The sequence below is a fragment of the Streptomyces sp. NPDC086023 genome (assembly GCF_044540325.1).
GTDB lineage: Bacteria > Actinomycetota > Actinomycetes > Streptomycetales > Streptomycetaceae > Streptomyces.
The window spans coordinates 69,205-126,875 of record NZ_JBITRX010000018.1; the positions used below are offsets into that span (position 1 = coordinate 69,205).

41 protein-coding genes and 1 riboswitch (1 of these 42 running past the window's edge) are annotated in these 57,671 nt (G+C 73.4%); of the genes, 10 read left to right on the forward strand and 31 right to left on the reverse strand.

What is annotated here, in order from left to right; all coding sequences use genetic code 11:
• Positions 1 to 204: 204 nt before the first annotated feature.
• The gene (locus tag ACIF6F_RS29410; RefSeq protein ID WP_399953315.1) at positions 205 to 690 is read right to left on the reverse strand and encodes a cupin domain-containing protein; all 486 of its coding nucleotides are present in this window, start codon (positions 688 to 690) and stop codon (positions 205 to 207) included.
• A gap of 139 nt (positions 691 to 829) precedes the next feature.
• Positions 830 to 2,101: an MFS transporter gene (locus ACIF6F_RS29415; protein WP_399953318.1), complete on the reverse strand. Its 1,272-nt coding sequence runs from the start codon at positions 2,099 to 2,101 to the stop codon at positions 830 to 832.
• 391 nt (positions 2,102 to 2,492) lie between these two features.
• On the opposite strand from ACIF6F_RS29415, the gene ACIF6F_RS29420 reads away from it, so the two are divergent.
• Positions 2,493 to 3,350, forward strand: coding sequence for an arylamine N-acetyltransferase (locus tag ACIF6F_RS29420; RefSeq protein WP_399953321.1), 858 nt, complete (start codon positions 2,493 to 2,495; stop codon positions 3,348 to 3,350).
• A 121-nt stretch (positions 3,351 to 3,471) separates the two neighbouring features.
• Here the strand turns inward: ACIF6F_RS29420 and ACIF6F_RS29425 are convergent, their stop codons facing one another.
• The 4 genes from ACIF6F_RS29425 to ACIF6F_RS29440 all read right to left on the reverse strand — a co-directional run bounded on the left by ACIF6F_RS29425 (position 3,472) and on the right by ACIF6F_RS29440 (position 9,087).
• Positions 3,472 to 4,122 (reverse strand): thymidine kinase, encoded by a 651-nt coding sequence (locus ACIF6F_RS29425; protein WP_399953324.1) that lies wholly within the window; start codon positions 4,120 to 4,122, stop codon positions 3,472 to 3,474.
• Positions 4,123 to 4,188: 66 nt separating this feature from the next.
• Positions 4,189 to 5,388, reverse strand: a complete 1,200-nt coding sequence (locus tag ACIF6F_RS29430; protein WP_399953327.1) for an alkaline phosphatase family protein — start codon at positions 5,386 to 5,388, stop codon at positions 4,189 to 4,191.
• On the reverse strand, positions 5,388 to 5,978 hold the full coding sequence (locus tag ACIF6F_RS29435) for a DUF5998 family protein (protein WP_399953330.1): 591 nt from the start codon (positions 5,976 to 5,978) through the stop codon (positions 5,388 to 5,390). Before ACIF6F_RS29435 ends, ACIF6F_RS29430 begins: the two co-directional genes overlap by 1 nt.
• 67 nt (positions 5,979 to 6,045) lie before the next feature.
• Positions 6,046 to 9,087: a GNAT family N-acetyltransferase gene (locus ACIF6F_RS29440; protein ID WP_399953333.1), complete on the reverse strand. Its 3,042-nt coding sequence runs from the start codon at positions 9,085 to 9,087 to the stop codon at positions 6,046 to 6,048.
• Between the two features lie 184 nt (positions 9,088 to 9,271).
• On the opposite strand from ACIF6F_RS29440, the gene ACIF6F_RS29445 reads away from it, so the two are divergent.
• Complete coding sequence (locus tag ACIF6F_RS29445) at positions 9,272 to 9,553, forward strand: HPr family phosphocarrier protein (protein ID WP_399953336.1); 282 nt, start codon at positions 9,272 to 9,274, stop codon at positions 9,551 to 9,553.
• A gap of 165 nt (positions 9,554 to 9,718) precedes the next feature.
• On the opposite strand, the gene ACIF6F_RS29450 is transcribed toward ACIF6F_RS29445, so the two are convergent.
• The 4 genes from ACIF6F_RS29450 to ACIF6F_RS29465 form a co-directional block, all read right to left on the reverse strand.
• Positions 9,719 to 10,405 (reverse strand): GntR family transcriptional regulator, encoded by a 687-nt coding sequence (locus ACIF6F_RS29450; RefSeq protein ID WP_399953339.1) that lies wholly within the window; start codon positions 10,403 to 10,405, stop codon positions 9,719 to 9,721.
• A gap of 253 nt (positions 10,406 to 10,658) precedes the next feature.
• Positions 10,659 to 11,456, reverse strand: coding sequence for a M23 family metallopeptidase (locus tag ACIF6F_RS29455; protein WP_399953342.1), 798 nt, complete (start codon positions 11,454 to 11,456; stop codon positions 10,659 to 10,661).
• Between the two features lie 12 nt (positions 11,457 to 11,468).
• A riboswitch (cyclic di-AMP (ydaO/yuaA leader) is annotated at positions 11,469 to 11,628 on the reverse strand.
• A 206-nt stretch (positions 11,629 to 11,834) separates the two neighbouring features.
• Positions 11,835 to 13,202 carry a M16 family metallopeptidase gene (locus tag ACIF6F_RS29460; RefSeq protein ID WP_399953489.1) on the reverse strand — a complete coding sequence of 456 codons (1,368 nt, stop codon included), beginning with the start codon at positions 13,200 to 13,202 and terminating at the stop codon, positions 11,835 to 11,837.
• A 20-nt stretch (positions 13,203 to 13,222) separates the two neighbouring features.
• Complete coding sequence (locus ACIF6F_RS29465; RefSeq protein WP_399953344.1) at positions 13,223 to 14,554, reverse strand: M16 family metallopeptidase; 1,332 nt, start codon at positions 14,552 to 14,554, stop codon at positions 13,223 to 13,225.
• 208 nt (positions 14,555 to 14,762) lie between these two features.
• Between ACIF6F_RS29465 and ACIF6F_RS29470 the strand changes: the two genes are divergently transcribed.
• Both ACIF6F_RS29470 and ACIF6F_RS29475 read left to right on the forward strand, forming a co-directional pair.
• The gene (locus ACIF6F_RS29470) at positions 14,763 to 17,219 is read left to right on the forward strand and encodes a DNA topoisomerase (ATP-hydrolyzing) subunit A (RefSeq protein WP_399953347.1); all 2,457 of its coding nucleotides are present in this window, start codon (positions 14,763 to 14,765) and stop codon (positions 17,217 to 17,219) included.
• Positions 17,220 to 17,331: 112 nt separating this feature from the next.
• Entirely contained in the window at positions 17,332 to 19,509 is a 2,178-nt protein-coding gene (locus ACIF6F_RS29475) for a restriction endonuclease (protein WP_399953350.1), read from the forward strand.
• A 3-nt stretch (positions 19,510 to 19,512) separates the two neighbouring features.
• Here ACIF6F_RS29475 and ACIF6F_RS29480 read toward each other — a convergent pair whose 3' ends face one another.
• Positions 19,513 to 20,622, reverse strand: a complete 1,110-nt coding sequence (locus ACIF6F_RS29480; RefSeq protein WP_399953353.1) for a CobW family GTP-binding protein — start codon at positions 20,620 to 20,622, stop codon at positions 19,513 to 19,515.
• 175 nt (positions 20,623 to 20,797) lie between these two features.
• Here ACIF6F_RS29480 and ACIF6F_RS29485 point away from each other — a divergent pair, with 175 nt between their 5' ends.
• Both ACIF6F_RS29485 and ACIF6F_RS29490 read left to right on the forward strand, forming a co-directional pair.
• On the forward strand, positions 20,798 to 22,426 hold the full coding sequence (locus ACIF6F_RS29485) for an ATP-binding protein (RefSeq protein ID WP_399953357.1): 1,629 nt from the start codon (positions 20,798 to 20,800) through the stop codon (positions 22,424 to 22,426).
• Between the two features lie 5 nt (positions 22,427 to 22,431).
• Positions 22,432 to 23,172, forward strand: coding sequence for a response regulator (locus tag ACIF6F_RS29490; RefSeq protein WP_399953364.1), 741 nt, complete (start codon positions 22,432 to 22,434; stop codon positions 23,170 to 23,172).
• Positions 23,173 to 23,187: 15 nt separating this feature from the next.
• Here the strand turns inward: ACIF6F_RS29490 and ACIF6F_RS29495 are convergent, their stop codons facing one another.
• From ACIF6F_RS29495 to ACIF6F_RS29505, 3 genes are all read right to left on the reverse strand, one after another.
• Positions 23,188 to 24,768, reverse strand: coding sequence for a cation acetate symporter (locus tag ACIF6F_RS29495; RefSeq protein ID WP_399953367.1), 1,581 nt, complete (start codon positions 24,766 to 24,768; stop codon positions 23,188 to 23,190).
• Entirely contained in the window at positions 24,765 to 25,268 is a 504-nt protein-coding gene (locus ACIF6F_RS29500) for a DUF485 domain-containing protein (protein ID WP_399953369.1), read from the reverse strand. Before ACIF6F_RS29500 ends, ACIF6F_RS29495 begins: the two co-directional genes overlap by 4 nt.
• Positions 25,269 to 25,409: 141 nt before the next feature.
• On the reverse strand, positions 25,410 to 27,530 hold the full coding sequence (locus ACIF6F_RS29505; protein WP_399953372.1) for a type IIA DNA topoisomerase subunit B: 2,121 nt from the start codon (positions 27,528 to 27,530) through the stop codon (positions 25,410 to 25,412).
• A gap of 457 nt (positions 27,531 to 27,987) precedes the next feature.
• On the opposite strand from ACIF6F_RS29505, the gene ACIF6F_RS29510 reads away from it, so the two are divergent.
• Positions 27,988 to 28,218 (forward strand): hypothetical protein, encoded by a 231-nt coding sequence (locus ACIF6F_RS29510; protein ID WP_399953375.1) that lies wholly within the window; start codon positions 27,988 to 27,990, stop codon positions 28,216 to 28,218.
• A 132-nt stretch (positions 28,219 to 28,350) separates the two neighbouring features.
• On the opposite strand, the gene ACIF6F_RS29515 is transcribed toward ACIF6F_RS29510, so the two are convergent.
• From ACIF6F_RS29515 to ACIF6F_RS29545, 7 genes are all read right to left on the reverse strand, one after another.
• Entirely contained in the window at positions 28,351 to 29,196 is an 846-nt protein-coding gene (locus ACIF6F_RS29515) for a S1 family serine peptidase (protein WP_399953378.1), read from the reverse strand.
• A gap of 123 nt (positions 29,197 to 29,319) precedes the next feature.
• Complete coding sequence (locus ACIF6F_RS29520; RefSeq protein WP_399953381.1) at positions 29,320 to 30,885, reverse strand: RNA polymerase sigma factor; 1,566 nt, start codon at positions 30,883 to 30,885, stop codon at positions 29,320 to 29,322.
• A gap of 391 nt (positions 30,886 to 31,276) precedes the next feature.
• Positions 31,277 to 32,164: a FadR/GntR family transcriptional regulator gene (locus tag ACIF6F_RS29525; protein WP_399953385.1), complete on the reverse strand. Its 888-nt coding sequence runs from the start codon at positions 32,162 to 32,164 to the stop codon at positions 31,277 to 31,279.
• 170 nt (positions 32,165 to 32,334) lie between these two features.
• The gene (locus ACIF6F_RS29530) at positions 32,335 to 36,303 is read right to left on the reverse strand and encodes an ATP-binding cassette domain-containing protein (protein WP_399953492.1); all 3,969 of its coding nucleotides are present in this window, start codon (positions 36,301 to 36,303) and stop codon (positions 32,335 to 32,337) included.
• Between the two features lie 110 nt (positions 36,304 to 36,413).
• Entirely contained in the window at positions 36,414 to 37,172 is a 759-nt protein-coding gene (locus ACIF6F_RS29535; protein ID WP_399953389.1) for an NUDIX domain-containing protein, read from the reverse strand.
• Positions 37,173 to 37,253: 81 nt separating this feature from the next.
• Entirely contained in the window at positions 37,254 to 39,284 is a 2,031-nt protein-coding gene (locus ACIF6F_RS29540) for a glycogen debranching N-terminal domain-containing protein (RefSeq protein ID WP_399953392.1), read from the reverse strand.
• Between the two features lie 125 nt (positions 39,285 to 39,409).
• Positions 39,410 to 41,251: a DUF4192 family protein gene (locus tag ACIF6F_RS29545; RefSeq protein ID WP_399953395.1), complete on the reverse strand. Its 1,842-nt coding sequence runs from the start codon at positions 41,249 to 41,251 to the stop codon at positions 39,410 to 39,412.
• 111 nt (positions 41,252 to 41,362) lie between these two features.
• Here ACIF6F_RS29545 and ACIF6F_RS29550 point away from each other — a divergent pair, with 111 nt between their 5' ends.
• Both ACIF6F_RS29550 and ACIF6F_RS29555 read left to right on the forward strand, forming a co-directional pair.
• Positions 41,363 to 43,522, forward strand: a complete 2,160-nt coding sequence (locus ACIF6F_RS29550; RefSeq protein ID WP_399953398.1) for a RecQ family ATP-dependent DNA helicase — start codon at positions 41,363 to 41,365, stop codon at positions 43,520 to 43,522.
• Between the two features lie 213 nt (positions 43,523 to 43,735).
• The gene (locus ACIF6F_RS29555) at positions 43,736 to 44,365 is read left to right on the forward strand and encodes a hypothetical protein (protein WP_399953401.1); all 630 of its coding nucleotides are present in this window, start codon (positions 43,736 to 43,738) and stop codon (positions 44,363 to 44,365) included.
• A gap of 161 nt (positions 44,366 to 44,526) precedes the next feature.
• Here the strand turns inward: ACIF6F_RS29555 and ACIF6F_RS29560 are convergent, their stop codons facing one another.
• The 8 genes from ACIF6F_RS29560 to nrdR all read right to left on the reverse strand — a co-directional run bounded on the left by ACIF6F_RS29560 (position 44,527) and on the right by nrdR (position 52,862).
• Complete coding sequence (locus ACIF6F_RS29560; protein WP_399953495.1) at positions 44,527 to 45,120, reverse strand: hypothetical protein; 594 nt, start codon at positions 45,118 to 45,120, stop codon at positions 44,527 to 44,529.
• A gap of 82 nt (positions 45,121 to 45,202) precedes the next feature.
• On the reverse strand, positions 45,203 to 45,904 hold the full coding sequence (locus ACIF6F_RS29565) for a ribonuclease HII (protein ID WP_399953404.1): 702 nt from the start codon (positions 45,902 to 45,904) through the stop codon (positions 45,203 to 45,205).
• 136 nt (positions 45,905 to 46,040) lie between these two features.
• The gene (locus tag ACIF6F_RS29570) at positions 46,041 to 46,949 is read right to left on the reverse strand and encodes an ADP-ribosylglycohydrolase family protein (protein ID WP_399953407.1); all 909 of its coding nucleotides are present in this window, start codon (positions 46,947 to 46,949) and stop codon (positions 46,041 to 46,043) included.
• 11 nt (positions 46,950 to 46,960) lie between these two features.
• Positions 46,961 to 47,620: a histidine phosphatase family protein gene (locus ACIF6F_RS29575; RefSeq protein ID WP_399953410.1), complete on the reverse strand. Its 660-nt coding sequence runs from the start codon at positions 47,618 to 47,620 to the stop codon at positions 46,961 to 46,963.
• 107 nt (positions 47,621 to 47,727) lie between these two features.
• A complete protein-coding gene (locus ACIF6F_RS29580) occupies positions 47,728 to 48,333 on the reverse strand; it encodes a YdbC family protein (RefSeq protein WP_399953414.1) in 606 nt (201 codons plus the stop codon).
• Positions 48,334 to 48,351: 18 nt separating this feature from the next.
• Complete coding sequence (locus ACIF6F_RS29585; RefSeq protein ID WP_399953416.1) at positions 48,352 to 49,185, reverse strand: arylamine N-acetyltransferase; 834 nt, start codon at positions 49,183 to 49,185, stop codon at positions 48,352 to 48,354.
• A 116-nt stretch (positions 49,186 to 49,301) separates the two neighbouring features.
• Complete coding sequence (locus tag ACIF6F_RS29590) at positions 49,302 to 52,184, reverse strand: vitamin B12-dependent ribonucleotide reductase (RefSeq protein WP_399953419.1); 2,883 nt, start codon at positions 52,182 to 52,184, stop codon at positions 49,302 to 49,304.
• 165 nt (positions 52,185 to 52,349) lie between these two features.
• A complete protein-coding gene (gene nrdR, locus ACIF6F_RS29595; RefSeq protein ID WP_399953498.1) occupies positions 52,350 to 52,862 on the reverse strand; it encodes a transcriptional regulator NrdR in 513 nt (170 codons plus the stop codon).
• Positions 52,863 to 53,383: 521 nt separating this feature from the next.
• Between nrdR and lexA the strand changes: the two genes are divergently transcribed.
• Complete coding sequence (gene lexA, locus ACIF6F_RS29600; protein WP_399953422.1) at positions 53,384 to 54,175, forward strand: transcriptional repressor LexA; 792 nt, start codon at positions 53,384 to 53,386, stop codon at positions 54,173 to 54,175.
• Positions 54,176 to 54,288: 113 nt separating this feature from the next.
• On the opposite strand, the gene ACIF6F_RS29605 is transcribed toward lexA, so the two are convergent.
• Both ACIF6F_RS29605 and ACIF6F_RS29610 read right to left on the reverse strand, forming a co-directional pair.
• A complete protein-coding gene (locus ACIF6F_RS29605; RefSeq protein WP_399953425.1) occupies positions 54,289 to 56,283 on the reverse strand; it encodes an ATP-dependent DNA helicase in 1,995 nt (664 codons plus the stop codon).
• A gap of 39 nt (positions 56,284 to 56,322) precedes the next feature.
• On the reverse strand, positions 56,323 to 57,671 hold the 3' portion of the coding sequence (locus ACIF6F_RS29610) for an IucA/IucC family protein (RefSeq protein ID WP_399953428.1). Its footprint extends 493 nt past the window's final position; 1,349 of the gene's 1,842 nt are visible here — the last part of the coding sequence; its start codon lies off the right edge, out of view; it ends in the stop codon at positions 56,323 to 56,325.

Sequence of the window (57,671 nt, forward strand, 5' to 3'; positions counted from 1 at the left end):
CGCCCCGCGCCGCCCGCCCCCCCCGGCCCCCCCCCCCGCCCCCCCCCCCCCCCCCCCCCCCCGGGGCCCCCCCCCCCCCCCCCCCCCCCGGGCCCCCCGCCCCCCCCCCCCCCCCCCCCCCCCCGCCCGCCTGGTCTTCACGCCCGGTCCTCGGGGCCGGACGTCAGGCGTCCGGACGCCGGGTGTCCCGGGCGGCGGACCGGACTAGCGGATGACGTCGAACTCCAGGGCCACCACGCTGGCGTCCTTGGCGTCGATCTCGAACTGCTCGGCCGGCGGACGCGGCACGCCGTTGGCGGCCGAGATGCCGAGCTTCTTGAAGTAGCCCTCGGTGCCGCCGGGCGTGTACCAGGCGAGCATCTTCACCGGGGTGTCGCCGAGGACGCTGTACGTGTGCGCCTTGCCGCGCGGCAGGAAGACGAACGAGCCCGGCCCGGCCGTCTCGACGCGGCCCTCCCAGCGGAGTTCCAGGCTGCCCTCAAGGAGGTAGAAGGCCTCGTCCTCGCCGTGGTGGGTGTGCGGCGGGGCGCCGGAACCGGGGTGCAGCACGACCTCCAGCAGGCCGAACGCGCCGCCCGTGTCCTGCTTCTCCGCCTTGAAGGTGTAGTGGTCACGGAATACCCACCGGGTGTCACCCTCGCCCTGGGCGACGTGGATGAGTTCCGGAGCCGACTGTTCCTGAGTGGTCACTGCTCTCTCCCTCTGTGGAAAGTTCTTCTGTGTGGCCTTCGCGTGGGACGGCGCCCGGTGAAGGGGCGTCACGTCCGGTTGTGCTGACGGTTCACCGGTTCAATGGGCCACCACCTCCTCTCCCTGCCGGGGGACTTCGTCACGCGGCCGCGTGGCGGCGGGCCGACCGGGCGGCGAGGCCGACGAGCCCGATGCCGACCACGAGGGCGGCCGCGAGGAGCAGCGCCAGGCTGGACAGGCCCGGCATGCCCTGCGGGATCTGGGCACCCAGTGCGACTCCGCCGTTGAGGATGAAGCTGTAGATCGCGGTGGCGGTGGCCCGGGCGGGCCCGGCGCTGGTGCCGACGGCCTGGACGAGGGCCGGGCTGACGGTCGAGATCGCCAGCACGTAGACGAAGAGCGAGACGCCCAGGCCGATCACGGAATCGGCGTACAGGGCGGCCGCGAGCAGTCCGACGGCGCCGACGGCGAACCCGATGACCGTCCGGGTCAGTGCGGACAGGCGTCCCATGACCGGCGCGAGGAAGACGGCACCGACCATGGCCGGGAGGGCGCTGGCGCGGAGGGCCAGCATCGTGTCGTGGTTCCCGACCACCTCCGCGGGCCCGTAGAGCTGCACACCGGTGTAGATCGCGGTGAGGCTGCCGAGGACGCCCAGGGAGGCCACGAAGAGCGCGACGATCGAACCGTTCCGCAGCACGCCGGCGACGGGCGAGGGCCCCTTGGCGTCGCGCGGCGGCAGGTCCCTGGCCTCGTCCGGCAGCAGGACCTTCCAGGCCACCGCCGCCACGACCGCCAGCAGCGGCGCCACCAGCCAGAACACGGACTGCCAGCCCAGCGAGGACCCCAGGATCTGCGCCATGACCTGGCCGACGCACAGCGCCACGCCCAGAGCGCAGGACACCACGGTGAGGGCCAGGGCGAGGCGGCGCGTCGGGACCCGGTCGCTCAGGTAGATGTACACCACCGGCGTGAACACACCGGCCATCGAGCCCTGCAGGGCCCGCAGAAGGGAACCGGTCACGAGATCGGACGCGAGCGGCACGAGCGCCGTCATCACGGCCATGACCGCGATGCTCGCGACCACGACGTTGCGGCGGCCGTACCGGTCGGCGAGGAAGCCGCTCGCCAGCGAGGCGCACGCGTAGGCGGCGGAGAACGCCGTGGTCGCCCACGCCGCGGAACCCTGCGAGACGCCCCACGCCTCACCGAAGTCCGGCATGAGCGGGATCGCCACGTAGCCCTGGCTGACGACGACGACGGCGGCGAGGGCGAGGACCGCCAAGGTCGTGGCGAAGGGGAACTGCTCGGCGCGCTCCTCGGCCGTGAGGCCGACCGCCGGTTTCGACGCCACTGTTCCGGTGGTGCGGACCGCGGCTGTTTCGCTGTCCGAGGCCGATGTGTTCGACATCAGAAATACTCTCCTTTGTGCGGCCAGGGCCGGGGAACGGACCTGGGCACGCTCGCGGTTGGCGTCTCTTCGCGGCGACGGATCGCAGCCCGCCGGCCAACCTTCCTGAAGGTTGCGGAGCGGGCTCGGGCAGGGTCAAAGGGGCGGGCGCGGGTCCGTCAGGTCCTCGGACCCGCCGACGCGGAGGCATCGGGGAGAGGGTCCATGTGCCCCTGGACGGAGGCTCCGTGGGCCCGCGGACCGGGCATCGGGCGGCAAGTGCCCCCAGTCCTGACAAACTCCCGGAATCGGATCCCGGCTCTCCGGACGGCTGCCGGAGCATGGCCGCTGGGTGCGCACGCGAGCACGATCCGCGCGCGGGCCCCGTACCCCACCACACCGGGAGATGACCATGCAGATTGACGCACTACCCGCGCAGCCCGGCACCGAGCCGGACTGGGGCGCCGAGAAGCTCGACCTGGACGCCTACCTGGCCCGCGTCGGCTACGACGGCCCGCGCACCGCGGACGCGGCCACGCTCCGCGCCCTGCACCGCGCCCACCTCGCCACGTTCTCCTTCGAGAACGTCGCCCTGGCGCTCGGCGGCGCCATCGACATCGACATCGACGCGATCCAGCGGAAGATGGTCGGCGAGGGCCACGGCGGCTACTGCTACGAGAACAACCTGCTGTTCGCCGCCGTCCTGGAGCGCCTCGGCTTCCCGGTCTCCCGGCTGCTGTCGCGCGTACGCCGCGGGAACGCGCCGGTCCGCTGGCGCTCCCACACCGTCCTGCTGGTCGAGGCGGACGGGCGGCGCTGGATCGCGGACGTCGGCTTCGGCGACGAGGGCCCGCTGGAGCCGGTGCCCTTCGAGGCCGGCGGTCTCCTGACGGCGGGCGACTGGACGTGGCGTCTGGACCGGGAGGGCGACGACTGGATCCTGCGCAGCGAGCACGCCGACGGCTGGTTCGACGTGTGGGCGGTCCGCCTGGAGCGGCAGCACGCCATCGACTTCCAGGTGGCGAACCACTACTCGTCCACGCACCCCCGCTCGCCCTTCGTGGGCCAGCTCGTCGCGCAGCGGCCCGAGGCGCACGTGCGCTACAGCCTGCGCAACCAGGAGCTGGTGCGGACCTTCCCGGACGGTCGCAAGGAGACCGTCCGACTGTCCGCCGACGAACTCGTCGACACCCTGCGCGAGACGTTCCGCATCGCGCTGACCGACGACGAGTCGAAGCTGCTCCGCGACCTCTACCCGGCCGCGAACTGACAGCCGCCCGGGCGGCGCGTCACGGACACCCCGTCACGCGCTGCCCCGGGCCGCCCTGGGCCGCCCTGGGCCGCCCTGGGCGGACGCGGTACCGGCCCGGAGGAGTCCCGGAATCGGCAGATCAGCCGGAGGCGACCGGGAGGACGTCCGGGGAGAGGGAGCCCGCGTGGGCGGTGGCGCTGGTCATGTGGCGGCGGTGGTGGCGGCGGCAGAGGACCTCGTAGCCGATCTCCTCCGCGGGGCGGTTCACGTCGCCGACGACGACCTGCTCGCCCTCGACCACCATCACGCCGCCCACCGTGCGGGCGTTGTGCGTGGCGCGGGCGCCGCACCAGCACAGGGCCTCGACCTGGAGCTGCTCGATGCGGTCGGCCAGTTCGATCAGGCGCTGCGAGCCCGGGAAGAGCTTGGTGCGGAAGTCGGTGGTGATGCCGAAGGCGAAGACGTCCATGTCCAGGTCGTCCACGATCCGGGCCAGCTGGTCGATCTGGTCCGGCGTCAGGAACTGCGCCTCGTCCACGATCACGTAGTCGGCCTTGCCGCCCGCCGAGAGTTCCCTGACCAGGTACGCGTACACGTCCATCGGGTCGGTGACCTCGACCGCGTCCGTCACCAGGCCGAGGCGCGAGGAGAGCTTGCCCTCGCCGGCGCGGTCCTGCCGCGTGAAGATCACGCCCACCAGTCCCCGGGCCGAGCGGTTGTGCGTGATCTGGAGCGCCAGAGTGCTCTTTCCGCAGTCCATCGTTCCGGAGAAGAACACCAGCTCGGGCATGGGGAAGCGCTGACCTTTCGGGTCGGGTCGGGTCGAGTCGGGGAGGGGCGGGCGGGGCGGCAGGCGTCAGGTGCGGACTTCGAGGAGCGGCACGAACTGCTCCGCGGGGGTCATCGAGCCGTGCATGCCGGTCAGGGCGGACTCGTTGACCTCGGTGCGGGAGGCGATGATCGCGACGTCGTCCCGGGCGGCGGCGATCACGTCGCCGATCCGGCCCAGCACGCGCTCGTCGCACTCCCCCGGCGCCCCGAACCAGCCCAGGGCCAGGGCCTCCTCGCGGCTCGCCACCCAGAAGCGGTCCCCGAGCACCTCGCGCCAGACCGTGAGGACGTCGGCCTCCGCGCCCGGTACGGCGTACACGTGCCGCGCCCGGCCCTCGCCGCCCAGCAGCGCGACGCCGGCGCTCAGTTCCCAGTCCTCGTCGAAGTCGTAGCGGGACTCCTCGTCGAACGGGATGTCCACCATGCCGTGGTCGGCCGTGACGTACAGCGCCGACCGCGCCGGGAGCTGCTCCGCCAGCCGCTGGACCAGCCGGTCCACGTACATGAGCTGGCCGCGCCAGGCGTCCGAGTCGACACCCTGCCGGTGGCCGGCGCCGTCCAGCTCGCTGTAGTACGTGTAGACCAGCGAGCGGTCCCCGGCGCCGAGCAGCTCGGCCGCGAGGTCCATCCGTTCCTCGCCGGTGATCCGGCCGTGGAAGGTGCCGCCGCTCAGCGCGACCTTGGTCAGCGGCGTCCGGGCGAAGTCGGGAGACGACACCTGGGCCGTCGCCACCCCGGCCTCGTGCGCCATGCGGAAGACCGTCGGGTACGGCTGCCAGACGGCGGGCGAGGTCCAGGGCCGCCAGCGCAGCTGGTTCATCAGCTCGCCGGTGGCGGGGTTGCGGGCGGCGTAGCCGGGCAGGCCGTGCCGGGCGGGCGGCAGGCCCGTGCCGACCGAGGCCAGCGAGGTGGCGGTGGTCGCCGGGAAGCCGGCGGTGAGCGGGCGGCCGGTGCCGCCGCGCGAGCTGCCGAGAAGCGAGGTGAGGTACGGGGCCTCGTCCGGGTGCGCCTTGATCTGCTCCCAGCCGAGCCCGTCTATCAGGAACACGCAGTTCCGGTCGGCCGGGGTCAGCTCGGTGATCGTCGCCGTCAGCCCGGGCACGCCCTGGCCGGCCGCGAGCGTGGGCAGCAGGTCGGCGAGCGAGCCCGACCCGTACTGGGGCACGGGTGCGCCGTCGAGGTCGAGGAGTACCGGCTCGGGCTCGTGCCAGGCGGAGTGCACCATCAGCGGGCGCCGGTGGCGGCCGTGGCCTCGGAGAGGGCCTGCGCGAAGGCGAGGGTCTGGCGCACGGCCTCGGGGCCGTCGCCCGCCTCGCTGACGCGCAGGCTCAGGTCGTCGGCGGTGGAGTTGCCGGTGTAGCCGTGGTCGGAGTCACAGTTCGGGTCGCCGCAGGCGGCCGGCTCCAGGTCGATGCGGGAGACCGCGCCCCAGCCGATGGTCAGGACGACCTCGCGGGGCAGGGTGCCGGGCGTGTAGGACTCGGGGTTCGCCACGACGCGGCTGACCACCACGGAGGAGATCGCGCTGATCTTGACCGACTCGGTGGAGGTGGTCGCGTACGGGGACGGGGAGCCCGCGTCGGCGGCCTGCTCGTCGGTGTGGCTCACGATGAAGCGGTTGCCGGTCAGGACCAGGACGGTGACGTGCCGCCGCACCTCATTGGAGTCGAAGGTGGTCTCCTGGTGGACCAGGTACGACGAGATCGGCTCGCCGCCCACCGCGGCCTCCACGGCCTCGGCCACGAGGGCCGGGTAGTAGCCGCTGCGCTCGATCGCTGCGCGCAGCCCCTGGGTCGTCGTACCGGATTTCGCCATGGGGTCCATCCTAAGGCCCGCAGGAGGCGCCCAAGCCGCTCCGTGCGGCCGCTCCCCGCGGCGTCGGTCAGTAGCTCGGCAGCGTGCGGGGCCCGAGGTCGGTCCTGACCGGCGGGCGGGCGATCCGCACCTGTGCGCTGAGCACCGAGAGGCCCTCGGTCGCGACGACGACGGGCTCCAGCGAGACCTGGGCCACCTCGGGGTGCTCGTCCACCAGCCGGGAGACGCGCAGCAGCAGCTCCTCCAGGGCGGGGGTGTCCACCGGCGCGCTGCCGCGCCAGCCGAAGAGCAGGGGCGCGGTGCGGATGGAGCGGACGAGGGCGGCGGCGTCGCGGTCGGTGGCGGGCACGAGGCGGTGGGCGGTGTCGCCGAGCAGCTCGGAGGCCACGCCGGCCAGGCCGAAGGAGAGGACGGCGCCGACCGCGGGGTCGATGACGGACCGGACGACGGTGTCGACGCCCCGCGGGACCATCGCCTGCACCACGGGCAGCAGCTCGGCCGGCTTGCCGAGCAGCTCGGTCAGCTCCCCGTAGGCGCGGCGCAGCTCCTGTTCGTTGGCCAGCTCCAGGCGTACGCCGCCCAGGTCGGCCCGGTGCCTGAGGTGCGGGGCGGTGGTCTTCAGGGCCACGGGGTAGCCGAGCCGGGCGGCGGCGTCGGCGGCGGCGTCGGGGGTGGGCGCGGGCAGCGTGGGCAGCACCCGGATCCCGTACCGGGCGAGCAGCGCGTGGGCGTCGGCCTCGGCGAGGGTGGTGCCGGCGTCGCCGTCGGCGCCGGAGAGCAGCGCCTCCAGCTGGGCGGCGGCCCCGGCGGTGTCGATGTCCTCGTACTCCGGGACCTGGCCGGACACCGCGGTGCCGCGGCGCCACTCGGCGTACCGGACGGCCTCGGCGAGCGCGCGGACCGCCCGCTCCGGGGAGGGGTAGGCGGGGATGGGGCCGCGGGGCGGGCGCGTGTGCTCGGGGGCGGGGGCGGGGGCGGCGGCGGAGCCGGCGGGTGCGGAAGCGTGGGCGGGGGCGGCGGAGCCGCCGGGTGCGGAAGCGTGGGCGGGGGCGGCGGACGCGGGAGCACCGGAGGCCGGTGTGGGTGCGGCGGAGGCGTGAGCGGCCCCGGCGGGGGCCGCGGCCGGGCCGGCCGCCTGCGCTGCGGTGGCTGCCGGGGCCATTCCGGTGGCCAGCGGGTCCGGGCCGGACTGCGCTCCGGACGCCGGGTCTACCGCGGCCGCCGCGTCGGACTCCCGGCCCCCCGCCGCCGTCGTCGAGGCCGCGGTGGAGAGCGCCTCCGCGAGGTCGCCCAGCTCCACGTGCACCACGGCCACCGGCTTCGCCGGGGCCTGGGCCGCGGCCGCCCGGAGCGCCTCGGCCAGGTCCTCGGTGAGGGTGCTCTCCCCCACGGACGGGATGGCGGTGACGATCACCGCGTCGTTCCCGGGATCCCGCAGCGCCGCGCCCAGGGCGGCACGGAAGTCCTCCGGCGCCGCGGCCGTGGTCAGGTCGAGCGGGGCGTGCGGGCGCAGCCCCTCGGTGAGGCAGGCGTCGTACGAGAGGAGGCCGAGGGACTCGGAGTTGCCGAGGATCGCCACGCGCGGGCCGGCGGGCAGCGGCTGGTCGGCCAGCAGCAGGCCCACGTCCACGAGTTCGGTGACCGTGTCCACCCGGATCACGCCGGCCTGCCGGAGCAATTCGGAGACGGTGGCGTCCGGCAGCCGGGTCTCGGGCACGGTGTGGCCGGCCGGGCTGACCCCGCTGTGGCGGCCGCCCTTGGCGACGACCACCGGCTTCACGGCGGCGGTACGCCGCGCGAGGCGGGTGAACTTCCGCGGGTTGCCGAGGGTTTCGAGGTACAGCAGGGCCACGTCGGTGGCGGGGTCCTCGTACCAGTACTGGAGGAAGTCGTTGCCGGAGACGTCGGCGCGGTTGCCCGCGGAGATGAAGGAGGAGAGTCCCGCCCCGCGTCGTACCAGGCCGGAGAGCAGGGCGATGCCGATGGCGCCGGACTGGGCGAACAGGCCGATGCGGCCCGGCTCCGGGGAGCCGGGTGCGAGGGAGGCGTTGAGCCGGACCCCGGGGTCGGTGTTGATGACGCCGAAGGCGTTCGGCCCGATCAGCCGCATCCCGTACGAGCGTGCCTGGCGCACGAGTTCGCGCTGCCGCTCCAGTCCCGCCGGACCGCTCTCGGCGTACCCGGCGGAGAGGACGACCAGGCCCTGGACGCCGTGCTCGCCGCAGTCCGCGACCGCCTCGGGCACGCGTTCGGCGGGGACGGCGACGACCGCGAGGTCGACCGGGCCGTCGAGGCCCGCGAGGGAGCGGTACGCGGGTACGCCGGCCAGCGTCCGGCCCGTACCGTCCGCACCGTCCGGCAGGGCGGCGTTGACGGCGTGGACGGCTCCGGTGAAGCCGGAGTCCAGGAGGTTGCGCAGCGCGGCCCGGCCGACGCCTCCCTCGGTGCGGCTGACGCCGATCACCGCGACGGAGCGCGGCGAGAGCAGCCGCTGCACGGAGCGGGCCTCCGCGCGCTGCTCGCGGGCGCGCTGGACGGCGAGGGACTCGGCGGTGGGTTCGAGGTCGAGGGTGAGGTGGACGGAGCCGTCCTCGAAGCTGCGCTTCTGGGTGTAGCCGGCGTCCGTGAAGACCTTGATCATCTTGGTGTTGGCCGGCAGCACCTCGGCGGCGAAGCGCCGGATGCCGCGCTCCCGGGCGACCGCTCCGATGTGTTCGAGGAGTGCGGAGGCGACCCCGCGGCCCTGGTGGGCGTCCTGGACCAGGAAGGCGACCTCGGCCTCGTCGGCGGGGCCGGTGGCGGGGCGGCCGGTGGCGTCGATCCGGTCGTAGCGGACGGTGGCGATGAACTCGTCCCCCACGGTGGCGGCCAGGCCGACCCGGTCGACGTAGTCGTGATGGGTGAAGCGGCGCACGTCCTTGGCGGACAGACGCGGGTAGGGCGCGAAGAACCGGTAGTACTTCGACTGGTCCGAGACCTGCTCGTAGAAGCTGACCAGCCGGCCCGCGTCCTCTGTGGTGATCGGCCTGATCCGGGCGGTGCCGCCGTCGCGCAGCACGACATCCGCTTCCCAGTGGGCCGGGTACGAAGGATCCGACGGCGTCCGCATGGGCCAAGAGTACGGCCCGGGACCCCGCGGACCCCACGCGCGCGGCGGGTTGGGCAAGAGGGACGAACCAGGGCAAGCTGGGAGGTCGAACGGCAGGCTTCCTCGGGCCGAAGGTCGGTCGGATGCAGCCCGGCGGTCGTGAGATAGTGGTCTAGACAACCCGCAGAACCTGAAGGGCATCACCATGGCAGAGCGCCGCGTCAACGTCGGCTGGGCCGAGGGCCTGCACGCTCGTCCCGCCTCGATCTTCGTCCGGGCGACGACCGCTTCCGGTATCCCGGTGACCATCTCCAAGGTCGACGGCACGCCCGTCAACGCCGGCTCCATGCTCGCCGTGCTGGGCCTGGGTGCACAGGGTGGCGAGGAGATCATCCTGGCCTCCGACGCCGATGGCGCGGAAGCCGCCCTGGACCGCCTGGCGAAGCTGGTCGCGGAAGGCCTTGAGGAGCTTCCCGAGACCGTCTGAGCTTCCGGCCGGTTTCCGGCCGCCGAATGAGCCGTGACCCGTTCCGGGATGCGGCTCATTTTCCTTTTCTGGCACCTCGGCCGGACAGGGAATGGCGCGGCGAAATCAGGGCACGGAAAAAATGCGGCCCGACGAATTCCGCCACCCCTTTGTATACGGCCTTTGTTAAAGGCGGCCGCCCGCGGTGTTTACGGCAGGTTGCGAACCCCTCACCGGCCCCTCGCCCCGCGCCCTCCGCAGCCGGTGCGCCCCCGTGGTGCGGGCCATGTGCGCGGCGGCGAGGGCCCGCGCCCGGTCGGCGTCCCCGCGCGCCACGGCGTCGACGATGGCGCCGTGCTCGGCCCAGGACTCCACGGGGTGCGCCGGGGCCTCCACCACGTACATCCAGGCGATCTTGTGCCGCAGCTGGGTGAGCATCGAGATCAGAGCGGGGCTGCCGGAGGCCTGGGCGAGCGTCTCGTGGAACCAGCCGCCCAGGGAGCGCAGGTCCTCGCCCTGGCCCCGGCGGGCCCTCTCCTGGCCGAGGCGTACGAGCCCGCGCAGCACCTTCAGGTGGCCCTCGGTACGCCGCTGTGCGGCCCGGGAGGCCCCCAGGGGCTCCAGCAGCACCCGCAGCTCCAGCAGGTCGGCGGCCTCCTGCTCGGTGGGCTCGGCCACGCAGGCCCCGGCGTGGCGGCGGGTGGTGACGAAGCCCTCGGACTCCAGGGTGCGCAGGGCCTCGCGGACGGGGACGCGCGAGACGCCGTACCGGCGGGCGAGGAGCTCCTCGGTGAGCCTGCTGCCGCGCTCGAAGACGCCGGCGACGATGTCGTCGCGGATCGCCGTGCACACCGCGTGCGCGGGAATGCGCATGACCGGACCTCCGCTTAATCCCCGCGAAACGCGGTCGGCGTCGACATGTGTGCCGCCGACTCTATTGCAGAAACGAGGAATTCCGGAGCGCACCGATGAATTCCGGAATGGTTTTTTACCGGATCTGCACGTGTCGGATGCACACGCCGGCTCCGCGCACCTCCGGCGGAGGGCACGCCGAAGGCCCCGGCTCGGGGAGCCGGGGCCTTCGGGAAGCGTGCGACGCCGCGGTGGCGACGGGTGCGGTCGCGGGTCAGATGCTGACGCCGTGCGAGCGCAGGTACGCCAGCGGGTCGATGTCCGAGCCGTAGTCGGCCGAGGTGCGGGCCTCGAAGTGGAGGTGGGGGCCGCTGGAGTTGCCGGTGGAGCCGGAGAGGCCGATCTGGTCGCCCGGGGTGACGCGCTGGCCGACCGAGACGCTGATCGACGAGAGGTGGCCGTACTGCGTGTACGTCCCGTCGTTCATCTTGATGACGACGTTGTTGCCGTACGCACCGCCCCAGCCCGCCTCGACGACGGTGCCGAGGCCGACCGCGTGCACCGAGGTGCCGGAGGCGGCGTGGAAGTCGATGCCGGTGTGGCTGCCGGAGGACCACATGGAGCCGCCGGCCTTGTACGAGGTGCTGACGTACGAGCCCGCGACGGGGGCCACGTAGGTGAGCAGACGCTTGCGCTCGGCCTCACGGGCGGCGCGCTCGGCGGCCTCGCGCTCGGCCTTGGCCTTCGCCTCTGCCTTCGCCTTGGCCTCGGCGGCGCGCTGGCGGGCCTCGTTCTCGGCCTGGGCCTTGGCGGCGGCGATCTCGGCGGCGGCCTGCTGGGACTCGGCCTGGGCCTCGATCTGGCCCGCGAGGTCGTCGGCGACGACGACGGCGTTCAGGCCGGTGTCCTCGGGGCCACGGGAGTCCGCGTCGGTGGCGGCGAAGGCCGGGCCGGCCAGGGTGCCGACGACACCGGTGGTCGCGAGGGCGGCTATGCCGGCCACGTTCGCGCTCTTGCGGCTCAGACGGCTGGGGCCACGGTGCTTACCGGTGGCACGACTGCCAAAGGCCATGGAGAGGCTGATCCTTTCCTTCCCTCTCGCCTACCGGGTTAGCTGACGGGTTCGGAGCAGGAAGGTCTCCTACGGGCCACCTCTGGCGAGGCGGTCCGATTCACCCCAGGGACTGATGTGGGTCCCCGGCTCCCCAGGCTCGCGCCTGACGGGGACTCGGCGATCGCTGTCCGGTGCCGCGGGTGCGGCTGTTACAGCTGACGGACAGCGAGGTTGACGCTAGGCGGATCGTCGGACAATCACCAAACGGACACGCTGTTTTGTGGCGTACGCCACGGGTCATTCAGGCAACGACCACCCCGAAACGGACAGAGAGCACAAACGGGGCCTCGGTGGGCAATCCACCAAGGCCCCGCCTCATGTCGGCCCGGAATCAGGTCAGTTGGTGACCACGGTCACCTCTCCGATGCCCAGCGCCCGCACCGGGTCCGCGATCTGCGACGCGTCACCCACGAGCACCGTCACCAGACGGTCCACCGGGAAGGCGTTCACCACGGCCGAAGTCGCCTCGACCGTGCCGGTTTCGGCGAGTCGCGCGTACAACTGCGCCTGGAAATCGTCCGGCAGCTCCTGCTCGACCTGGTCGGCCAGGGTCCCGGCGACGGCCGCGGCGGTCTCGAACTTCAGCGGCGCGACACCGACCAAGTTCTGTACGGCCACGTCGCGTTCGGTGTCCGTCAGGCCCTCGGCGGCGAGGGTGCGCAGCACCTGCCACAGGTCGCCCAGCGCGGGGCCGGTGTGGGGCGTGTCCACCGAGCCGCTGATGGCCAGCATCGAGGCGCCGGTTCCGTCGGCCGTGGAGCGCAGCACCTGCCCGAAGGCGCGCACGCCGTACGTGTAGCCCTTCTCCTCCCGGAGCACGCGGTCCAGGCGCGAGGTGAGCGTGCCGCCGAGGCAGTACGTGCCGAGCACCTGCGCGGCCCAGACGCGGTCGTGGCGGTCCGCCCCGATCCGGCCGATCAGCAGCTGGGTCTGCACGGCGCCGGGCCGGTCCACGATCACCACGCGGCCGGTGTCGTCCGCGGTGACCGGCGTGACGGGGTACGCCTCGCCCGTGCCGCCGGTCCAGGAGCCCAGGGTGTCGGCGAGGACGGCGTCCAGGTCGGTGCCGGTCAGGTCGCCGACCACGACGGCCGTGGCCGTGGAGGGGCGCACGTGGGCCTCGTAGAAGGCGCGGACGGCCCCGGAGTCGATCCGGCCGACGGTCTCCTCGCTGCCCTGGCGCGGACGCGACATGCGCAGGGTGGCGGGGAAGAGCTCCTTGGAGAGCTGCTTCGCGGCCCGGCGCTGCGGGTTGGCCAGCTCGTGCGGGATCTCGTCGAGGCGGTTGCGGACCAGCCGGTCCACCTCGCTGTCCGCGAAGGCCGGGGCGCGCAGGGCCTCGGCGAGCAGGGTCAGGGCCTTGTGCAGGCGGGAGGCGGGCACCTCCAGCGAGACCCGGACGCCGGGGTGGTCGGCGTGCGCGTCGAGGGTGGCGCCACAGCGCTCCAGCTCGGCGGCGAACTCCTCGGCGGAGTGCTTGTCGGTGCCCTCCGACAGCGCGCGGGCCATGATCGTGGCCACGCCGTCGAGGCCCTCGGGCTCGGCCTCCAGGGGGGCGTCGAGGATGACCTCGACGGCCACGACCTGCTGGCCGGGGCGGTGGCAGCGCAGGACCGTCAGGCCGTTCCCGAGCGTGCCGCGCTCGGGGGCGGGGAAGGCCCACGGCTTCGGCTGTCCGGCCTGCGGCTGCGGGTGGAAGGTCATCGAGGAAGCGACGTCGGCGGTCACTGGTCTGCCCCTTCGGCGTTGTCTTCGGTGGCGGGCAGCGGTTCGTACACGAGGACCGCGCGGTTGTCCGGGCGCAGCCGGGCCGCGGCGACGGCCTGCACCTCTTCTGCGGTGACGTCGAGCACCCGCTGGACCGCGGTCAGCGCGAGCTGCGGGTCGCCGAACAGCACGGCGAACCGGCACAGTTCGTCGGCCCGGCCGGCGACGGTGCCGAGACGGTCCAGCCACTCGCGCTCCAGCTGGGCCTGGGCGCGCTCCATCTCCTCGGAGGTCGGCCCGTCGGCGGCGAAGCGGGCGAGCTCCTCGTCGACGGCCGTCTCGATGCGGGGCACCTCGACGCCGCCGGAGGTCTTCACGTCCAGCCAGCCCAGGGAGGGCGCGCCCGCCAGGCGCAGCAGGCCGAAGCCGGCGGCCACGGCGGTCTGGTCGCGGCGGACCAGGCGGTTGTGCAGGCGGGAGGACTCGCCGCCGCCGAGGATGGTCAGGGCGAGGTCGGCGGCGTCGCACTCGCGGGTGCCGTCGTGCGGGAGGCGGTAGGCGGCCATCAGCGCGCGGGCCGGGACCTCCTCGACGATCTCCTCGCGCAGCTGCGCGCCCATGACGTCCGGCAGGCTGCCGTCCCGCGGCGGCTGCTTGCCGTCGTGGGAGGGGATGCTGCCGAAGTACTTCTCGATCCAGGCGAGCGTCTGCTCCGGGTCGATGTCGCCGACGACCGACAGCACCGCGTTGTTCGGCGCGTAGTAGGTACGGAAGAACGTGCGGGCGTCCTCCAGCGTGGCGGCGTCGAGGTCGGCCATGGAGCCGATCGGCGTGTGGTGGTACGGGTGGCCCTCGGGGTAGGCCAGGGCGGTCAGCCGCTCGAAGGCGGTGCCGTACGGGACGTTGTCGTACCGCTGGCGGCGCTCGTTCTTCACCACGTCGCGCTGGTTCTCCATGGACTCGTCGTCCAGCGCGGACAGCAGCGAGCCCATCCGGTCCGCCTCCAGCCAGAGCGCGAGCTCCAGCTGGTGTGCCGGCATCGTCTCGAAGTAGTTGGTGCGCTCGAAGCTGGTGGTGCCGTTGAGCGACCCGCCGGCGCCCTGCACCAGCTCGAAGTGACCGTTGCCCGAAACGCTGGCCGAGCCCTGGAACATCAGGTGCTCGAAGAGGTGAGCCAGACCGGTGCGCCCCTTGACTTCGTGGCGCGAGCCGACGTCGTACCACAGGCAGACCGCGGCGACCGGGGTCAGGTGGTCCTCGGACAGCACCACGCGCAGGCCGTTGGCCAGGCGGTGCTCGGTCGCTGTCAGGCCGCCGGAGGCGGCCTGCGCTGTGGCCGTGTGACCCATGGGCATGTGATCCCTTCGATCGCGATGAGAGAGTCCTGCCACTGTATGCAAGCGCGCCGACGGGCGGAGAAGTTCCCGGGGCCTTCCGCGGCCCCTTCGCCGCACCCCGTCCGGGGGTACCCCCAGGGTCGGGGTCGGCGTTGTCGGCGGGGCGGTCCACAATGGACCGCGTCAGACCGATCTCGGATCACGAGGAGCCGCAGCAGCGATGGCCCGCCGCAGCACGAAGACCCCGCCGCCGGAGGATTTCGAGGAGAGGATCCTCGACATCGACGTCGTCGACGAAATGCAGGGCTCCTTCCTCGAGTACGCGTACTCGGTGATCTACTCCCGCGCGCTGCCCGACGCGCGGGACGGGATGAAGCCGGTGCACCGCCGAATCGTCTACCAGATGAACGAGATGGGCCTGCGCCCCGACCGCGGGTACGTGAAGTGCGCCCGTGTCGTGGGCGAGGTCATGGGCAAGCTCCACCCGCACGGCGACGCCTCCATCTACGACGCGCTGGTGCGCATGGCGCAGCCGTTCTCGATGCGCCTGCCGCTGGTGGACGGCCACGGCAACTTCGGCTCGCTGGGGAACGACGACCCGCCGGCGGCCATGCGTTACACCGAGTGCCGGATGGCGGACGCCACGTCGCTGATGACGGAGTCGATCGACGAGGACACGGTCGACTTCACGCCGAACTACGACGGCCAGGAGCGCGAGCCCGTCGCGCTGCCCGCGGCGTACCCGAACCTGCTGGTCAACGGCGCGTCCGGGATCGCGGTCGGCATGGCCACGAACATGCCGCCGCACAACCTGGGCGAGGTCATCGCCGCCGCCCGCCACCTGATCCGCTACCCGAACGCGGACCTGGAGGCGCTGATGCGCTTCATCCCGGGTCCCGACCTGCCCACCGGCGGCCGGATCGTGGGCCTCCAGGGGATCAAGGACGCGTACGAGTCGGGCCGCGGCACCTTCAAGATCCGCGCCACGGCGACGGTGGAGAACGTCACGGCGCGCCGCAAGGGCCTGGTCGTCACGGAGCTCCCCTTCACGGTCGGCCCTGAGAAGGTGATCGCCAAGATCAAGGACCTGGTCGGGTCCAAGAAGCTCCAGGGCATCGCGGACGTCAAGGACCTCACGGACCGTTCGCACGGCCTGCGCCTGGTCATCGAGATCAAGAACGGCTTCCACCCCGAGGCCGTGCTGGAGCAGCTGTACAAGCTGACACCGATGGAGGAGTCCTTCGGCATCAACAACGTGGCGCTGGTCGACGGCCAGCCGCTGACGCTGGGCCTCAAGGAGCTGCTGGAGGTCTACCTCGACCACCGCTTCGACGTGGTCCGGCGGCGCAGCGAGTTCCGCCGCAGCAAGCGCCGCGACCGCCTGCACCTGGTCGAGGGCCTGCTGGTCGCCCTGCTGGACATCGACGAGGTCATCCGGCTGATCCGGTCCAGCGAGAACTCCGCGCAGGCCAAGGAGCGCCTGATCGAGCGCTTCTCGCTGAGCGAGGTGCAGACCCAGTACATCCTCGACACCCCGCTGCGCCGGCTCACCAGGTTCGACCGGATCGAGCTGGAGTCGGAGCGCGACCGCCTGACGGCCGAGATCGGGGAGCTGACGAAGATCCTCGAATCGGACGCGGAGCTGCGCAAGCTCGTCTCGTCCGAACTGGCCGCCGTGGCGAAGAAGTTCGGCACCGACCGGCGGACCGTCCTGCTGGAGTCGGCCGGCGCCGCGGTCTCGGCCGTGCCGCTGGAGGTCGCGGACGACCCCTGCCGGGTGCTGCTCTCGTCGACGGGCCTGCTCGCGCGTACGGTCACGGGCGACCCGCTGTCCGAGGGCGACGGCAAGCGCGCCCGCCACGACGCCATCGTCTCCTCCGTGCTGGCCACGGCCCGGGCCGAGGTCGGCGCGGTCACCTCCACGGGACGTCTGCTGCGGCTGTCGGTGATCGACCTGCCGCAGCTGCCGGACACGCACGCCGCGCCGAACCTGGCGGGCGGCGCCCCGATCACCGAGTTCCTCTCCTCCCTGGCGCCCGACGAGAAGGTGGTCTGCCTGACCAGCCTCGACGAGGCGAACTCCCAGGGCCTGGCGCTGGGCACCGAGCAGGGCGTGGTCAAGCGCGTCGTGCCGGACTACCCGGCGAACAAGGAGGAGCTGGAGGTCATCACCCTCAAGGAGGGCGACCGGATCGTCGGGGCGGTCGAGCTGCGCACCGGCGAGGAGGACCTGGTCTTCATCACCGACGACGCCCAGCTGCTGCGCTACCCGGCGGGCCAGGTCCGCCCGCAGGGCCGCCCCGCGGGCGGCATGGCCGGCATCAAGCTGGCCGACGGCGCCAAGGTCATCCACTTCTCGGCGGTGGACCCGGCCTCTGAGGCGTACGTCTTCTCGGTGGCCGGCTCGCACGGCACACTGGACGCGTCGGGTACGTCGGCCAAGCTGACCCCCTTCGACCAGTACCCGCGCAAGGGACGGGCCACCGGCGGCGTCCGCTGCCAGCGTTTCCTGAAGGGCGAGGACCTCCTGGTGCTGGCCTGGGCCGGCTCCGCCCCGGTCCGCGCCGCGTCGGCCAACGGCACCCCGGTCGACCTCCCGGACCCCGACCCGCGCCGCGACGGCTCGGGCACCCCCCTGGCCAAGCCGGTCAGCACCCTCGCGGGCGCCGCGCTGTAGCCCCCGCGCGGAGGTTGAGCGCTGTCGGGCCCGATCCCCGGATCGGGCCCGAGGCGTCTCCCCGCTCAACTACAGTTCGGGCGGGGACTGTAGGTGGGGGAAGGCACAGCGGATGACCCGGCGATCGAGCGGCATGTTCAGCACGTGGGCCGAGGCCCAGCGGCACCTGCAGCAGGCGCAGCTGGCGGAACGTCGGGAACTCGAACGCCCTCGGCCCGTCGAGGAGCGGATTCCCACCCGCGGCGGGCGTGAGCAGCAGGCCTCCCACCGTCGGTATCGGGACGCGCAAGCGGCGCGCCGCACCACTGAGCTGGAGGCCAGGGTCTCGGAGCTGGAAGGTCTCCTCGCCCTCGGGTGCCGGGCCCCGGCCTTCAGGCTGGCGGCCATGCTCCGGCCCGAGCACGTCCAGGCGTACGACCCGGGCGACCTGGCGTACCCCGTGCCCATGCCGGACCCGGCCGCCTTCCAGACCCAGCCCGGCTGGGGGTTCAGCGCTTCGCGGCGCGCACAGGCGCAGCAGGAGGCCCAGGCGCGCTACGCCCAGGCCTGGCAGGCCGCGCAGGCGGCCGAGGCCCAGCGGCAGCAGCGGCTTGCGGCCCACCGAGCCCAGCACGACAGGTGGGCGGCCGCGCAGCTCGACGAAGTACGCCGCCACAACGCCGGCGTCACGGATCTGGAGACCGCGCTGCGGACGGGCGACGCGGAGGCTGCGGTGGAGTTCTTCTCCGCCGCCCTGTACGCGTCCACCGCCTGGCCGGCCGACCTCCCCCGCCGGCTGACCGCCTCCTACGACCGCGGCGCCCGGCAGCTCGTCCTCGACTGGGAACTGCCGAGGTTCGACGTCGTGCCCGCGGCCAAGTACGTCCGGTACATGCCCAGCGTGGACCGGGACAAGGAGACGGCCCGGCCGGTGACCCAGCGCCGGGCCCTCTACCGCAGCGTGCTGGCGCAGTGCCTGCTGCTGGTGCTGCACGAACTCTTCGCCGCGGACTCCTACGGGCTGCTCGACTCCGTCGCGGTCAACGGATTCGTCGACGACCACGACCCGGTGACGGGACGGCGCGCTCAGCCGGTGCTCGCCACCGTCGCGGCGGACCGGGCCGCCTTCGCCGGCCTGCACCTGGAGCGGGTGAGCGCGGTGGACTGCCTGGTCGAGGGGTTGCGGGGGCAGCTCTCGGCGCGTCCCGACCAGATGGCCGCCGTGCGGCCGGGACGCACGCCCCAGGACGTCGGCAGCGACGTGGTGACCCATGGCGCCGGGGTCGACGCCGGGGAACCCGACCTGTACGCCATGGACCCGATCGCCTTCGAGGGCCTGGTCGCCGACCTCTTCCGGGCCATGGGCATGGACGCGGTGACGACCCGGCGGTCGAACGACGGCGGCGTGGACGTGGACGCCCTCGACCCCGCCCCGATCCGCGGCGGGCGGATCGTGGTCCAGGTCAAGCGGTACCGCAACACCGTGCCCCCGACCGCCGTCCGGGACCTCTACGGAACCGTGCAGCACCGCGGTGCCAACAAGGGCGTGCTGGTCACGACCTCGTCCTTCGGGCCGAGCGCCCGGGCCTTCGCCGAAGGCAAGCCGCTGGAGCTCATCGCGGGGCCGGAGCTGGTGGACCTGCTGCGACGGCACGGCCTGCGCGGCCGCCTGGGCGACCCCTCGCAGGGCCCGGCGCAGCCGGTCCGGGATGCGGACACCCCTGCCGGCCCCGGCACCCGTACCGGCTCCGGCGCCCGGAACGGCCCGGCGCCCCGTACCGGCCCCGGCCCGCGGACCGTCCCGGACCCACGACGCCCCGAACCCGCCGGCCACAACACCCTGGGCATGACGTGGTCGGGACCGGTCCCCCTCGACGTCTGCGCTCTCGTCTGCGAGGGGAGCCGCGTCCTCGGGGACGACTGGTTCGTCTTCTACAACAACCCGCGGACCCCGGACGGAGCGGTGCGGACCGCGACCGGGAGCGGACCCGACAAGGCCGCCATCGACGTGGCTTTCGAAGCGCTGCCCGACCGCGCCGACCGGCTCGTCATCGTCGCCGCGGTCGATCCCGAAGCCGCGCCGGGCGCGGACCTGACCGGGTTCACCGGTGCCTGCATCCGCCTGCTGGACGGCGACGGGCAGGAGCAGGGCCGCCTCGACGTCTCCGACGGCCGGCCGCTGGAGACCGCCCTGGTCCTGGGCTCCTTCCGGCGGCGCGCCAACGGCGACTGGGACTTCGTCATGGGCGGCAAGGGCTACCGCGACGGACTCGCCCAACTGCTCGGCGACTTCGGCGTGGACGCCACCTGAGGCCTACTCCTCCTCGGCTGCCGGTGCCGGGCGGCGGGGGACATAGCGGAGGACGGACCACATGGCCTCCGGCGGGGTGTGCTGCGGGGACGGTTCACGGCAGGCGGCGAGGTCGCGGGTGAGCGCCTCGGGGTCGGTGCCGGAGCCGATCAGGACGAGCTGCGTGAGGCGCGGCTCGTCCCGCCCCCAGGGGGCCGGGTCGAAGCGCAGGAACCGGCCGACCGCGTGGACCTCGTACTTCTCCTCGTGGCCCGGCACCCCGAAGTACACGTAGCCCTTGATCCGGTACAGCCCGGCCGGGCGCCGGTCCAGGAAGTCGATCAGCCGGCGCGGGCTGAGGGCCTGCTCGGAGACGAATTCCGTGCTCTCGTAGGCGTGGTGGAGGTGGGCTGCGCCGCACGACGGGCCGCAGGCGTCGGTTCCGGAGCCGGTGTCCCCGTCGCCCGCCTCCCCCTGCTCCGCCTCCGCGATCAGGTCCTCGAAGGACAGCTGGCCCTGGGTCTCGGTCCAGGGCCGGCGGTCGAAGAGAAGTTCCGGATCGATCCGGCCGTGGTCCGCGCCGACCACCGGGATGCCGGGGCAGAGCGCGGCGAGGGCCGCCTCGGTCCGCTCCCGCTCCCCCGGTGCGGTCCGGTCCGTCTTGTTGAGCACCACGAGGTCCGCGACGCCCAGATGGCGGTCGGTCTCGGGGTGCCGGGCACGGGTGGCCCCGAACTCCGCGGCGTCGACCACGTACACCAGCCCGCCGTAGGTGATGCCCGGGACCTCGCTGGCCACCAGCATCCGGACCATCTCCTGCGGCTCGGCCAGCCCGCTCGCCTCGATGACGATCACGTCGATCCGGTGGACCGGCTGCGCCAGCTTCTCCAGGTAGGCGTCCAGCTCACTGCCGTCGACGGCGCAGCACAGGCAGCCGTTGCCGAGGGAGACCATCGAGTCGCCGACCTGTCCGGCCACGGACATGGCGTCGATCTCGATCTGCCCGAAGTCGTTGACCACGACTCCGATCCGGGTGCCACGGCTGCTCCTGAGCAGGTGGTTGAGCAGGGTGGTCTTGCCGGAACCGAGGAATCCGGCGAGGACGACGACGGGGATGGGCTGCCTGCTGGTCACGCCGTCCGATCGTAGCCGGATCCCGCGGCCCGCCCCGCCCCGGGCGGCCACCACCGGGCCCCTCCCGGCCGCCGACCGGCCGCCGACCGGTGGCCCCGGCCGATGCCGGTCGGGTCCGGGCACCTGACGGGCCGGAAGTACCGGAAAGCGCGGGCCCCGTTTACCGTTCTCCGTCATGAGCGCCGCCCCGGGAACCCTCCGCCGCACCGCCCCGCACCCGTGGCGGCTCGGGCTGCCCCGCCGGGTCTTCTCCCAGGTGCTGCTGATGCAGCTGGCCATCGCGGCCGGCGTGGCCGTTCTGGCCACCGGGCTCTTCCTGGCGCCGCTCGGCTCCCAGCTCGACGACCAGGCCATGCGCCGCGCGCTGGCCATCGCCCAGAGCACCGCCGCCGACCCCGCGATCGCCGCCGACCTCATCTCCTCTGGCCCCGCCCCCGACGGCCCGGTGCAGGAGGCCGCCGAGCGGATCCGCCGGGCCACCGGAGCCGAGTACGTGGTCGTGCTCGACCGGCAGCGCATCCGCCGCTCCCACCCGAGCCCGGAACGGATCGGCCGCCACGTGTCCACCGACCCCGCGCGCGCCCTGGCGGGCGAGGAGGTCATGGAGATCGACGACGGCACCCTGGGCCGCTCCGCCCGCGGCAAGGTCCCGCTGCGCGACGCCGACGGCGCGATCGTCGGCGCGGTCTCGGTGGGCATCGCGTACGAGGGCGTGCGCGACCAGTTGGTCGGCGCGATCCCCGGCCTCCTCGCGTACGCGGGCGGAGCGCTCGCGGCGGGCGCGCTGGCCGCGTACCTGATCTCCCGCCGGATCCAGCGGCAGACCCGTGACCTGGCGTTCTCCGACATCTCCGGTCTGCTGGCCGAGCGCGAGGCGATGCTCCACTCGATTCGCGAGGGCGTCGTGGCGTTCGACCGCGACGGCCGGGTCCGGCTGGTCAACGACGAGGCCCAGCGGCTGCTCGGGCTCGGCCCCGACGCCACCGGCCGCTCCCTGGACGAGCTGCTCGGCTCCGGCCGCACCACCGACGTGCTCGCCGGCCGCGTCACGGGCACCGACCTGCTGGCCGTGAGCGGTCCCCGGGTCCTGGTGGCCAACCGGATGCCCACCGAGGACGGCGGGGCCGTGGCCACCCTGCGCGACCGCACCGAGCTGGAGCGGCTGGGCCGGGAGCTGGACTCCACCCAGGGCCTGATCGACGCGCTCCGCGCCCAGGACCACGAACACGCCAACCGCCTGCACACCCTCCTCGGCCTGCTGGAGCTGGGCCTGTACGAGGAGGCGACCGCCTACATCACCGAGGTGTCCGGCGGGCACCGGGCGACGGCCGAGGAGATCACCGAGCGGGTCCGGGACCCGCTGCTGGCCGCGCTGCTGGTGGGCAAGGCCACGGTCGCGGCCGAGCGCGGCGTGTATCTGCGGCTGACGGAGAGCACGCTGCTGCCTGCCCGGCTGGTGGACCCCGGCGGCCTGGTGACCATCGTGGGGAACCTGGTGGACAACGCCCTCGACGCCCTGGCCGGCACCGCCGACGCCCGGGTGGAGGTGGAGCTGCTCGCCGAGGACGCCACGGTGGTGCTGCGGGTCCGCGACACCGGTCCCGGCGTGCCGCCCGGCCGGCTGGAGGAGATCTTCACGGAGGGCTGGTCCACGAAGTCCCCGCAGTCGCACGGCGGCCGGCGGGGCCTCGGGCTGGCGATGGTACGGCGCCTCGCCGAGCGGCAGGGCGGCAGCGCCCGGGCCGCCGCGGCGGACGGCGGCGGCGCGGAGTTCTGCGTGGTGCTGCCGGAGGCCCTGCGGTGACCGGCGTGCCCGGAACCCCGGCCGGCGCCCGGCGGGCCGGCGAGCCGGACGCGCCGATCGGCGTCCTGGTCGTCGACGACGACACCCGGGTCGCGCGGATCAACGCGGCGTACGTGGCCAAGGTGCCCGGCTTCCGCGTGGTCGGCGAGGCGCACAGCGCGGCCCGGGCCCGGGTGATCGTCGAGGACGAGGCCGTCGACCTCGTGCTGCTCGACCACTACCTGCCCGACGGGACCGGACTCGACCTGGTGCGGGACCTGCGCCAGAGCGGCCATCACACCGACGTGATCATGGTGACGGCCGCCCGCGACCTGGCGACGGTGCAGTCCGCGATGCGGCTGGGGGCGCTCCAGTACCTCGTGAAGCCGTTCACCTTCGCGGGGCTGCGCGCCAAGCTGGAGGGGTACGCGGAGCTGCGGCGCAGCCTGGCGGGCGGCGGCGAGGCCGAACAGGCGGAGGTCGACCGCATCTTCGGCGCCCTCGCGACGGCCGCGGGGCCCGTGGAGCTGCCCAAGGGCCACTCGCCCACCACCGCGGAGCTGGTGCGGCAGGTGCTGATGGCCGCCGAGGGCTCGCTCTCCGCCCAGGAGATCGCCGAGCGGGCGGGGCTCAGCCGCCAGACCGCGCAGCGGTACCTGAAGCTGCTGGAGCGCGGCGGCCGCGTACGGCTCAGCCTGCGGTACGGGGAGACCGGCCGCCCGGAGCACCGGTACGCGTGGCTGCCGGCGGGCCGGACGGGCGGCTGAGCCGGGCCGTGGACCTCAGACCGCCCCTGCTCCGGTGAGGGAGCGCACCTCGGTCTCCGCGTGCCTGGCCTCGTCCGGCACCTCGGGCGAGGTGACCGTGCCCAGCCAGCCCGCGAGGAAGCCGAGCGGGATGGAGACGATGCCGGGGTTCTGCAGCGGGAAGAGCTGGAAGTCGACACCGGGGAAGAGCGCGTCGGGGCTCCCGGAGACGACGGGCGAGAGGACCACCAGCAGGACGGCCGGGACTAGTCCCCCGTACACGGACCAGACGGCACCGCGTGTGGTGAACCCGCGCCAGAACAGCGAGTAGAGCAGCACGGGCAGGTTCGCGGAGGCGGCCACGGCGAAGGCGAGGCCCACCAGGAAGGCGACGTTCAGGTCCTGGGCCAGCAGTCCCAGGCCGATGGCGGCGGCGCCGATGCCGACGGCCGCGATCCGGGCCACCGTGACCTCGCTGCGCTGCTTGGCCCGCCGCCGCTTGAGCGAGGCGTACAGGTCGTGCGCGACGGAGGCGGAGGACGCGAGGGTGATGCCGGCGACCACGGCGAGGATGGTGGCGAAGGCGACCGCGGCGACGAAGGAGAACAGCACCGTGCCGCCCATGCCCTCCCCGCCCAGGAGCTTGGCGAGCAGCGGGATCGCGGTGTTGCCCGAGGCGCTGGAGGCCCGGACCGCGTCGGTGCCGACCAGTGCCGCGGCGCCGAAGCCGAGCACGATGGTCATCAGGTAGAAGCCGCCGATCAGGCCGATGGCCCAGACCACGGAGCGGCGGGCGGCGCGGGCCGTGGGAACGGTGTAGAAGCGCGAGAGGATGTGCGGGAGCCCGGCGGTACCGAGGACCAGGGCGAGGCCGAGGCTGAGGAAGTCGAAGCGGGCGGTCCAGTCGACGCCGTACTTCAGGCCCGGCTCCAGGAAGGCCCGGCCGTGGCCGCTGCGGTCGGCGGCGGTGAGCAGCAGCTCGTTGGCGTTGCCGTGGAAGCGGACCAGGACGAGCAGGGTGAGGGCGATCGCGCAGCCCATCAGCAGTACGGCCTTGACGATCTGGATCCAGGTGGTGGCGCGCATGCCGCCGAGCGACACGTAGATCACCATCAGGGCGCCGACGCCGACGACGGTCCAGGCGCGGGCCGCCCCGCTGGTGCTGCCGAGCAGCAGCGAGACGAGACTGCCGGCGCCGACCATCTGGGCCACCAGGTAGAGCACGGAGACGGCGACGGACGAGGTGCCCGCGGCGATCCGCACGGGGCGCTCGCTCATCCGGGCGGCGACCACGTCGGCAAGGGTGAACCGGCCGCAGTTGCGGACCAGTTCTGCGATCAGGAACAGCACGACGAGCCAGGCGACCAGGAAGCCCACGGAGTAGAGCAGTCCGTCGTAGCCGAAGAGGGCGATCAGGCCGGAGATGCCGAGGAAGGAGGCGGCGGACATGTAGTCGCCCGCGATGGCGAAACCGTTCTCCAGGGGCGAGAAGAGTCTTCCTCCGGCGTAGAACTCCTCGGCGGAGCCGTGGCGGTTGCGGCTGACCCAGGTGGTGATGCCGAGGGTGGCCGCGATGAAGAGGCTGAAGAGTACGAGTGCCAGCGTCCGGTCGCTCACCGTCCGGCCCCCCGGGTCCGCTCCTGGTCCCGGGCCTGCTCGAAGACTGTCCAGCGCAGGTCGAGTGCGGCGCGGTCCCGGCGGAGCCGGGCGTGGCGGGCGTAGGCCCAGGTCAGCAGGAAGGTGGAGAGGAACTGACCCAGTCCGGCGACCAGTGCCACGTTGACCGCTCCGGCCACGGGGCGGCCCATCAGGCCGGGTGCGGCGACGGCGGCGACGACGTACGCCACGTACCAGCCGAGGAAGGCGACACAGCCGGGGATGACGAACCGGCGGTAGCGGCTGCGCACTTCCTGGAAGGCGGCGCTGCGCTGGACCTCCAGGTAGATGTCCGCGGCTCCTGGGGCGCGGACCGTCCCGGCGGGCGAGGGGGCGGGGACGGCACGGGGCTCCGGGCCCGCGTCCCGCTCGTCGCCCTCGCCCCAGCCGGAGGCCAGTGCGTCGTACCAGGGGTCGTCGAGCCGGATCGTTCCGGCATCGGGACCTTCGTGCTTGTCCACCGAACTCTCCTTGTCCGCTGCCGCATTGGCCGCGTGCGCACAAGGATGCGCGGAAGAGGTGGTTTCCGGACTGGTGTCCCGGTGCTCTTCACCCCATCAGGTGATGGGGTGAAGAGCGGGCGGGATTTCCGGACGACCGGATCAGGCGTCGATGCGGGACCGGTCGAGGGTGGCCGCAGAGCTGGTGATGAACTCCTTGCGGGGGGCCACCTCATTGCCCATCAGCAGGTCGAAGACCTGCTCCGCGGAATCCAGGTCGCCGATGTTGATCCGGCGCAGGGTGCGGTGGCGGGGGTCCATCGTCGTTTCCGCCAGCTGATCGGCGTCCATTTCGCCGAGGCCCTTGTAGCGCTGGATCGAGTCTTTGTACCGGATTCCCTTGCGCTGGTATTCGAGGAGGGTCTGACGCAGTTCGTTGTCCGAGTAGGTGTAGACGTACTTGTCCTGGCCCTTCCTCGGCTGGACCAGCTCGATGCGGTGCAGGGGCGGCACAGCGGCGAAGACGCGGCCGGCCTCGACCATCGGGCGCATGTAGCGCTGGAAGAGGGTGAGCAGCAGGCAGCGGATGTGCGCGCCGTCGACGTCGGCGTCGACGAGCAGCACGATCTTGCCGTACCGGGCGGCGTCGATGTCGAAGGTGCGGCCGGAGCCGGCCCCTATGACCTGGATGATCGCGCCGCACTCGGCGTTCTTGAGCATGTCGGAGACCGACGACTTCTGGACGTTCAGGATCTTGCCGCGGATGGGCAGCAGAGCCTGGAACTCCGAGTTCCGCGCGAGCTTGGCGGTGCCGAGGGCCGAGTCTCCCTCGACGATGAAGAGCTCGCTGCGGTCGACGTCGTCGCTGCGGCAGTCGGCCAGCTTGGCGGGGAGCGAGGAGGACTCCAGCGCGGTCTTCCGGCGCTGGGCCTCCTTGTGCTGGCGGGCCGCGATCCTGGTGCGGGCGGCCGCGACGATCTTCTCCATCACGGCGCGGGCCTGCTGCTTGTCGTCCCGCTTGGTGGAGGTCAGGAACGCCTTGAGCTCCTTGGCGACCACGGCGGCGACGATCCGGGCGGCCGCGGAGGTGCCCAGCACCTCCTTGGTCTGGCCCTCGAACTGCGGCTCGGCGAGGCGGACGGTGACGACCGCCGTCATGCCCTCCATGGCGTCGTCCTTGACGACGTCGTCCTCGGCGACGCGGAGCAGCTTGGCGGCGCGGAGCACCTCGTTCACCGTCTTGGTGACCGAGCGCTCGAATCCGGACACGTGGGTGCCGCCCTTGGGGGTGGCGATGATGTTCACGAAGGACCGGACCGTGCTGTCGTACCCGGTGCCCCAGCGCAGCGCGATGTCGACGCCCAGCTCACGGGTGACCTCGGTGGGGGTCATGTGGCCGCGCTCGTCGAGGACCGGGACGGTCTCCTTGAAGGTGCCCTGGCCCGTGAGGCGCAGCACGTCGCAGACGGCCTTGTCCTCGGCGAGGTAGTCGCAGAACTCGCTGATGCCGCCGTCGTAGCGGAAGGTCTCCTCGGTCTTGCCGGCGCCGTCGACCGCGCGCTCGTCCCGGACGACGATGGTCAGCCCGGGGACGAGGAAGGCGGTCTGGCGGGCGCGCTGGTACAGCGTCTCCAGGGAGAGCTTGGCGTCCTTGAGGAAGATCTGGCGGTCGGCCCAGTACCGCACCCGGGTACCGGTGCGGGTCTTCGGGACGCGCTTGCCCTTGAGCAGGCCGTTCGCCGGGTCGAAGGGGGCGTCGGGGCCCTGCTCGGTGAACATGCCGGGGACGCCGCGGCGGAAGCTGATGGCGTGGGTGGCGCCGTTCCGGTCGACCTCGACGTCCAGGCGGGCGGAGAGGGCGTTGACGACGGAGGCGCCGACGCCGTGCAGACCGCCGGAGGCCGCGTAGGAGCCGCCGCCGAACTTGCCGCCCGCGTGGAGCTTGGTCATGACGACCTCGACGCCGGACAGCCCGGTCTTGGGCTCGACGTCGACGGGGATGCCGCGGCCGTTGTCCTTGACCTCGACGGAGCCGTCTTCGTACAGGACGACCTCGATGTGGTCGCAGTAGCCGCCCAGGGCCTCGTCGACGGAGTTGTCGATGATCTCCCAGAGGCAGTGCATCAGGCCGCGGCTGTCGGTCGACCCGATGTACATGCCGGGACGCTTGCGGACTGCTTCGAGGCCTTCGAGGACGAGCAGGTGCCGCGCGGTGTAGTTGGAACCGTCCCGGTCTGCTCCGGTCAGCAGCGCGCTGGAAGGCACGGACGTGTCGGCGGTCACGCAGTTCGCTCCTCGCTGAATTTCTTTTCTGGCCCGGTTGGGCGCAGCCCTGGCTCACTAGCCGGTCTGAGGGTACCGAGGCCTGGTAGAGCCGATGCAACGCCACCCTCGTGGTTCTCCAGCCTAGTGCAGACTCGTATGGATGTTCGATCCCTCGTAGGAGTGAAGGAAACATCACGTTCCCTTCCAGGCATGAACCATTTAGGGTTCGGGCACGTCCTCATGAACAACCGGCAAGACCGCCGGAGGTGGACGGACCCGCTCGGCATCGAGGCCGGGCAACGACCAACAACGCGAAACCGTAAAGCAACGCAATACGGCTCCTTCGCCGCCAACCGGCAGCAGCCGACCAGCTTCGGGAAGGAAGTTTCGAGGAAAAGCCGAGGGCGGGAACGTTTTCGGCCTGGTTGGATGTTGACCCTGGTACGACAGCTCGTCGAGCTAGAGAAGAGGCGACGTGACTACTGTTCTGACCCCCGCGACCCCGCTGACGGCCGCTGACCGATGCGACCGTTGCGGCGCCCAGGCATATCTGCGCGTCGTCCTGATGAGCGGCGGTGAACTGCTCTTCTGCGCCCACCACGGGCGTAAGTTCGAGCCGGAACTCAAGAAGATCGCCGCGGAAATACAGGATGAGACTGAGCGGCTGACGGCCGTCCCGGCCAGCGCCGACACCGAGGACCGCTGACCCTCCCATCCCGACGAGCACGACCGGTCCCGGACCGGCCGACGGGCGGCACCCCTGAGAACCAGGGTGGCCGCCCGTCCTCGTGTCCGCGGTGGGCCGGGGCCGCGTGCGTGACGGCCCGGCCGCACCGCGTCACCTCCCGCGGCCTCCCTGGGGCGCCGCCAGCAGTTCGAGCACCGGCGCGATCCGCGTGTAGACCCCGGGACTGTCCGAGCGGCCGCAGCCGCGCCCCCAGGACACCAGCCCGATGAGCCTGCCCTGAGCCACCAGCGGACCGCCGCTGTCCCCCTGGCAGGCGTCCCTGCCCCCTTCCCGGTGCCCCGCACAGAGCATCGTCGCGCGGGTGTACCGGCCGGCCGAGTCGCCGGGGTAGGCCTTTTCGCACGTCTCGTCCGGCAGCACCGCCACGCGGGCCGCGCGCAGCCCGGACGCGTAGTCGCCGTACCCGCTCGTGTCCCCCCAGCCGTATACGGTCGCCTCGGCCCCTGCGGCGTAGCCGGGGTGCCCGGCACCGGCCATCGGCAGTACGTACCGCGCCGGGAGCTCCTCGGCGAGGGTGAGTACCGCGAAGTCCCCCGAGTTCGTGACCGGGTCGTAGGCGGGGTTGGTCCAGGCGCCCCGTACGGCGATCTCGTGGCCGTCGGCGGCGAGGAGGTGCGTACGGCCGGCGATCACCCGGAAGTCGCGCACCGACTCGACGGGGCCGCCCAGCACCGCCCGGCCGAGGCAGTGGGCCGCCGTGAGCACCGCCGTGGGCGCGATCACCACACCCCCGCAGAACTGGCCCGCCCGCGTACGGCCGAACCGGTCACGGCTGGACAGCGCCACCACCCAGGGGCTGTCGCCCGCCCGGACCGCCTTGCCCCCGATGACGACGCCGTCGGCACGTGCGGAAGGGGCCTGGGCCAGGGGCGCCACGGCCGTCCCGGCCAGCAGGGTCAGCGCTCCCGCCAGGGCTCGGGCAAAGGAACGTCGCATGGGGCCTCCTGACTCCGGGTGTGCGTTGCTCCACTCAGAGTGGGCCGCCCTCCCCCGCCGCGCACGGCGAAGGCCCGCGGTCCCCGAGGGGGCCGCGGGCCTTCGTACGCACCGCCGGCGCGACTAGTCGAGGTAGTCGCGCAGCACCTGGGAGCGGGACGGGTGGCGCAGCTTCGACATCGTCTTCGACTCGATCTGCCGGATCCGCTCGCGCGTGACGCCGTAGACCTTGCCGATCTCGTCGAGGGTCTTCGGCTGGCCGTCGGTGAGGCCGAACCGCATCGAGACCACGCCCGCCTCGCGCTCGCTCAGCGTGTCGAGCACCGAGTGCAGCTGCTCCTGGAGGAGCGTGAACGAAACCGCGTCGGCCGGGACGACCGCCTCGGAGTCCTCGATGAGGTCGCCGAACTCGCTGTCGCCGTCCTCGCCGAGCGGGGTGTGCAGGGAGATCGGCTCGCGGCCGTACTTCTGGACCTCGATGACCTTCTCGGGGGTCATGTCGAGCTCCTTGGCCAGCTCCTCCGGGGTGGGCTCGCGGCCCAGGTCCTGGAGCATCTGGCGCTGCACGCGGGCGAGCTTGTTGATGACCTCGACCATGTGCACGGGGATGCGGATGGTGCGGGCCTGGTCGGCCATGGCGCGCGTGATCGCCTGCCGGATCCACCAGGTCGCGTAGGTGGAGAACTTGTAGCCCTTGGTGTAGTCGAACTTCTCGACCGCGCGGATCAGGCCCAGGTTGCCCTCCTGGATCAGGTCCAGGAAGAGCATGCCGCGGCCGGTGTAGCGCTTGGCGAGGGAGACCACGAGGCGGAGGTTGGCCTCCAGCAGGTGGTTCTTCGCCCGGCGGCCGTCCTCGGCGATGATCTCCAGCTCGCGCTTGAGCTTGGGGGCGAGCTTGTCCGAGTTGGCCAGCTTGTCCTCGGCGAAGAGGCCGGCCTCGATGCGCTTGGCCAGCTCGACCTCCTGCTCGGCGTTGAGCAGGGGGACCTTGCCGATCTGCTTGAGGTAGTCCTTGACCGGGTCGGCGGTGGCACCGGCGACGGCGACCTGCTGGGCCGGCGCGTCGTCCTCGTCCTCGTCGGAGAGCACGAAGCCCTTGGCCTCGCCGCTCTCCTCCTCTTCCTCGGCCCCGCCCTTGGCGCCCGGACCCTCCTCCAGCGGCTCTTCTTCGGAGAGCTCGTCGTCCTTCTTCGCGGCGGTCTTCTTGGCCGCGGTCTTCTTCGCGGCGGTCTTCTTGGCCGGCGCGGCCTTCTTCGCGGCCGCCTTCTTGGCCACGGCCTTCTTGGCGGGCACGGGCTCGGTCTCGTCGGCAGGAGCGTCCACGTCCACCGTCCCGGCCTCCGGCTCCGCGGGGGCCGTGACCTCCGGGGCCGCGGTCTTCGCGGCCACGGTCTTGGTGGCCGTGCGCTTGGCGGGAGTCTTCGCTGCGACGCTCTTGCGGGGGGTGCGCTTGGGCGACTCCGCGGCACTGACCATCAGCGTCACACCCTCTTCCTCGAGGATCTGATTGAGGCTGCGCAAGACATTCTTCCACTGGGTCGGCGGAATCTGGTCAGCCTCGAAGGCCCGACGCACGTCATCGCCGGCGATCTGCCCCTCAGCCTTTCCCCGCTCGATGAGCGCCATCACAGACTCGGACTCGGAGATCTCCGGGGGGAGCGTACGGGATGTGCTGGCCGACACGAACAACCTCTCGGAACGAAGGGAACGGCTTCCGGCCCCCGTCCTGGTGCTGGACCGGAGCCGACGACCACCGGCTGGGAAGGTCCGGCGGCGCGGGCAGCGACCGGGGAGCTGCACAGCGCCCTGAGAGGCTGCTGTATTCCCTCCGTCGGCCATCACCTCTTAGGTCATCGCGTGACCTCGCGGAGCGTTACGCCCAATCTTCGTGGCCCGAGTCACACCCCGTTTGATCCGAAAACGGTTTGGCCGGTCGTTCTGGGTGTTCTGCATGCACCCGCACACCCGTGTCGCCGGACCCGTCGGGGTCCGGCGACACGCGGTCCACGGGTACTGGCGGGAGGCCGTCCGGGGGGGTCGCCGGGAGTCCCGTCCGGGGGTTCCCGGGTCGTCGTCGCCGTCAGTGCTCGCGCGGGGCGGGGACGACGCGCTCCACCTCCGGATGCACCGTCAGCAGCTGGCGCATGGCGTTCTCGGCCGCCTGGGAGTCGCCGGAGGCGAGGGCGTCGACCATCCGGGCGTGGTGGGCCACCGAGGTCTCGCTGGGGCGGTCGCAGGCGGTGGCGGGGCTGCCGGAGACCTGGAGGGCCGCCGAGACGATCCCGGAGAGGTGCTCCAGCATGCGGTTGCCCGCGACCTGGATCAGCAGCGCGTGGAACTCGTTGTCGGCGCGCGCGAAGGTGATCACGTCGCCCTGGCCGAGGGCGTGGCTCATGATCTCGACCATGTCGGACAGCCGCTGCTGGATGTCCGGCCGGCCGTGGCCGGCCGCCAGCCGCGCCGCGAGGGGCTCGATCGTCCACCGGAGCTCGTTCAGCTCGCGGCGCTGGTCGTCGCGCTGCGGGCCGAAGGCGCGCCACTCGATGATGTCGGGGTCGAGGAGGTTCCAGTCGCTGACCGGGCGGACCCGGGTGCCGACGTTGGGACGGGCGCTGACGAGGCCCTTCGCCTCCAGGACCCGGAGGGACTCCCGGACGACCGTGCGGGAAACCTCGAAGCGCTGCCCGATCTCCTCAGGGACGAGCGGACGGTCCGCGCCGAGGTCGCCCGAGACGATCATCTGGCCGAGCTGCTGGACGAGTTGGCCGTGCAGGCCACGGCCGCGGCTGCCCGCGGTGCGGCGGCCGACCCGGCTCAACTCGACGTCGGCGCCGTCCCAGTGGGGCGTGCCGACGCGGTCGGCGCCGGGGGCCTCCGCGTAGGGGTAGCGGTCGAGTTCGCCCGGTCCTGCGAGGCCTGATTCGGCATGGCGGGCGGCGGTCATCATGGTGTGCGCAAGGGTACTCACGAATCCTTTGTCGGCGCGGCTTCCACGACCCTTGAGGTCTTTGGTGAAAAGCACACGAAAGGGTGATCAGCGCCACCTGCGCAATTGACGCCTTATCGTAAAGAACCGGGCCTTTTGAGGGGAGTTGCGGTCCGCCCGGCCGGTTGCGGTCGTTCCATGATCCAAAGCGATCACCAACGCACGCGACTGCGAAGTCCCGTGAACCCGTACGCACACATGAGGACCGTCAGGGACAACACCAGCGCCGTGCCGACGGGTTGGGCCATCACCCGCAGGGCCCCCATGACCAGCCGGTCGGCCTCCGGCGGCCACTGCGCCCAGGCGAGGCCGCGCAGCCGGGCGGAGAGCCCGGCCACCGGGTACGCGGAGGGGCCGTCGAACACCTTGCGGACCAGCGGCACGACCAGCACCGGTACGGCCAGCACGGCGGCCAGTCCGGCGGTCGCGGACCGGAACACCCCGGAGGCGAGCACCCCGGCCCAGGCGCATCCGACCAGCAGGCCCGCCCAACTGACGGCGGGCGACAGCCAGTCGGCCGGCGTTCTGATCAGGTCGGTGTCGAAGACGAGCCGCAGGGCGGCGGCGTCGGCCGTGACGGCGAGCCCGCCCAGGGACACGGCCAGGCCGGCGGAGACGCCGAGCTTGGCCAGGAGCAGGCCGAGCCTCCTCGGCACGGTCCCGCGGTCCGCCGCGAGCGCGGGGAAGCGGTACTCCTCCCCGAAGGCCAGCGCGCCGAGCAGGCCGGCGGCGAGCGCGGCGGGGGGCAGCGGAAGGTACGAGGGCCAGGCGGCCAGGAGCCGGGTCTGTGGGACGTGGCCGCCGCGCGCCAGGAGGAGGGTGATCAGCACGGACAGGACGGCGGTGGCTCCGGTGACGGCGGGCACGACGGCGGTGCCGAAGGCGCGGCGCAGCTCGTAGCGCCAGGGCCGCAGCGGCCCGCCGATCCGCCGGACGGCGGACACGGGCGCTCCGGTCCGCGCGTGCCGCGGCCCGCCCGCGGCATACCGCCCCTGCCCGGGCACGCCCGGAGCCCCGCGGCTGCCGTGCCGGTTCGCGTCGGCCACGGGGCCGGCTCCGCCGGCGGGCGCCGGCTCGCCGGCGGTGGGCGGCACTGCAGAGGCGTCCCCGGACCGCCCCGGGACGGGACCCGGGTGGCCATCGGCATCCGGCCCCGGAGCGGCGTCCCGCCGGGGAAGAGGCTGAGCGCCGACGTCCGTCCCCGAGGCCGCCGTCCGAACAGGCACAGGGCGGGCGTCGGCGACCGCCCCGGGGCCCGTCGCCAGGACGGGGCGCGGCCGAGCGTCGGCGTCAGGCTCCGAGGCCCGCACCCGGACGGGCAGAGGCTCGGCGCCGACATCCGGCCCCGCCCCCGGCAGCCGGAGCGGCAGGGGGCGGGTGTCGGCGTCCGCGCCCGGCCCGGTCCCCCGAACAGCGGCGGCGTACGCCCCCGGCGCGGCGGCCGGGGCGGGCCCGACGCCGTCCGCCACGAGGTTCCGGCAGTCAGCGGCCGTATCCGTGCCCGACCCGGAGGCTCGCGCATGTCCGTGGTGCCGGGCGGGGTCGGCCACGGGCGCGCCGGCCCGTACGGGGCCCCGGTCGCCGGCTTCGGCGGGGGCAGCCCGAACGGGGCCGCTTCCGGCGCCGGGGTCGGTCCCGGACGCGCAAGCGCCGACGTGCCCGTGCCGCTGGGCGGTGTCCGTCCCTGAGGCGGCGGTCCGGTGCGCCCCCCGGTCGCCGGATCCTCCCGGGTCCGCGACACGAACGGGCCTGCACCCGGAGCCCACGAGGAACCCGCCGTCAGCGGCGTGGACGATCCCCGGCGCTGCGGCCCGGCCAGCCTCGCGGTGGTGGAGGGAGTCCGGTCCGGGCTCGGAAGCCCGGACGGACCCCAGGACACCGGGCTCAGGGGCGCCAACACCAACCCCGAGGGACCCGGCCCGGCCCTGAGCCCCGAGATCCGGATCCGCCTCTGGTCCCCGACCGGACCCGCGGAAGGAGCCGGAGTCGGACTGCGCCACGGCGGTCCGGGCGAACCTGGCGCCAGGCGCGACCGGCGGCACGAGGCCGGCACCCGCACGAGCCGTGTCGGCGGCACCGTCGGCACCCGGGGCGGCCATGCCACCCGCGCCGGGAGCCCACACGGCACCCGGCCCGTCACCGTGCCCCGGTGCGGGCACGATGCCCGCACCGGGAACCGGGCCCGCGCACTGCCCCTGCCCGGTCGCGAGGCCCCGAACGGCCCCCTGACCGGCGGCCGGCATGGCGCTGGACGCCCGGGTTGCGCCGGAACCGGGGGCGGGCACGGAACCCTGGCCGTGAACGGGGCCCTGCATGTCGTAGTGACCGGGAGTGGGCGCGGAGCCCACCCCGGGCGCGGTCCCGGGCGCAGACGCGCGCCCTTGGCCGTTCAAGGGCGCGGGGGCCCCCGCGGTCCCGGGCCGGGGATCCGGCCCCGAAGCGTGGCTGTCGTCCGGCGACGCCGAGGCAGGCGCGCGCCCCCGGCCGATCGCGGGCGCCGACGCGCTCGCGTCGCCCGCGCCGGCCTCCGAGGCGGAGGTGTGGCCGCTCTCCGGGCCAACGCCGGACGCCGAGGCAGCTCCGTACCCGCGGCCGGCCGCGGACACCGCCGCGGACGCGCCCTCCGGGCCGGTCGGCTGGATGTGGGGGTGGCCGTCGGCCACCGGGGCCGGCGCCTGGCGTGCGTCCGGGCTGCCGGTCCGAGCCGGAGTTCGCCCGGAGTCCGGGTCGGTGGCGCTGGAGGATGCGGACAGGTGCCGAGGGGCGGCGGAGTCGGGGGCGGACCGGTCGGTTGAGGTGGCCACAGCCTGCGGGGCGCCGGGTGGCGGCGTGTGTGCCGCGGCCGCTGCGTCGCTGTCCACGGTTGCGGGAGGAAGCGGCGGCATGCCGCACGCGGCAGCCGAACGCGGCTCCGCGCCGGCTGTCTCCGGGGCACGGGGTGTCATGTCGCCTGCTGCCACGGAACGCGTCTCCGGGGCGCCCGCCGCCGCGGGACGCGGTGCCCTACCGCCCGCTGTGGCGGAATGCGGCGCCGGTCCGCCCGCTGCCGCGGGGCGCGGGGCCCTGCCGTCGGCTGCACCGGAATACGACTCCGGACCCGCTGTCTCCGCGAGGCGTGCCGCCGGGTCACCCGCGGCGTGGTGCGGTGCCGCGGCGTCCGCTGCCGCGGGGACCGGCGCCGAGTCGGCCGCCGGCGTGGGGCGGGCGGACGGGTGGTCGCGGGTCGGGGTGGGGCGGGGGAACGTGGGGCCGGAGTCGCCGGTTTCGTCGGCGAGCTGGTGGACCAGGACGCCGTGCCGGAAGGCGGTTTCGCCCACCTCCGCGCAGCTGCTGCCGTAGACCGACAGGCGGCTGCCGCTCTCCTCCACGATCTCCACGGACTTCTGCGCGGCGCGGGCCTCGCGGCTGAGCAGCGCGGCGAGCCGGGCCGCGTGCGGGGTGCGCACGGCCACCCGCGGCCGCAGCCGGGTGCGGGCGAAGTCCGCGGCCTCCTGGTCGGCGACCAGCCGCCCGCCCGCGATGCTCACGACGCGGTCCGCGCTGCGGGCCGCCTCCTTGGCGTCGCTGGTGGTGAACAGCACCGCGCCGCCCAGCTCCGCGTGCCCCCGAAGCAGCCGGTACAGCCAGCTCTGGTCCCGCGGGGAGAGCCCGGCGGAGGGCTCGTCGAGCAGCAGGGTGCACGGGTCGGCGAGCAGCGCGGAAGCCAGGCCCACCCGGCGGTCCATCCCGAGGGACAGGGAGCCGAGCCGCTGGTCCCGCAGCCCCGAGATGCCGACGACCTCCATCATCGTGTCGGCGCGTGAGGCCGGTACGCCGACCGCCGCGCACAGCATCCGCAGCTGGCCGCGGACCGTGCGCGCCGGATGGCCGGGCACGTCGCCGAGCAGGACGCCGACCTCCCGGGCCGGATGTGGGATCCGGTGCAGGGGGCGGCCACGGAAGTAGGTGACGCCGCGGCCCGGTTCGAGCTCGAGCATCAGCCGGAGCGCCGTGGTCTTGCCCGCTCCCGGCTCGCCGAGGAGGGCGGTCACCCGGCCCGGGCACGCCTCGAAGGTGAGGTCGTCCACGGCGGGCGGGAGGTCCTTGCGGGGGGCACTGGTGAGTCCGATGGCCTGGAGCATCGCTTCTCTCGCGGGGTGTGAGACCGCCATGCGGCAGGGAGGGTACCCCTAGAAGATAACGCGATATGTCCGATTTTTGGCGTAACTTGGCGCGTGCCGGTGTCGGGCCGTCAGACCTCCGGCCGCAGCATGGGCGGGTTCAGCAGCGTGGCGCCGCCGGCCCTGAACAGCTGGGCGGGCCGCCCGCCCTGACGGGTGGTCGTGCCGCCGGCCGGCACGAGGAAGCCCGGCGTGCCGGTGACCTTGCGGTGGAAGTTGCGCGGGTCGAGGGCCACGCCCCACACCGCCTCGTACACCCGGCGCAGCTCTCCGACCGTGAACTCCGGCGGGCAGAAGGCGGTGGCGAGCGAGGAGTACTCGATCTTCGAGCGGGCGCGCTCGACGCCGTCGGCCAGGATGCGGGCGTGGTCGAAGGCCAGCTGGGCGGATTCCTCGCGGTCGAAGCCGGTCCCGGCGTCCAGGAGTTCGTCCACGGGAGCCCAGCGCGCGAGGTTCGCGTCGCCGCCGGCACGCGGGGCCGGCAGATCGGGGGCGAGGACGAGGTGCGCAACGCTGACGACCCGCATCCGCGGGTCCCGCCCGGGGTCGCCGTACGTGGCGAGCTGTTCCAGGTGCGCGCCGTTGCCCGCGCCGGGCTGGGCCGGGTCGTGGGCGCACAGGCCGGTCTCCTCGGCCAGCTCCCTGGCCGCGGCACCCGCCAGGTCCTCGTCACCCCTGACGAAGCCGCCGGGCAGCGCCCAGCGACCCTGGAACGGCTGCTCACCACGGCGGACCACGAGCGCGCAGAGCGCGTGGCGCCGCACGGTGAGCACGACCAGATCGACGGTGACGGCGAAGGGCGGGAAGGCCGACGGGTCGTAGGGCGACATGCCGCGATCATAGTCGTCTTCCTGACGATAAACAGTCCTTTCGCGATCTCCTTCACCACACGCATCACGGATCCCGTCCGCTCAGACACCCAGCTGGAGCGCATCGGCGGCCTCCTCCACCATGCCCAGACCGAGTCTGCTGACCCGGGCGGCGAACGGTTCGCCCGCCACCTGCAGCCCGGAGAGCCGCAGGGCGCCCAGGGGCGCGCTGCCGAGCGGCTCCAGGGCGACGGTGCCGGCTGGGGCGTCGGGACGGATGCCGGCCAGGGCCACCAGGACGTGGATTCCGGCGGCGGCCGACACCGCGGCGGGGCGGCAGGCCGCCGGGTGGGGCAGCGGGGCGCTCCCGGCGGTGCGCTGCGGGGCCGCGTACATCTCCGGCAGCCGGTGGCCGAAGAACTCGGCGGCGTCGAGGAGCCCCTTGAGCAGGCCGCCCGCCTCCTTGTCGAAACCGGCGGCGGCCAGGCCGGCGACGGCCACCGCGGTCTCGTGCACCCTCACCGCGCCGGACCGGTGCCCGAAGGGGTTGTGTCCCGACTCCTTGACGCCCAGGCTGCGCAGTCCCCAGCCCGAATCCATGGCGGGCGCACCCAGCAGCCGGGCCAGTTGCTCGGTACGGACCCGGTCGAGCAGACCTCGGGCGAGGCGGCCGCCGCCGAGCAGTCCGGTGTCGAGGAGGTGGGCGCTCGCGCCGGTGAGGTGGGCCAGGGGTCTGCCGTCGGGATGGACGGCGGCGGCGGGCGCACCGCCGGACGGGGTCTCGGTCCAGAAGGAGGCGTGGAAGCGGTCGCGCAGGGCGTCGGCCCACTCCCGCCACTCGTCCGCTCCCGGCCGCCCGCAGTCCTCCAGCAGGTCCGCGCCGAGGAGCGCGGCCCGGTGCGCATGGGCCTGGGTCTCGCACCGGAAGGGTCCGGGCACGGGATCGGCGAGGAATCGCGCGCCCTCGGTCCGGCTCCGCAGCCAGGCCAGGCACCGCTCGGCGGCGGGCAGCAGGGCCGCCACCTCGCGCTCCGGCATCCCCCAGCGGCGGGCCTCGGCCAGTACCACCGGGAAGGCCAGGGTGGCCTCGGTTCCGGTGCAGCCGGGCGGCAGGCCGGGCCCCGCCACCCGCAGCGGGCCTGGGATCCACCCGCCGTCGGGCCCCCGGCCGTCGGCCTGGGTGCGCGCGAGGGTGCGCAGGGTGGCGGCGGCCAGGCCGGTGCCGAGCGGCAGGGCCATCCTGGCCGCCCAGAGGGACTCCGCGGGGGCGAGACCGCAGCGCCAGGGCACCCCGGCCGCCGCGTAGGCGTCGGCGGGCTCGGCGGGGTCGCGCAGGAGCAGGGCGCGCAGGTCGTCCAGACCCGTGCGGAAGAGCGCCTCGGTGCGGGGGTCGTCGCCCTCGGCGCGGGCCGCGGAGAGGGGCCCGGCGAGCTGCGCCACGGGCGTTCTGGAGACGCGATCCTGGGCGGTGCGCAGCTCGATGGTGACGGCCGCGCCCGGCCGTAGTTCCAGCTCCCAGCGGAGCAGGCCCAGGGAGGCGAGGGCGTCGTCGGGCGGAGGGTCCGCGGTGGTGAAGGCCTGCGCCCCCTGGGTGCTCCAGCGCAGGCCCGCCGCGTGGACCCCGGCCGGGAGGTCGGGGCCCGCCCGGCCGGCGGCGACCGCGCCCAGGTCGGCGAGGTCGGTGCCGAGGGAGAGCTCCACGGGCAGCCGGAGCGGGTGGGGGGCGTGGCTGCGGAGGGTGATCCGCTCGGTGCCGTCGGCGTGCCTGACCCGGTCGACGCTGACGTCCGGGTCGGGGCCGGGCGCGGCCCCGGTGCGCACGGTGGCGGTGAACCCCGCCCGGTCGGCGCCGAGGCTGCGGCCCTGGACGGCGACCGGGTCGCGTCCCGCGACCCGCAGGACGCAGCGGGAGAGGAGGCGGCGGCCCGAACGGTAGATGCCGTCGAGCCCGCGGCCGGTGAGCTGGCCGTGCTCCGGCGAGATCGCGAGGCAGGGAGCGGCCACGCAGATCACCGCCGCGTGGACCGGGGGCAGTTCGGCGGGGGCCCGTGCGGGGCCGCGCGGCCGTCCGGCGGACGGGCCCTGCGGGGTCACGGACGTGGGTCTGCGGGCGGGGGGAACGGGGTGTGCCATGGGTCGCCTCGGGTGCGCGCCGGTCGGGTGGGCGGGGCGGCGGTGCGGCAGGGCGCCCTCCACCCCCCAACTGAACGGCGGGGCGGGCGTCCGGGTCACGGGCCGCCGTCGGCACTGATGGAGGCTCATTCCGGCTTCCTCTCGGGCTGCTTCGGAATCCGCCGGGACGGCTGGGCCCCCTTGGGCCGCCGGGCACGGGGCCGTGCCCGCTCCGCCTCGGGCCCGCTCCGACCGGGCCCCGTCGGTCCCGCCGGGCCTGCGGGGGCCGGCCCGGCGCCGGCCGCGCCGGGCCGGCGGACGGCCGGGTGCCCCGGATCGGTGGGCTTCCGCAGGACGACGGGTACCGACGGGTCCGTGGACGCCCGGGGCACGGAGCGACCGCCCGGCCCGCCCGCGTCCTGCGGGTCCGCGCCCTCCCCTCCCGGAACCCGCGCCGACCCGAGCCCGCCCGGAGCAGGTCCCGCCGGAGCCGGGGCGGCCGGGTCCCGGAACGCCGGGCCCTGCGCGGTGCGGGGCCCGGACGGGGTCGGGCGGGACTCTCCGGGCGCGGGCTTGCGCGGCGGGGGGACGGTACGCCGGGGAGCTTCGGGCGTGGCGGGCCGGGCGGCCTTGCGGGTGGTGTCCGCCGGGGGTGTGCCCCACGTGCCCGGCGCCACGTCGCCCGCGCCCTCCGGGGCCGGGGCGGTGTACGGGCCGGGGATCTCCGCGGAGCCCTCCCCGGTGCGGGCTTCCCGGCCCGGTCCCAGGCCGAGGCCCGGTGCTTCCGGGGCAAGGACCGGCGGGAGCTGGTCCTGGCGAGGCCGCGGCCGCCGCCGGGCCTCGGCGAAGGCCGGCCCGTCCCGCCGGCGCCGCTCGTCCCGCAGACAGCGGCGCAGGCTCTCCGGGTCGACGCCCTCGTTGCACGCGTGGTGGAGGAGCAGCGCGAAGCGGTACCCGGGGTCGGCCCGCAGCGCAAGGGAGAAGGCGATCCGGGCGTACGGTTCGTCGCCCATGGACCAGGTCACCCAGCCGGCCAGCGTCAGGGGCGCGGCGGCGTGCTCGTGGTACTCGCCCGCACAGCGGCGCGCGAGCGCCCGCCAGAGCCGCAGGGCGGGCCCCGCCTCCTCGCCCTCCATCCACTCCGCGGCCACGTCGCGCGTCTCGCGGTCCTGGAGCCCCAGGACGAGCAGCGCCGCCTCCTCGTCCTCGATCAGCGCGTCGTCCCACGTGTCCGAGCTCGGGCCGCCGTCGGTCGGAGTGGCCCTGGCCAGCCGCCGCATCACGGTGCGGGCCAGGGCGAGGGTCTCGGCGGCGACCTGGCCGCGGTGCGTGCCTTCGAGGATCCGCGGCACCAGGGCGGCGGCCGCGCGGTCCAGGGCCCGCACCATGTCCTCCGCGGCCGGTCCGGTCACGGGGCTGAGCCTGGCCTGCAGTTCCTTGAGGGTCCCCCGCACCTGGAGTCCGGCGTACGTGGCGGCCGCCGCCATCACCGAGGTGCCCGGCATGGCCAGTGCGGTGCCCTCCGGAGGGCAGCACCGCGGGTCGGGGCAGCAGTAGCTCCAGTACCGGCCGCCGGAGAGGCAGAGCGCTTCCAGCACGGGCACGTCGAGCGCGCCGCAGGCCAGCCGGATGCCCTGTGCCAGGGGGCGCAGCCGGGCCATGACCCGGGCGGGGTCCTCCCCGGCCGGCGGGTCCTGGCAGAGGAAGAGGACGATGCCGTCCGGCCGGGCGCCGCGGCGCTCGCTGCCGCCGATGAGGGTCTCGGCGACCTGGCCCGAGAGCTCCTCCCATTCCTCGGGTGCGGGTGGGATGCCGACCCGCAGCCTGCCGCCGAAGCGTCCGCCGCTGCCGTGGACGGTCACCATGACGATCGAGTCGTCGGGGTGGAAGCCGAGCATGTACGGCAGGGCGTCCGCCAGTTCCGCGGGACTGCGCAGGGTGATCTGCCGGCCGGAATCGGGACCTGTGGTGTCGAAGTGGTTCGTCATGCCCCGACGTTCCCGCGAACCCGCCGATCTCCGCGACCCCTGTGGATAAAGTTGTCCACAGGCTGGCGGGGGCGTTCGCGCGATGTCGGTGGCATCGGGTTGCATGGGGGTATGAACGCAGACCTCAGGGCCCAGGCCGATTCCGTACTCGCCCGCCTCGTCGGTGACCCGACGGGCTCCGCGCGGCTGCGTGAGGACCAGTGGCGGGCGATCGAGGCCCTGGTGGCGGACAAGCGGCGGGCCCTGGTGGTGCAGCGCACGGGCTGGGGCAAGTCGGCCGTGTACTTCGTCGCCACCTCCCTGCTCCGCGCGAGCGGGAGCGGACCCACCGTCATCGTGTCCCCCCTGCTGGCCCTGATGCGCAACCAGGTGGACGCGGCCGCCCGCGCGGGCATCCACGCCCGCACCATCAACTCCGCGAATCCCGAGGAGTGGGAGACGATCCAGGCCGAGGTCGCGGCGGGCGAGGTGGACGTCCTGCTCGTGAGCCCGGAGCGCCTGAACAACCCCGAGTTCCGCGACCAGGTGCTGCCCAAGCTCGCGGCGGCGACCGGTCTGCTGGTCGTGGACGAGGCGCACTGCATCTCGGACTGGGGCCACGACTTCCGCCCGGACTACCGCCGGCTGCGCACCATGCTGGCCGATCTGCCGCCCGGCGTCCCGGTGCTGGCGACGACGGCGACCGCCAACTCCCGTGTGACGGCGGACGTGGCCGAGCAGCTGGGCACCGGCGCGGGCACGGACGCGCTGGTGCTGCGCGGGCCCCTGGACCGGGAGAGCCTGAGCCTGGCGGTGCTGCGGCTGCCGGACAATCCGCACCGGCTGGCGTGGCTGGCCGACCACCTGGACGAACTGCCGGGTTCGGGGATCGTCTACACCCTCACGGTGGCCGCGGCCGAGGAGGTGACGGCGTACCTGCGGCACCGCGGGCACGCGGTCGCCTCGTACACCGGCCGCACGGAGAACGCGGACCGGATGCAGGCGGAGGAGGACCTGCTGGCCAACCGCGTGAAGGCGCTCGTGGCCACCTCCGCGCTGGGCATGGGCTTCGACAAGCCGGACCTGGGTTTCGTGGTGCACCTGGGCTCGCCCTCCTCCCCCATCGCCTACTACCAGCAGGTGGGCCGCGCCGGACGCGGCGTCGAGCACGCGGAGGTGCTGCTGCTGCCGGGCCGCGACGACGAGGCGATCTGGCAGTACTTCGCCTCGGTGGCCTTCCCGCCCGAGGAGCAGGTCCGCCGCACCCTGGACGTGCTGGCCCAGGCGGGCCGCCCGCTGTCGCTGCCCGCGCTGGAGCCGATGGTGGACCTGCGCAGGACGCGCCTGGAGACCATGCTCAAGGTGCTCGACGTGGACGGGGCGGTGCACCGGGTCAAGGGTGGCTGGACGTCCACCGGGCAGCCCTGGGCCTACGACACGGAGCGGTACGCCTGGGTGGCCCGTCAGCGGGCCGCCGAACAGCAGGCGATGCGCGAGTACGCGGCCACGACCGGCTGCCGCATGGAGTTCCTGCGCCGCCAGCTGGACGACGAGGAGGCCGCGCCGTGCGGCCGCTGCGACAACTGCGCCGGCGCCAGGTACACGGCGGACGTCTCGCAGGCCGCCCTGGACACCGCGCGCGGCGAGCTGAGCCGGCCGGGCGTGGAGCTGGAGCCGCGCCGGATGTGGCCGACCGGACTCCCGGCCGTGGGCGTGGATCTGAAGGGCCGTATCCCGGCCGGCGAGCAGGCGTCCACCGGGCGTGCGCTGGGCCGGCTCTCGGACATCGGCTGGGGCAACCGGCTGCGCCCGATGCTCGCCGCGGGGGCTCCCGACGGGCCGATCCCCGACGACGTGACCCAGGCCGTGGTGAGCGTGCTGGCCGACTGGGCGCGGGGGCCGGGCGGCTGGGCCTCCGGGGCGCCGGACGCGCCGCCCCGCCCGGTGGGCGTGGTCGCGATGGCCTCGCGTTCCCGGCCGGTCCTGGTCGGCTCGCTGGCCGAGCGGATCGCCGAGGTCGGCCGGATGCCGCTGCTGGGCACGGTCGAATACGCCGGTGAGGCGCCGCCGTACGGGCTGCCGTCCTCCAACAGCGCCCAGCGGGTGCGGGCCTTGCACGAGCAGCTGACGGTCACTCCGGAGCTGGCCGGGGCGGTTGCCGCGGCGGCCGGCCCCGTACTGCTGGTCGACGACCGCTCGGAGAGCGGCTGGACACTGGCAGTGGCCGCGCGGCTGCTCCGCCGGGCGGGCGCGGGGGAGGTGTTTCCGCTGGTCCTCGCGGTTCAGCAGTAAGGCGATGCGTCAATAGCGGTGTGACTGGGCAAGGATATGAACGGCATACCGGCGCAATCCGGCCGGTGACGTCAATTGCTCGTTGCCGCGCACAGACGGGCCACGCAAGAATTGGAGTGCTCCCGCATGGCTCGTCAGCCCTCTCTTAGGGCTGCGCCGCGGCGTGCCTGCACCCACTCGTGCCCCACCGCGGGCACCACCGAAGGGAGGACCATGACCTTCGGATTCGCTCCGTCCGCAGCCGCTTCGACGCCCGCCTCGCAGGGCAGCGCCAGCCGCCACGGTCGCGTGCTGGAGCCGGCCGAGTGGGCGGCGGCGGGAATCCCCCTGCTGAGCAATCCCCGCGAGGTCGTCAGCGGCCTGCACTCCCGGCACAACCCCGGGGTCTCCACGGCCGTGATCGCCGTGCTGGGCCCCGAGGAACGCCTGGTCGCCAGCGCGTCCTTCACCCAGCGGACCGCCTCGGCGGACGGCTGGGACTACCGCAACTCCCTGTTGTCCGCACTGCGCCGGGTGATCCCGCACGACCTGCGGCGCAAGACGCCCGCCCGGACCGCCGTGCTGCTCTTCTGCCGCGAGGGGGACGAGCGGTGGACCGAGGAGGACGGCGCCTGGATGTGGGGGCTGCGCGACGCCTGTACGCTCCACGGGCTGCGCTGCGGCGCGTACATCACGCTCACCCGCGCCGGCTGGCAGGTGCTGGGCGAGGGCCGCGGCGGCAGACACCCCAGCGCCGGTTCCCGCCCCCTGCGCCTGGAGGACACCGGGATCGAGCCGGGGCCCCCGTCGCTGCGCACGGTGGCCGGAGCGATAGAGCCGCTGCGTCGCACGGCCGCGCGCTGACCGCACGGCGGCGGGTCGCCCCGCAGGCGGTCCGCTGACGGTCCGCAGGCGGTACGTCGGCGCCCGCCGGCGCCGCGGCGGGCGCGCCGACGTCACGGCGCCGGGCCGGATCCCGGACACCGGGCGGTCCCGCCGGTGCCACGCGGCGGGACCACAGAGCGTCAGACGCCCGCGCCCAGCACGGAGTTGATCTGCTGCGCGTCGCCGCACACGACCAGCAGCGCGGTGGCCCGGGCGAGAGCGACGGGAAGGCTGCGCGCGACGTCGGCCGGCTCACCGCCGTTGACGGCGAAGACCACGACCGGACGGGCGGCGGCCCGCTCGGCCTGCGCGGCGTCCGCGTAGAAGACGTCGTCCCGGGCGTCGTGCTGCGCCCAGTAGGCGGCCTCGCCGAAGGACAGCTCGTGCGCGGCCCACGGGTGGAGCTCGCCGGCGGTCAGGACCAGCACGTCACCGGGGGCACGACCGGTGTCGAGCAGCAGGTCGACGGCTTCCTCCGCCGCGTCGAGCGCACCCTCCGCCGAAGCGGGGATCAGCTGGACCTGCGGCACCTGCGTGGAGACGGAGGGGGTGGTGGCGGCCGGCCCGGGCTTCGCCGGCTGCTGCGGGGTGCGCTGCGCGGGCGGAGCGGGACGGGGGCCGGGGCGCCCGGGCCGCGGTACGGCTGCGGGACGCGGACCAGGTACGGGGCGGGGGGTCGGCGCGGTACGGCTCGGGGCCGGGGTCGTCGCGGGACCCTGGGCACTCTCGTGAATCTGAGGCTCCTCAGGAGGCTTGAGTGGATGGGAATTTCAAACGCCGGTACGAGTCATACCGGATGGTGGCACATGCGTGCGATCAGAAATCGAAGCCGAGTTGGCCTCCGTTTTCCAGTTCGATGGCCTCTTCGCTCCTGCGGACCTTCTTCAGGTGCCGCCACTGCGGAAGCGCGTCGAGGTACGACCACGACAGGCGGTGGTGCGGCGTCGGGCCGCGGGTCTCCAGCGCCGCCCGGTGCACGGGCGAGGGATAGCCGGCGTTGGCCCCGAAGGCGAAGTCCGCCAGGTCCGGGCCGAGTTCGGCCATCATCCGGTCCCGCCGCACCTTGGCGATCACCGAGGCGGCGGCCACCGCTACACACGACTGGTCGCCCTTGATCACCGTACGGACCCGCCAGGGCGCCCCGAGGTAGTCGTGCTTGCCGTCGAGGATCACCGCGTCGGGCCTGACGGGCAGTCCGTCGAGCGCGCGCACCGCGGCCAGCCGGAGGGCGGCGGTCATGCCGAGTTCGTCGATCTCCTCGGGCGAGGCGTCGCCGAGGGCGTACGCGGTGACCCAGCTCTCCAGCACCAGGGCGAGTTCGTCCCGCCTCCTGGGGGTGAGCAGCTTCGAATCGGTGAGTCCCTCGGGCGGGCGGCGCAGTCCCGTGACGGCCGCGCACACGGTGACCGGGCCGGCCCAGGCCCCTCGTCCGACCTCGTCGACCCCGGCGATGATCTTGGCGCCGGTGGTTGCGCGGAGGGAGCGCTCGACGGTGTGGGTGGGTGCTTCGTACGGCATGGCGCCATTAGGTTACGCCGCCCGGTTCGCCCGCGACACCCCGGGCCACGCCCCTCTCGCCTGGTGATCGGGGCGGACGCGCTGAACCGCGCGTTCCGCCCCGGCACCGGGTGCCGCAGTGCTCAGCCCGCAGTGGTCAGCCGCTCGTCTCCGGAACCCACTCCGGCAGCAGCTCGGTCTGCGCCAGCCACTCGCCGGGGACGTGCCCGTCCCCTCGGCCGGCCAGCACCCCGCCCACGATCGCGCAGGTGGTGTCCACGTCGCCGCCGACGCCCGCCGTGGTCCAGAAGGCACCGGCGTAGTCGCCGAGGTTCCTGGCCGCCGACCAGAGCGCGAAGGGCACCGTGTCGTGGGCGCTGGTCCGCCGCCCGCAGCCGAGCACGGCCGCCACGGTGGTCGCGTCGCCGTAGTCCAGCATGTCCCGCGCCCGCCGCAGCCCCGCGCCCACGGCGCTGCGCGGCACGAGCGCGATGACCCCGTCCAGCAGGGCCTCGGCCGTGGGGGGCCCGGCCGGGTCGGCGGCGATGGCGGCGGCGGCCGCCACGGCCATCGCGCCCATCACGGCCTCGCGGTGCTGGTGGGTCGTGTAGGCGGAAATCTCCGCCTGGTGGGTGGCCTGCTCGGGGTCGTCGGCGTAGTACGCGCCGAGCGGCGCGATCCGCATGGCCGCGCCGTTGCCCCACGACCCCTGGCCGTTGAACAGCTCGGCGGCCAGCTCCCGCCAGTCCTGGCCCTCCCGGACCAGCCTCAGCATGCGGTTGACCGCCGGGCCGTAGCCGCGGTCGAAGTCGTGGTGGTGCGCGAAGGACGAGGCCAGCGCGTCCTGGTCGATCCGGCCGTGCTCGGCGAGCACGGCGAGCACGGAGCAGGCCATCTCCGTGTCGTCGGTCCACTGCCAGGGACCGGGGGGCAGCTCACGCCGCTTGAGCAGCGGATAGTTCGCGGGGACGAAGAACTGGGAGCCCAGGGCGTCACCCACCGCCAGTCCGCGCAGGCTGGCCAGGGCGCGTGCGTAGCGCCGGTCGGGAGAGGAGTCAGGGGTCATCCCGCGTAACTCTATCCCCAAAGGTCAAATGTCTGGGGTGTGGTCCACCTCTCGAAGGGGCGGTCCAGCCGATAGCGGCCGTCCGGACCCAGCACCAGCGTGCGGTGGGAGCCGTTGTCCGGGTTGGACAGGCACTCGAACTCCGCGACCGACCAGTGGAACCAGCGCATACAGAACAGCCGCATGGTCAGCCCGTGGGTCACCAGCAGCACGTTCGGCGGGTGGTCGGGCGCCTCGAAGCTGCGGTAGAGGCTCTCCAGGAACGAGCCCACCCGGTCGTACACGTCGGCGCCGGACTCGCCCTGCGCGAACCGGTAGAAGAAGTGCCCGTAGGCGTCCCGGTACGCCTTCTGGAGCCGTACGTCCGCCAGGTCCTGCCAGTTGCCCCAGTCCTGCTCCCGGAGCCGGGGCTCCTCGCGCACCCGCACCCGCGCGGGGTCGAGCCGCAGCTCGCGGAAGGTCTCCAGGGTGCGCCGGTACGGGGAGACGTACGCGCTGACCCGCTCCTCGCCGAAGAGCGCGCGCAGCCGCTCGCCCGCCTCCGCCGCCTGGGCGAGGCCGGTGGGCGTCAGGGCCAAGGCGTGGTCGGGCTCCCGCTCGTACACGGTGTCGTCGGCATTCCCCTCCGATTCCCCGTGCCGGACAAGGACGATGCGCCGCGGTCGTGCCATACGTCGACCCTAAGCCGGGGGACGCCCGTTCGAGCGGCGCGACGGGCCGGAGCGTGCGCCGGGGTGCGCTCCGGCACGCCCGGTCACGACCACGGCCCGGGCCCCGCTCAGACGGTCCACGACGGTTCGAGGTCGACCACGTCGCCCGTGAGCCCCTCCAGGTCGGCCTCGATCTGCGCGCGCAGCGACAGCCGCTCCACCCGCTCCTCGCGGTACTTGCCGTGCTCCGCCGCCGAGCGCCACATCGACAGGATCAGGAACTCCCTCCCCGGCGCCTCGCCGAAGAGCCCGCGGATCATGCCGGGGGAACCCGCCATTGCAGGGTTCCACACCTTCTCCTGCATCAGCGCGAAGTGTTCGAGCCGGCCCTCCCGGACCTTGCAGTGCGCCACGCGCAGCACGTCGGAGTCCGTGAAGCGCGGCTCGAAACCGGTCTTCACGTCGAAGCGGTGGTCGAAGAGGGTGACCCGGGAGTCCTTGTACGTGCCGTTCTGGGAGGCGGCCAGCCGGTCGTGGGAGCGCGCCATGAAGGAGTCGTAGAAGGACCGGCTCTCCCAGAACGCGAAGACGTGCGCCACCCCCGGGCGGCTGCGGCTCCATCCCCCGCCCTGCCCCCGGAATCCCGGTTCCCCCGGCAGACCCGCCCACTTCCGCTGCCCGCGCTCGAACCCCCGGCGGTCCACCACCGTGCAGCGAATCCACTTGACCAGCACCGCGCCATCGTACGGGGATCAGCGCGGCCCCGTTCGGACTCCGGGCCAGTACGTGCCGACGAGTTCCGCCGCGTCCGCCTCGGGCAGCTCGATCCCGAACTCCCGTGCCAGCAGTCCCGCGAGTTCCGCAGGCCCGACGGCGCGGCGCCCGGTGCCCCCGTCGGCCCGCAGCTCGGTCAGCGTCTCCCGCACGAGGGCGGCGCGCAGCTCCGCACCGGCCTTCTGGACCACGATCTGGCCGGTGAAGTGGGAGCGGGGGTGGGTGGAGCTGTAGTGGTTCATCGGCACGAGGTCGACGGCGTACGTGCGCTGTGGCGCGAAGGCGTACAGGTCCCGCCACCCCTGGTCCCGGAGCATCCGCAGGACCAGGATCCCGTCGGCCTCCCGCCCGATGCCGTACGTCCAGGGCCCCTGCCGCACCTCGCCCGGGGCGTCCAGCGGCACCGGCTCCAGCGGACCCTGGTGGCCGAAGCCGGCGTCCGCGAGCCAGGTCCGCCCGCCGGCGGCGACGACGAGGACCGCGTGGGTGACCGGCGTCAGCTCGGCGCCCCGCGTGCGGTTGCGGGCGCCGCGCCCGGCGACCTCGAAGCCGAGCCGCTCCAACGCGGCGGCGAGCAGGGAGTTCTGCTCGTAGCAGTAGCCGCCCCGGCGGCGGCGCACGAGCTTGTCCTGCACGCTCGCGAGGTCGAGCGGCACCGGGCGGCCCAGCGCCACGTCGAGGTTCTCGAAGGGTACGGACGTCACGTGCGCCCGGTGCACCCCGGCCAGCGTCTCCGCCGTGGGCTCCAGCGGTCCCGCGTACCCGATCCGCTCCAGGTACGCGTCCAGGTCCAGCTCGTCACCGCTCCACATGCCCCGTCCCCCCGTCGCCGTCCGTCCCGACGATCATGCCAGGGCCGGGCCTCGGCATGCCGGAGGGGACCGCCCCTTCCGGGACGGTCCCCTCGTCGGTCACTCAGCGGAGCGGATCAGCTGCAGCCGCTGGTCGAGCCGCAGCCCTCGCAGATGTAGCAGGAGCCCGCGCGCTGCATCTTGGTGCCGCACGAGAAGCACAGCGGAGCGTCGGCGCTCACGCCCAGCTGCATCTCCACCAGCTCGGCGTTGGTGTGGGCCTGCTTCGGCGACGAGGCCGGGACGACCGGCTTCGGGGCCGCGGGGACCGCCGCCAGCGGGGCCGACTGGGCCAGGCCCTCGACGTCGATGTCCTCCTCGACCGGCTCGTACGAGCCGGTCTCCAGGTGGCGCTGGCGCTCCTCGGCGGAGTGGATGCCGAGCGCGGAGCGGGTCTCGAAGGGCAGGAAGTCCAGCGCCACGCGGCGGAAGATGTAGTCGACGATCGACTGCGCCATCCGCACGTCCGGGTCGTCCGTCATGCCGGCCGGCTCGAAGCGCATGTTGGTGAACTTCGAGACGTAGGTCTCCAGCGGGACGCCGTACTGCAGGCCGACGGAGACGGCGATGGAGAAGGCGTCCATCATGCCCGCGAGGGTCGAGCCCTGCTTGGACATCTTCAGGAAGACCTCGCCCAGACCGTCGTCCGGGTAGGAGTTGGCGGTCATGTAGCCCTCGGCGCCACCGACCGTGAAGGAGGTGGTGATCCCCGGGCGGCCCTTGGGCAGGCGCTTGCGGACCGGGCGGTACTCGACGACCTTCTCGACCCTGGCCGGCTCGACGGCCTTGGTCTCCGCGGCCTTGTCGGCCTTGTCGTCGTCCTTCTTCTTGGCCGACAGCGGCTGGCCGACCTTGCAGTTGTCGCGGTAGATCGCGAGGGCCTTGACGCCGAGCTTCCAGGCCTCGAAGTAGATCTCCTCGACCTCCTCGACGGTGGCCGTCTCCGGCATGTTGACCGTCTTGGAGATGGCGCCGGAGATCCAGGGCTGGATCGCGGCCATCATGCGGACGTGGCCCATCGGGGAGATGGAGCGCTCGCCCATCGCGCAGTCGAAGACCTCGTAGTGCTCGGTCTTCAGGCCGGGCGCGTCGATCACGTTGCCGTGCTCGGCGATGTGGGCGACGATCGCCTCGATCTGCTCCTCCTGGTAGCCCAGGCGGCGCAGGGCCTGCGGGACGGTGCCGTTGACGATCTGCATCGAGCCGCCGCCGACGAGCTTCTTGAACTTGACCAGGGCCAGGTCCGGCTCGACACCGGTGGTGTCGCAGGACATCGCCAGGCCGATGGTGCCGGTCGGGGCGAGGACGGACGCCTGCGAGTTGCGGAAGCCGTTCTTCTCGCCGAGGCGGATGACGTCCTGCCAGGCCTCGGTGGCCGCGGCCCAGACGGGGGTGTCCAGGTCGTCCATGCGCGGAGCTGCGGCGTTGGCGTCGGCGTGCTGCTTCATGACGCGCTTGTGCGGCTCGGCGTTGCGGGCGTAGCCGTCGTACGGGCCGACCACGCCGGCCAGCTCGGCGGAGCGCTTGTACGCGGTGCCGGTCATCAGCGAGGTGACGGACGCGGCCAGCGCGCGGCCGCCGTCGGAGTCGTACGCGTGGCCGGTGGCCATCAGCAGGGCGCCGAGGTTGGCGTAGCCGATGCCCAGCTGGCGGAAGGCGCGGGTGTTCTCGCCGATCTTCTGGGTCGGGAAGTCCGCGAAGCAGATGGAGATGTCCATCGCGGTGATGACGAGCTCGACGACCTTGGCGAAGCGCTCGACGTCGAAGGACTGGTTGCCCTTGCCGTCGTCCTTGAGGAACTTCATCAGGTTCAGCGAGGCGAGGTTGCAGGACGTGTTGTCCAGGTGCATGTACTCGCTGCACGGGTTCGACGCGGTGATCCGGCCGGACTCGGGGCAGGTGTGCCAGTTGTTGATCACACCGTCGTACTGGATGCCCGGGTCGGCACAGGCCCACGCGGCCTCGGCGAGCTTGCGGAAGAGCGCCTTGGCGTCGACCTTCTCGATGACCTCGCCGGTCATGCGGGCACGCAGGCCGAACTCGGTGCCGTTCTCGACGGCCGTCATGAACTCGTCGTTCACACGGACGGAGTTGTTGGCGTTCTGGTACTGGACGGACGTGATGTCGTCGCCGCCCAGGTCCATGTCGAAGCCCGCGTCGCGCAGGGCGCGGATCTTCTCCTCCTCCTTCACCTTGGTGGCGATGAAGTCCTCGACGTCCGGGTGGTCCACGTCGAGCACGACCATCTTGGCCGCGCGGCGGGTGGCGCCGCCCGACTTGATCGTGCCGGCGGACGCGTCGGCGCCGCGCATGAAGGAGACCGGGCCGGAGGCGTTGCCGCCGGAGGAGAGGAGCTCCTTGGAGGAGCGGATGCGGGAGAGGTTCAGGCCGGCGCCGGAGCCGCCCTTGAAGATCATGCCCTCTTCCTTGTACCAGTCGAGGATCGACTCCATGGAGTCGTCGACGGCGAGGATGAAGCAGGCGGAGACCTGCTGCGGCTGGGGCGTGCCGACGTTGAACCAGACCGGGGAGTTGAAGCTGAAGATCTGGTGGAGCAGGGCGTAGGTCAGCTCGTGCTCGAAGATCTCGGCGTCCGCGGGCGACGTGAAGTAGCCGTGGTCCTCGCCGGCCTTCGTGTAGGTCTTCACGATCCGGTCGATCAGCTGCTTGAGACCGGTCTCGCGCTGCGGGGTGCCGACCGCGCCGCGGAAGTACTTGCTGGTGACGATGTTGACCGCGTTCACCGACCAGAAGTCGGGGAACTCGACGCCGCGCTGCTCGAAGTTCACCGAGCCGTCGCGCCAGTTGGTCATGACGACGTCACGGCGCTCCCAGACCACTTCGTCGTACGGGTGCACGCCGGGGGTGGTGTGGATGCGCTCGATACGCAGGCCCTTGCTCGCCGCCTTGGTTCCCTTGGCGCGGGAACCACGTGCCGGACCGCTCGCCGTCTCTGTCATGCCGCTGCCTCCCATATACGGGCAAAAACGCCCTAAAGTGCCCGCGAAATTCCGTATCCGTTGGCACGGTGTGTGTCTGATGTAGCCGGTTCGTCCGCCCGCCCTCGGGCGCGCGGACAGGTCTGTGGTCCCGCCCTGCGGGACGGCCGCCGTGCGGCCGTCCGGTCAGTCGGCGGCGGAGGCGGGCACGGGGACCGAACCGGTCCCGCCGGGCCCGCACTCTTCATGCGGAGGACGCCGGTCGCGCAGCTCGGCGATGGCGGCCTCGAAGTCTTCCAGGGTGTCGAAGGCGCGGTAGACCGACGCGAAGCGCAGGTACGCGACCAGGTCGAGCTCCTGGAGCGGGCCGAGTATGGCCAGACCCACGTCGTGGGTGGTCAGCTCGGCGCTACCGGTGGCGCGCACCGCCTCCTCGACCCGCTGGCCGAGCTTGGCGAGGGCGTCCTCGGTGACGGGGCGTCCCTGACAGGCCTTGCGCACGCCGGAGATCACCTTCGTACGCGAGAAGGGCTCCGTGACGCCGGACCTCTTGATCACCATCAGTGACGCGGTCTCCACCGTGGTGAAACGGCGGGAGCAGTCCGGGCACTGGCGGCGCCTGCGGATCGACGTCCCGTCGTCCGTGGTGCGGCTGTCTACTACGCGGCTGTCGGGATGCCTGCAGAAGGGGCAGTGCACGGCTCCCATCCCTCCCTCATGGCACGACTGAATCGCTCCGGAGCACCACCGGACAGGTCTCTGTCGGGGCTCTCGAAGCAGCCACCAGCATATGCGATGTCGGGACCCTCGGCAGACCGAGGACCACAACTTCTGGGTGGCTACGCCAATCCAACCACTAGATCTTGGGTTTCGGCAGTACGTCACACCCGGGCGTGTCGCCCGTCTCCGAAAGAATCCGGACATGGCGGAAGCAGCTCACGAGCCTACTGGGGCGCGGGCCGGTACGGGAATTCCGGGGTCCCGGATGCCACACTGGGCGAAGACCCCGAGCGGTGGCGATCCGACCGGGAAGGGTACCCTAATGAACGGATTCGGCACCGAACCCGCGTTCGGTGCGCTGATCGTCCATACACCTCTTCATGTGATCACGTCCGGTGAACTGCGATTTTTCACTCGAACGTGTGTTTGGCGCAACCTTTCGAAAGCCACTACCGTTGTCCGCTAGGGAGAGCAAGCACATTTCGAGAGGGGCCGCCGACGTGACCACCACCGCAGACAGTGCCACCATCACTGCCCAGAACCGCTCCCACAGCCGACTCGAGCCGGTGCATGCCATGAACGACGCAGCCATGACCCCGGAGCCGGACGCGATGCGCCCCGCACGCTCGCTGCCTGGCCGGCCTCCAGGCATCCGGGCGGACAGCTCCGGCCTCACCGACCGGCAGCGGCGGGTCATCGAGGTGATCAGGGACTCGGTGCAGCGGCGCGGCTACCCACCGTCGATGCGGGAGATCGGACAGGCGGTCGGCCTCTCCAGCACCTCCTCCGTCGCCCACCAGCTGATGGCCCTGGAGCGCAAGGGCTTCCTCCGCCGGGACCCGCACCGCCCCCGTGCGTACGAGGTGCGCGGCTCCGACCAGCCCAGCACCCAGCCGACGGACACCACCGGCAAGCCCGCCGCCTCGTACGTGCCGCTCGTCGGCCGGATCGCCGCCGGCGGGCCGATCCTGGCCGAGGAGTCCGTCGAGGACGTCTTCCCGCTCCCCCGCCAGCTGGTCGGCGACGGCGAGCTCTTCGTCCTCAAGGTCGTCGGCGACTCGATGATCGAGGCCGCGATCTGTGACGGCGACTGGGTCACGGTCCGCCGCCAGCCGGTCGCGGAGAACGGCGACATCGTGGCCGCCATGCTCGACGGCGAGGCCACCGTCAAGCGCTTCAAGCGCGAGGACGGCCACGTCTGGCTGCTGCCGCACAACGCTGCGTACCAGCCCATCCCCGGCGACGAGGCGACCATCCTCGGCAAGGTCGTCGCCGTGCTGCGGCGCGTCTGAGCGACCGCCCTCCCTGAACCGGACCCCGGGACCCACTGCGCCGGTCCCGGGGTCCTGCCATGTCCGTCTTCCCCCTCTCCCGGGTCCGGGAAGGGGAGAAGACGGGATACGGACTACCTGCCGTCGGCCTTCGCGGCCGCGTCGATCGCCGCGAGGGACTTCCGCACCTGGTTGCGGTCGGTCGTGTACCAGAAGTCGGGCAGCGAGGACCGCAGGAAGCCGCCGTACCGCGCGGTGGCAAGCCGCGGATCGAGCACCGCCACCACACCCCGGTCGCCCGAGGCGCGTACGAGACGGCCGGCGCCCTGCGCCATCAGCAGCGCCGCGTGCGTCGCGGCCACGGCCATGAAGCCGTTGCCCCCGGCCTCCTCGACCGCCTTCTGCCGGGCGCTCATCAGCGGATCGTCCGGACGCGGGAACGGGATACGGTCCATCACCACCAGCTGGCAGCTCGGGCCCGGCACGTCCACGCCCTGCCACAGCGAGAGCGTGCCGAACAGACAGGTCGCCGGGTCCCCCGCGAACGTCTTGATCAGCTCGCCCAGCGTCTCCTCCCCCTGGAGCAGGATCGGGTTGTCGATCCGCCCCCGCAGCTCCTCCGCCGCCGCCTGCGCGGCCCGCATCGAGGAGAACAGCCCCAGCGTCCGTCCGCCGGCGGCGCCGATCAGCTCGGCCAGCTCGTCCGTCATGTCGCCGCGCGTGCCCTCCCGGCCCGGCGTGGCCAGGTGCTTCGCGACGTACAGGATCCCCTGCTTCGGGTAGTCGAACGGGGAGCCGACGTCCAGGCCCTTCCAGACCGGTACGTCCTCCCCCTGTACGCCCTCGGGCGGCAGGCCCAGCGAGGCGCCCACGCCGTTGAAGTCGCCGCCCAGCTTGAGGGTGGCCGAGGTGAGGACGACCGAGCGCTCGGCGAAGAGCTTCTCCCGCAGCAGGCCGGAGACGGACAGCGGAGCCACCCGCAGCGTCGCCCCGCTGTGCCGATAGGCGGCTCCCCCGCGGGGCTCGTGCCGCTCGTACCAGACCACGTCGTACTCGGAGCCCTGCGTGATCCGCTCCGCCACGGCGTGGACGTTCTCCACCGAGGCCATGGCCTGCTTGCGCACCGCGTCCTCGTCCTGCACGGACTTGTCGCGGGTGGCGCCCAGCGCCGAGATCACGTTCCGTGCCGCGTCCCGCAGGGCCAGCAGCGCATACCCCAGGTCCTCGGGCACCTCCTCCAGACGGCCCGGCAGCGCCAGCTCCATCACCCGCTCGAAGGACTCCGCGGCGGTCTGGAGGGAGTCCGCCGTCTTCTCGTCGACCAGCTTGGCCGCACGCTTCACCGCGCGGTTGACCTGACCCGGCGTGAGCTCGCCGGTGGCCACACCGGTCACCCGGGACACCAGCTCGTGGGCCTCGTCGACGATCAGCACCTCGTGCGAGGGCAGCACGGGCGCGCCCTCGATGGCGTCGATGGCCAGCAGGGCGTGGTTGGTGACCACCACGTCGGCCAGCTTCGCCCGCTCCCGGGCGGCCTCGGCGAAGCACTCGGCACCGTACGCGCACTTGCTCGCGCCCAGGCACTCGCGCGAGGACACCGACACCTGGGACCAGGCCTTGTCGGAGACGCCCGGGGTCAGGTCGTCCCGGTCGCCGGTCTCCGTCTCGTCCGCCCAGTCCCGCAGGCGCAGCAGGTCCTTGCCGAGCTTGCTCGTGGGCGCGACGGCCTCGAACTGGTCGAACAGGCCGTCCTCCTCGTCCTGGGGCGCGCCCTCGTGCAGGCGGTGCAGGCAGAGGTAGTTCGACCGGCCCTTGAGCATCGCGAACTGCGGGCGGCGGCGCAGCAGCGGATGCAGCGCGTCCACCGTGCGCGGCAGGTCGCGCTCGACCAGCTGCCGCTGGAGGGCCAGCGTGGCGGTGGCGACCACCACGCGCTCCCCGTGCGCCAGCGCCGGCACCAGGTAGCCGAGGGACTTTCCGGTGCCGGTACCGGCCTGGACCAGGCGGTGCGACTGTTCGTCGATGGCTTCGGCGACGGCTTCGGCCATGGCCACCTGGCCGGGACGCTCGGTGCCGCCGACGGCGGCGACGGCGGCGTGCAGCAGGTCGGGGAGGGAGGGCTTCGTCATAGCACTCACCACCCTACGCGGCCCCGCTGACAGCGGGCTTCACGGCCGGTACAGGGGGTTGGGCACCGTACCGTCGACCACCGCGTGCGGGCGCTGGGCGCGGTCCCGGTAGCCGTCGGCGTACAGCCGGTTGCGGTTCAGGCAGAGCCGCTCGATCCGCGGGGTGAAGAGGTCGAACATCTCGAAGCGCTCCTTCAGCTCCGGGAAGCGCTGGTGGTACCGGACGATCTCCGCCCGTACGAGCGACCAGAAGCGCTCCTCCGGTACGTTCAGCCGGTCCGCGCAGAGCGCCGAGAGGTAGCGGAAGACGCCGACGAACAGGCCGGAGTGGATGAACTGGGTGAGGAAGCCGGGCGGCTCGGTGAGCAGCACCGCCCGCACCTCGTCCGGCATCGAGCCGTGCTCGGGCAGCGGGCGGGCGCTGACGTTGATGTCGTCGACGAAGTCCTTGACCGCCAGCCGCACCGGTACGTCGTGCTCGTCGTAGACCACGATCGCGTTCTCGCCGTGCGGGGAGAAGACGGTCCCGTACCGGTACAGGAAGTGCAGCAGCGGCGGGAGCAGCGCGGCGAAGAGCCGCGTCAGCCACACCTCGGGGGCGAGGCCGGAGCGGGCCACCAGCTCCTCCGTGAAGGCGCGCCCGCGCGGGTCGGTGTGGAGCAGGGACGCCAGGGTCCTGGCTCGCTCGCCGGGGGCGAGCCGTCCGGTGAGCGGCTCCCGCCAGATCGCGCCGAGCAGCTCGCGGTACTGGTAGGGGACCTCGGGCAGCGCGTCGTAGACAGGGTGCGCCACGGTGACCGAGGCGACCTCTCCGAGCAGGATCACGCCGCACTCGGTGTGCAGGAACGGGTCGGCGTCGCGCAGGCCCTGCACCCAGGCCGTCGCCGCCGGGGCGGCCAGGGTCCGCTCGGTGGGCAGGCCCCGCCAGACCAGGGTGTTCAGGACGGACAGGGGCAGCTTGACGGTGTGCCGCTCGGGCCGGCTCAGGTTGAGGAAGGTCCGGATGGACTGCTGGGGCAGGCGTACGTCGGGGTCGGCGCGCAGCGGTACGAGGGTGCCGGCCGCCAGCGCGGGGGCGAACAGCGGCAGCACCACCTCGTCCCACTGCCAGGGATGGACCGGCAGGTACAGGTACCCGGCCGGGTCGAGTCCCCGCTCCCGCAGCTCCTGGTCGAAGGCGGCGCGGGTGGCCGGGTCGAGCTCGTGGGCGTACAGCCGGCCGGGGTCCGCCAGGGCGCCGGTGCCCCGGTAGACGGCGAGCGACGTGTGCGCCGCCAGCCAGGGCAGCCGCCGGCGGACCCGGGCCTCCGGTGCCCAGGCGGCGGTGTCGCTGCCCGAAAAGCCGAGCCGTCCCTTGTTGAGGACCAGCCAGGGGTGGCCGGTCTGGT

Excerpts from the sequence above, each read along its gene's own strand:
- ACIF6F_RS29585 (WP_399953416.1), bottom strand. The coding sequence starts at position 49,185 with ATGTGGAGCGGTGACGAGCTGGACCTGGACGCGTACCTGGAGCGGATC.
- ACIF6F_RS29570 (WP_399953407.1), bottom strand. The coding sequence starts at position 46,949 with ATGACCCCTGACTCCTCTCCCGACCGGCGCTACGCACGCGCCCTGGCC.
- ACIF6F_RS29515 (WP_399953378.1), bottom strand. The coding sequence starts at position 29,196 with ATGCGACGTTCCTTTGCCCGAGCCCTGGCGGGAGCGCTGACCCTGCTG.
- ACIF6F_RS29435 (WP_399953330.1), bottom strand. The coding sequence starts at position 5,978 with ATGGCGAAATCCGGTACGACGACCCAGGGGCTGCGCGCAGCGATCGAG.
- ACIF6F_RS29470 (WP_399953347.1), top strand. The coding sequence starts at position 14,763 with ATGGCCCGCCGCAGCACGAAGACCCCGCCGCCGGAGGATTTCGAGGAG.
- ACIF6F_RS29415 (WP_399953318.1), bottom strand. The coding sequence starts at position 2,101 with ATGTCGAACACATCGGCCTCGGACAGCGAAACAGCCGCGGTCCGCACC.
- ACIF6F_RS29475 (WP_399953350.1), top strand. The coding sequence starts at position 17,332 with ATGACCCGGCGATCGAGCGGCATGTTCAGCACGTGGGCCGAGGCCCAG.
- ACIF6F_RS29485 (WP_399953357.1), top strand. The coding sequence starts at position 20,798 with ATGAGCGCCGCCCCGGGAACCCTCCGCCGCACCGCCCCGCACCCGTGG.
- ACIF6F_RS29575 (WP_399953410.1), bottom strand. The coding sequence starts at position 47,620 with ATGGCACGACCGCGGCGCATCGTCCTTGTCCGGCACGGGGAATCGGAG.
- ACIF6F_RS29550 (WP_399953398.1), top strand. The coding sequence starts at position 41,363 with ATGAACGCAGACCTCAGGGCCCAGGCCGATTCCGTACTCGCCCGCCTC.
- ACIF6F_RS29430 (WP_399953327.1), bottom strand. The coding sequence starts at position 5,388 with ATGGTGCACTCCGCCTGGCACGAGCCCGAGCCGGTACTCCTCGACCTC.
- ACIF6F_RS29460 (WP_399953489.1), bottom strand. The coding sequence starts at position 13,202 with ATGACCTTCCACCCGCAGCCGCAGGCCGGACAGCCGAAGCCGTGGGCC.
- ACIF6F_RS29555 (WP_399953401.1), top strand. The coding sequence starts at position 43,736 with ATGACCTTCGGATTCGCTCCGTCCGCAGCCGCTTCGACGCCCGCCTCG.
- ACIF6F_RS29540 (WP_399953392.1), bottom strand. The coding sequence starts at position 39,284 with ATGGCACACCCCGTTCCCCCCGCCCGCAGACCCACGTCCGTGACCCCG.
- ACIF6F_RS29465 (WP_399953344.1), bottom strand. The coding sequence starts at position 14,554 with ATGGGTCACACGGCCACAGCGCAGGCCGCCTCCGGCGGCCTGACAGCG.
- ACIF6F_RS29605 (WP_399953425.1), bottom strand. The coding sequence starts at position 56,283 with ATGACGAAGCCCTCCCTCCCCGACCTGCTGCACGCCGCCGTCGCCGCC.
- ACIF6F_RS29590 (WP_399953419.1), bottom strand. The coding sequence starts at position 52,184 with ATGACAGAGACGGCGAGCGGTCCGGCACGTGGTTCCCGCGCCAAGGGA.
- ACIF6F_RS29545 (WP_399953395.1), bottom strand. The coding sequence starts at position 41,251 with ATGACGAACCACTTCGACACCACAGGTCCCGATTCCGGCCGGCAGATC.
- ACIF6F_RS29450 (WP_399953339.1), bottom strand. The coding sequence starts at position 10,405 with ATGCGCATTCCCGCGCACGCGGTGTGCACGGCGATCCGCGACGACATC.
- ACIF6F_RS29530 (WP_399953492.1), bottom strand. The coding sequence starts at position 36,303 with ATGCTCCAGGCCATCGGACTCACCAGTGCCCCCCGCAAGGACCTCCCG.
- ACIF6F_RS29535 (WP_399953389.1), bottom strand. The coding sequence starts at position 37,172 with ATGTCGCCCTACGACCCGTCGGCCTTCCCGCCCTTCGCCGTCACCGTC.
- ACIF6F_RS29440 (WP_399953333.1), bottom strand. The coding sequence starts at position 9,087 with ATGCGGACGCCGTCGGATCCTTCGTACCCGGCCCACTGGGAAGCGGAT.
- ACIF6F_RS29420 (WP_399953321.1), top strand. The coding sequence starts at position 2,493 with ATGCAGATTGACGCACTACCCGCGCAGCCCGGCACCGAGCCGGACTGG.
- ACIF6F_RS29425 (WP_399953324.1), bottom strand. The coding sequence starts at position 4,122 with ATGCCCGAGCTGGTGTTCTTCTCCGGAACGATGGACTGCGGAAAGAGC.
- ACIF6F_RS29445 (WP_399953336.1), top strand. The coding sequence starts at position 9,272 with ATGGCAGAGCGCCGCGTCAACGTCGGCTGGGCCGAGGGCCTGCACGCT.
- ACIF6F_RS29455 (WP_399953342.1), bottom strand. The coding sequence starts at position 11,456 with ATGGCCTTTGGCAGTCGTGCCACCGGTAAGCACCGTGGCCCCAGCCGT.
- ACIF6F_RS29565 (WP_399953404.1), bottom strand. The coding sequence starts at position 45,904 with ATGCCGTACGAAGCACCCACCCACACCGTCGAGCGCTCCCTCCGCGCA.